This window comes from Acinetobacter courvalinii, assembly GCF_014635545.1.
Lineage (GTDB): Bacteria > Pseudomonadota > Gammaproteobacteria > Pseudomonadales > Moraxellaceae > Acinetobacter > Acinetobacter courvalinii.
Window position 1 is genome coordinate 115,343 of sequence record NZ_BMDA01000005.1, and the last position, 56,438, is coordinate 171,780.

General features: G+C 45.2%; 60 protein-coding genes, 2 tRNA genes, 1 pseudogene and 1 riboswitch (1 of these 64 cut by a window edge). Of the genes and pseudogenes, 37 read left to right on the forward strand and 26 right to left on the reverse strand.

The features are described from left to right. Positions 1–18 precede the first annotated feature (18 nt). Complete coding sequence (locus tag IEV39_RS15570; RefSeq protein ID WP_005280793.1) at positions 19–363, forward strand: hypothetical protein; 345 nt, start codon at positions 19–21, stop codon at positions 361–363. Between the two features lie 71 nt (positions 364–434). Here the strand turns inward: IEV39_RS15570 and IEV39_RS18585 are convergent. After that, positions 435–649: pseudogene (locus IEV39_RS18585) on the reverse strand (DUF2798 domain-containing protein). 284 nt (positions 650–933) lie between these two features. Here IEV39_RS18585 and IEV39_RS15575 point away from each other — a divergent pair. Then, entirely contained in the window at positions 934–1,272 is a 339-nt protein-coding gene (locus IEV39_RS15575; protein WP_005226516.1) for a tRNA-binding protein, read from the forward strand. A 1-nt stretch (position 1,273) separates the two neighbouring features. On the opposite strand, the gene lnt is transcribed toward IEV39_RS15575, so the two are convergent. Together lnt and IEV39_RS15585 are read right to left on the reverse strand one after the other, a co-directional pair. After that, positions 1,274–2,833, reverse strand: a complete 1,560-nt coding sequence (gene lnt / locus IEV39_RS15580) for an apolipoprotein N-acyltransferase (protein WP_005280790.1) — start codon at positions 2,831–2,833, stop codon at positions 1,274–1,276. Further along, on the reverse strand, positions 2,830–3,669 hold the full coding sequence (locus tag IEV39_RS15585; RefSeq protein WP_004774169.1) for a CorC family transporter: 840 nt from the start codon (positions 3,667–3,669) through the stop codon (positions 2,830–2,832). The genes lnt and IEV39_RS15585 overlap by 4 nt, the downstream gene beginning before the upstream one ends. 175 nt (positions 3,670–3,844) lie before the next feature. Here IEV39_RS15585 and tusA point away from each other — a divergent pair, with 175 nt between their 5' ends. Beyond that, the gene (gene tusA, locus IEV39_RS15590; protein ID WP_005226520.1) at positions 3,845–4,102 is read left to right on the forward strand and encodes a sulfurtransferase TusA; all 258 of its coding nucleotides are present in this window, start codon (positions 3,845–3,847) and stop codon (positions 4,100–4,102) included. Positions 4,103–4,258: 156 nt separating this feature from the next. On the opposite strand, the gene IEV39_RS15595 is transcribed toward tusA, so the two are convergent. Next, positions 4,259–5,971, reverse strand: a complete 1,713-nt coding sequence (locus IEV39_RS15595) for an electron transfer flavoprotein-ubiquinone oxidoreductase (RefSeq protein WP_005280786.1) — start codon at positions 5,969–5,971, stop codon at positions 4,259–4,261. A gap of 187 nt (positions 5,972–6,158) precedes the next feature. On the opposite strand from IEV39_RS15595, the gene IEV39_RS15600 reads away from it, so the two are divergent. The 11 genes from IEV39_RS15600 (at position 6,159) to IEV39_RS15650 (ending at position 15,182) form a co-directional block, all read left to right on the forward strand. Continuing rightward, a complete protein-coding gene (locus IEV39_RS15600; protein WP_005280781.1) occupies positions 6,159–6,782 on the forward strand; it encodes a DUF1285 domain-containing protein in 624 nt (207 codons plus the stop codon). Positions 6,783–6,826: 44 nt separating this feature from the next. Beyond that, positions 6,827–7,714 (forward strand): glutamate racemase, encoded by an 888-nt coding sequence (gene murI, locus IEV39_RS15605; RefSeq protein ID WP_005280779.1) that lies wholly within the window; start codon positions 6,827–6,829, stop codon positions 7,712–7,714. A 94-nt stretch (positions 7,715–7,808) separates the two neighbouring features. Further along, positions 7,809–8,837, forward strand: coding sequence for a DUF4062 domain-containing protein (locus IEV39_RS15610; RefSeq protein ID WP_005280776.1), 1,029 nt, complete (start codon positions 7,809–7,811; stop codon positions 8,835–8,837). 70 nt (positions 8,838–8,907) lie between these two features. After that, positions 8,908–9,924, forward strand: a complete 1,017-nt coding sequence (gene hemH / locus IEV39_RS15615) for a ferrochelatase (RefSeq protein WP_005280772.1) — start codon at positions 8,908–8,910, stop codon at positions 9,922–9,924. Between the two features lie 29 nt (positions 9,925–9,953). After that, the gene (locus IEV39_RS15620; protein ID WP_005280769.1) at positions 9,954–10,598 is read left to right on the forward strand and encodes an MBL fold metallo-hydrolase; all 645 of its coding nucleotides are present in this window, start codon (positions 9,954–9,956) and stop codon (positions 10,596–10,598) included. A 262-nt stretch (positions 10,599–10,860) separates the two neighbouring features. Further along, on the forward strand, positions 10,861–10,935 hold the full coding sequence (gene pqqA, locus IEV39_RS15625; RefSeq protein WP_009514286.1) for a pyrroloquinoline quinone precursor peptide PqqA: 75 nt from the start codon (positions 10,861–10,863) through the stop codon (positions 10,933–10,935). A gap of 73 nt (positions 10,936–11,008) precedes the next feature. Further along, positions 11,009–11,920: a pyrroloquinoline quinone biosynthesis protein PqqB gene (gene pqqB, locus IEV39_RS15630; protein ID WP_005280764.1), complete on the forward strand. Its 912-nt coding sequence runs from the start codon at positions 11,009–11,011 to the stop codon at positions 11,918–11,920. An 8-nt stretch (positions 11,921–11,928) separates the two neighbouring features. Then, positions 11,929–12,687, forward strand: a complete 759-nt coding sequence (gene pqqC, locus IEV39_RS15635) for a pyrroloquinoline-quinone synthase PqqC (RefSeq protein ID WP_005280761.1) — start codon at positions 11,929–11,931, stop codon at positions 12,685–12,687. After that, positions 12,680–12,964 (forward strand): pyrroloquinoline quinone biosynthesis peptide chaperone PqqD, encoded by a 285-nt coding sequence (gene pqqD / locus IEV39_RS15640; protein ID WP_005280757.1) that lies wholly within the window; start codon positions 12,680–12,682, stop codon positions 12,962–12,964. The genes pqqC and pqqD overlap by 8 nt, the downstream gene beginning before the upstream one ends. Next, positions 12,961–14,124 carry a pyrroloquinoline quinone biosynthesis protein PqqE gene (pqqE, locus tag IEV39_RS15645; protein WP_005280753.1) on the forward strand — a complete coding sequence of 388 codons (1,164 nt, stop codon included), beginning with the start codon at positions 12,961–12,963 and terminating at the stop codon, positions 14,122–14,124. The genes pqqD and pqqE overlap by 4 nt, the downstream gene beginning before the upstream one ends. After that, a complete protein-coding gene (locus IEV39_RS15650) occupies positions 14,121–15,182 on the forward strand; it encodes a dipeptidase (protein ID WP_005280750.1) in 1,062 nt (353 codons plus the stop codon). The genes pqqE and IEV39_RS15650 overlap by 4 nt, the downstream gene beginning before the upstream one ends. 18 nt (positions 15,183–15,200) lie before the next feature. On the opposite strand, the gene IEV39_RS15655 is transcribed toward IEV39_RS15650, so the two are convergent. Next, complete coding sequence (locus IEV39_RS15655) at positions 15,201–15,392, reverse strand: DNA gyrase inhibitor YacG (RefSeq protein WP_005226540.1); 192 nt, start codon at positions 15,390–15,392, stop codon at positions 15,201–15,203. A 356-nt stretch (positions 15,393–15,748) separates the two neighbouring features. Here IEV39_RS15655 and IEV39_RS15660 point away from each other — a divergent pair, with 356 nt between their 5' ends. The 5 genes from IEV39_RS15660 to IEV39_RS15680 all read left to right on the forward strand — a co-directional run bounded on the left by IEV39_RS15660 (position 15,749) and on the right by IEV39_RS15680 (position 19,477). Beyond that, positions 15,749–16,393, forward strand: a complete 645-nt coding sequence (locus IEV39_RS15660; RefSeq protein WP_005280748.1) for a class I SAM-dependent methyltransferase — start codon at positions 15,749–15,751, stop codon at positions 16,391–16,393. After that, positions 16,386–17,576, forward strand: coding sequence for a TIGR03862 family flavoprotein (locus tag IEV39_RS15665; protein WP_005280745.1), 1,191 nt, complete (start codon positions 16,386–16,388; stop codon positions 17,574–17,576). Before IEV39_RS15660 ends, IEV39_RS15665 begins: the two co-directional genes overlap by 8 nt. Positions 17,577–17,631: 55 nt before the next feature. Beyond that, positions 17,632–18,291, forward strand: a complete 660-nt coding sequence (locus tag IEV39_RS15670) for a hypothetical protein (protein WP_005226543.1) — start codon at positions 17,632–17,634, stop codon at positions 18,289–18,291. 118 nt (positions 18,292–18,409) lie between these two features. Beyond that, positions 18,410–18,820: a GFA family protein gene (locus IEV39_RS15675; RefSeq protein ID WP_005280742.1), complete on the forward strand. Its 411-nt coding sequence runs from the start codon at positions 18,410–18,412 to the stop codon at positions 18,818–18,820. 18 nt (positions 18,821–18,838) lie between these two features. Continuing rightward, positions 18,839–19,477, forward strand: coding sequence for a flavin reductase family protein (locus tag IEV39_RS15680; RefSeq protein ID WP_005280739.1), 639 nt, complete (start codon positions 18,839–18,841; stop codon positions 19,475–19,477). Between the two features lie 53 nt (positions 19,478–19,530). On the opposite strand, the gene IEV39_RS15685 is transcribed toward IEV39_RS15680, so the two are convergent. Continuing rightward, positions 19,531–20,160: a TetR/AcrR family transcriptional regulator gene (locus tag IEV39_RS15685; protein ID WP_005280736.1), complete on the reverse strand. Its 630-nt coding sequence runs from the start codon at positions 20,158–20,160 to the stop codon at positions 19,531–19,533. Positions 20,161–20,365: 205 nt separating this feature from the next. Here IEV39_RS15685 and IEV39_RS15690 point away from each other — a divergent pair, with 205 nt between their 5' ends. Then, a complete protein-coding gene (locus IEV39_RS15690) occupies positions 20,366–21,106 on the forward strand; it encodes an SDR family NAD(P)-dependent oxidoreductase (protein ID WP_005280734.1) in 741 nt (246 codons plus the stop codon). 69 nt (positions 21,107–21,175) lie between these two features. Here IEV39_RS15690 and IEV39_RS15695 read toward each other — a convergent pair whose 3' ends face one another. Next, complete coding sequence (locus tag IEV39_RS15695; protein WP_005280732.1) at positions 21,176–21,508, reverse strand: HopJ type III effector protein; 333 nt, start codon at positions 21,506–21,508, stop codon at positions 21,176–21,178. Between the two features lie 138 nt (positions 21,509–21,646). Here IEV39_RS15695 and IEV39_RS15700 point away from each other — a divergent pair, with 138 nt between their 5' ends. The 3 genes from IEV39_RS15700 to IEV39_RS15710 all read left to right on the forward strand — a co-directional run bounded on the left by IEV39_RS15700 (position 21,647) and on the right by IEV39_RS15710 (position 23,511). Beyond that, complete coding sequence (locus IEV39_RS15700) at positions 21,647–22,504, forward strand: DUF2071 domain-containing protein (protein WP_005280730.1); 858 nt, start codon at positions 21,647–21,649, stop codon at positions 22,502–22,504. 80 nt (positions 22,505–22,584) lie between these two features. After that, positions 22,585–22,651, forward strand: a riboswitch (Fluoride riboswitch). 133 nt (positions 22,652–22,784) lie between these two features. Next, a complete protein-coding gene (crcB, locus tag IEV39_RS15705; RefSeq protein WP_005226561.1) occupies positions 22,785–23,165 on the forward strand; it encodes a fluoride efflux transporter CrcB in 381 nt (126 codons plus the stop codon). A gap of 16 nt (positions 23,166–23,181) precedes the next feature. Next, entirely contained in the window at positions 23,182–23,511 is a 330-nt protein-coding gene (locus tag IEV39_RS15710; protein ID WP_005280727.1) for a DUF190 domain-containing protein, read from the forward strand. 97 nt (positions 23,512–23,608) lie between these two features. Here IEV39_RS15710 and IEV39_RS15715 read toward each other — a convergent pair whose 3' ends face one another. The 4 genes from IEV39_RS15715 to IEV39_RS15730 all read right to left on the reverse strand — a co-directional run bounded on the left by IEV39_RS15715 (position 23,609) and on the right by IEV39_RS15730 (position 27,456). Beyond that, entirely contained in the window at positions 23,609–23,863 is a 255-nt protein-coding gene (locus IEV39_RS15715; protein WP_005226565.1) for a type B 50S ribosomal protein L31, read from the reverse strand. Between the two features lie 146 nt (positions 23,864–24,009). After that, on the reverse strand, positions 24,010–25,302 hold the full coding sequence (locus tag IEV39_RS15720) for an ABC1 kinase family protein (protein WP_005280723.1): 1,293 nt from the start codon (positions 25,300–25,302) through the stop codon (positions 24,010–24,012). Between the two features lie 300 nt (positions 25,303–25,602). Further along, positions 25,603–26,964: an MATE family efflux transporter gene (locus tag IEV39_RS15725; RefSeq protein WP_005280721.1), complete on the reverse strand. Its 1,362-nt coding sequence runs from the start codon at positions 26,962–26,964 to the stop codon at positions 25,603–25,605. 30 nt (positions 26,965–26,994) lie between these two features. Then, on the reverse strand, positions 26,995–27,456 hold the full coding sequence (locus IEV39_RS15730; protein ID WP_005280718.1) for a DMT family transporter: 462 nt from the start codon (positions 27,454–27,456) through the stop codon (positions 26,995–26,997). Between the two features lie 114 nt (positions 27,457–27,570). Here IEV39_RS15730 and hemW point away from each other — a divergent pair, with 114 nt between their 5' ends. Continuing rightward, positions 27,571–28,725, forward strand: coding sequence for a radical SAM family heme chaperone HemW (hemW, locus tag IEV39_RS15735; RefSeq protein ID WP_032883113.1), 1,155 nt, complete (start codon positions 27,571–27,573; stop codon positions 28,723–28,725). Between the two features lie 125 nt (positions 28,726–28,850). Here hemW and IEV39_RS15740 read toward each other — a convergent pair. From IEV39_RS15740 to IEV39_RS15755, 4 genes are all read right to left on the reverse strand, one after another. Next, a tRNA-Lys gene (locus IEV39_RS15740) sits at positions 28,851–28,926 on the reverse strand. Between the two features lie 120 nt (positions 28,927–29,046). Further along, a tRNA-Lys gene (locus tag IEV39_RS15745) sits at positions 29,047–29,122 on the reverse strand. A 173-nt stretch (positions 29,123–29,295) separates the two neighbouring features. Beyond that, a complete protein-coding gene (locus IEV39_RS15750; RefSeq protein ID WP_005280714.1) occupies positions 29,296–31,137 on the reverse strand; it encodes a long-chain-acyl-CoA synthetase in 1,842 nt (613 codons plus the stop codon). Between the two features lie 190 nt (positions 31,138–31,327). Continuing rightward, positions 31,328–34,693 (reverse strand): Rne/Rng family ribonuclease, encoded by a 3,366-nt coding sequence (locus IEV39_RS15755; protein WP_005280712.1) that lies wholly within the window; start codon positions 34,691–34,693, stop codon positions 31,328–31,330. Positions 34,694–35,483: 790 nt separating this feature from the next. Between IEV39_RS15755 and IEV39_RS15760 the strand changes: the two genes are divergently transcribed. From IEV39_RS15760 to IEV39_RS15780, 5 genes are all read left to right on the forward strand, one after another. Continuing rightward, complete coding sequence (locus IEV39_RS15760) at positions 35,484–36,416, forward strand: RluA family pseudouridine synthase (protein WP_005280709.1); 933 nt, start codon at positions 35,484–35,486, stop codon at positions 36,414–36,416. Continuing rightward, entirely contained in the window at positions 36,413–37,087 is a 675-nt protein-coding gene (locus IEV39_RS15765; RefSeq protein ID WP_005280706.1) for an HAD-IA family hydrolase, read from the forward strand. Before IEV39_RS15760 ends, IEV39_RS15765 begins: the two co-directional genes overlap by 4 nt. A 73-nt stretch (positions 37,088–37,160) precedes the next feature. Then, positions 37,161–37,856 carry a helix-turn-helix transcriptional regulator gene (locus IEV39_RS15770; protein WP_005280703.1) on the forward strand — a complete coding sequence of 232 codons (696 nt, stop codon included), beginning with the start codon at positions 37,161–37,163 and terminating at the stop codon, positions 37,854–37,856. Positions 37,857–37,908: 52 nt separating this feature from the next. After that, positions 37,909–38,517, forward strand: a complete 609-nt coding sequence (locus IEV39_RS15775) for a glutathione S-transferase family protein (RefSeq protein ID WP_005280701.1) — start codon at positions 37,909–37,911, stop codon at positions 38,515–38,517. Between the two features lie 352 nt (positions 38,518–38,869). Continuing rightward, positions 38,870–39,922 (forward strand): MBL fold metallo-hydrolase, encoded by a 1,053-nt coding sequence (locus tag IEV39_RS15780; RefSeq protein ID WP_005280698.1) that lies wholly within the window; start codon positions 38,870–38,872, stop codon positions 39,920–39,922. On the opposite strand, the gene IEV39_RS15785 is transcribed toward IEV39_RS15780, so the two are convergent. From IEV39_RS15785 to IEV39_RS15795, 3 genes are all read right to left on the reverse strand, one after another. Further along, entirely contained in the window at positions 39,876–40,316 is a 441-nt protein-coding gene (locus IEV39_RS15785; protein WP_005280695.1) for a DoxX-like family protein, read from the reverse strand. The genes IEV39_RS15780 and IEV39_RS15785 overlap by 47 nt on opposite strands. Then, positions 40,313–40,753 (reverse strand): thiol-disulfide oxidoreductase DCC family protein, encoded by a 441-nt coding sequence (locus tag IEV39_RS15790; protein WP_005280692.1) that lies wholly within the window; start codon positions 40,751–40,753, stop codon positions 40,313–40,315. Before IEV39_RS15790 ends, IEV39_RS15785 begins: the two co-directional genes overlap by 4 nt. A gap of 91 nt (positions 40,754–40,844) precedes the next feature. Next, positions 40,845–42,365: a catalase gene (locus IEV39_RS15795; protein WP_005280689.1), complete on the reverse strand. Its 1,521-nt coding sequence runs from the start codon at positions 42,363–42,365 to the stop codon at positions 40,845–40,847. A 600-nt stretch (positions 42,366–42,965) separates the two neighbouring features. Between IEV39_RS15795 and IEV39_RS15800 the strand changes: the two genes are divergently transcribed. Beyond that, the gene (locus tag IEV39_RS15800) at positions 42,966–43,415 is read left to right on the forward strand and encodes a hypothetical protein (RefSeq protein WP_005280687.1); all 450 of its coding nucleotides are present in this window, start codon (positions 42,966–42,968) and stop codon (positions 43,413–43,415) included. A 73-nt stretch (positions 43,416–43,488) separates the two neighbouring features. Here IEV39_RS15800 and ptsP read toward each other — a convergent pair whose 3' ends face one another. After that, entirely contained in the window at positions 43,489–45,783 is a 2,295-nt protein-coding gene (ptsP, locus tag IEV39_RS15805) for a phosphoenolpyruvate--protein phosphotransferase (protein ID WP_005226596.1), read from the reverse strand. A gap of 93 nt (positions 45,784–45,876) precedes the next feature. Next, on the reverse strand, positions 45,877–46,353 hold the full coding sequence (locus IEV39_RS15810; RefSeq protein WP_004656060.1) for an RNA pyrophosphohydrolase: 477 nt from the start codon (positions 46,351–46,353) through the stop codon (positions 45,877–45,879). Between the two features lie 183 nt (positions 46,354–46,536). On the opposite strand from IEV39_RS15810, the gene IEV39_RS15815 reads away from it, so the two are divergent. Further along, positions 46,537–47,187, forward strand: a complete 651-nt coding sequence (locus IEV39_RS15815; protein ID WP_005280684.1) for an HAD family hydrolase — start codon at positions 46,537–46,539, stop codon at positions 47,185–47,187. Between the two features lie 99 nt (positions 47,188–47,286). Here the strand turns inward: IEV39_RS15815 and IEV39_RS15820 are convergent, their stop codons facing one another. Then, positions 47,287–48,150, reverse strand: a complete 864-nt coding sequence (locus IEV39_RS15820; protein WP_005226598.1) for a LysR family transcriptional regulator — start codon at positions 48,148–48,150, stop codon at positions 47,287–47,289. Positions 48,151–48,204: 54 nt separating this feature from the next. After that, positions 48,205–48,411: a DUF2061 domain-containing protein gene (locus IEV39_RS15825; RefSeq protein WP_005226599.1), complete on the reverse strand. Its 207-nt coding sequence runs from the start codon at positions 48,409–48,411 to the stop codon at positions 48,205–48,207. Positions 48,412–48,754: 343 nt separating this feature from the next. On the opposite strand from IEV39_RS15825, the gene leuC reads away from it, so the two are divergent. The 4 genes from leuC (at position 48,755) to leuB (ending at position 52,773) form a co-directional block, all read left to right on the forward strand. Further along, complete coding sequence (gene leuC / locus IEV39_RS15830; protein WP_005280682.1) at positions 48,755–50,173, forward strand: 3-isopropylmalate dehydratase large subunit; 1,419 nt, start codon at positions 48,755–48,757, stop codon at positions 50,171–50,173. Positions 50,174–50,282: 109 nt separating this feature from the next. Further along, a complete protein-coding gene (gene leuD, locus IEV39_RS15835) occupies positions 50,283–50,933 on the forward strand; it encodes a 3-isopropylmalate dehydratase small subunit (RefSeq protein ID WP_005226600.1) in 651 nt (216 codons plus the stop codon). Between the two features lie 135 nt (positions 50,934–51,068). Next, positions 51,069–51,647 (forward strand): hypothetical protein, encoded by a 579-nt coding sequence (locus IEV39_RS15840; RefSeq protein WP_005226601.1) that lies wholly within the window; start codon positions 51,069–51,071, stop codon positions 51,645–51,647. A gap of 46 nt (positions 51,648–51,693) precedes the next feature. Then, on the forward strand, positions 51,694–52,773 hold the full coding sequence (leuB, locus tag IEV39_RS15845; RefSeq protein WP_005280680.1) for a 3-isopropylmalate dehydrogenase: 1,080 nt from the start codon (positions 51,694–51,696) through the stop codon (positions 52,771–52,773). A gap of 52 nt (positions 52,774–52,825) precedes the next feature. Here leuB and IEV39_RS15850 read toward each other — a convergent pair whose 3' ends face one another. Further along, the gene (locus IEV39_RS15850; RefSeq protein WP_005280678.1) at positions 52,826–53,236 is read right to left on the reverse strand and encodes a hypothetical protein; all 411 of its coding nucleotides are present in this window, start codon (positions 53,234–53,236) and stop codon (positions 52,826–52,828) included. Between the two features lie 151 nt (positions 53,237–53,387). Here IEV39_RS15850 and IEV39_RS15855 point away from each other — a divergent pair, with 151 nt between their 5' ends. Continuing rightward, a complete protein-coding gene (locus IEV39_RS15855; RefSeq protein WP_032876205.1) occupies positions 53,388–53,759 on the forward strand; it encodes a lysozyme inhibitor LprI family protein in 372 nt (123 codons plus the stop codon). Between the two features lie 63 nt (positions 53,760–53,822). Here IEV39_RS15855 and infA read toward each other — a convergent pair whose 3' ends face one another. Beyond that, positions 53,823–54,044, reverse strand: coding sequence for a translation initiation factor IF-1 (gene infA, locus IEV39_RS15860; protein WP_001284370.1), 222 nt, complete (start codon positions 54,042–54,044; stop codon positions 53,823–53,825). Positions 54,045–54,274: 230 nt separating this feature from the next. On the opposite strand from infA, the gene IEV39_RS15865 reads away from it, so the two are divergent. Beyond that, the gene (locus tag IEV39_RS15865) at positions 54,275–55,282 is read left to right on the forward strand and encodes an AraC family transcriptional regulator (RefSeq protein WP_005226611.1); all 1,008 of its coding nucleotides are present in this window, start codon (positions 54,275–54,277) and stop codon (positions 55,280–55,282) included. Between the two features lie 66 nt (positions 55,283–55,348). On the opposite strand, the gene truA is transcribed toward IEV39_RS15865, so the two are convergent. Next, positions 55,349–56,146, reverse strand: coding sequence for a tRNA pseudouridine(38-40) synthase TruA (gene truA, locus IEV39_RS15870; RefSeq protein WP_005280673.1), 798 nt, complete (start codon positions 56,144–56,146; stop codon positions 55,349–55,351). Between the two features lie 15 nt (positions 56,147–56,161). Next, positions 56,162–56,438, reverse strand: the final stretch of a protein-coding gene (locus tag IEV39_RS15875) for an asparaginase domain-containing protein (RefSeq protein WP_005280671.1). It continues 692 nt past the right edge of the window; 277 of the gene's 969 nt are visible here — the last part of the coding sequence; its start codon lies off the right edge, out of view; its stop codon occupies positions 56,162–56,164.

Here is a 56,438-nt window from a genome sequence, read left to right on the forward strand (position 1 = left end):
AGAAGTGTGAGAAATCAGATGAAAGCATTTTTTATGTTGGATGAACTGAATCAGTTTCATTGGGCAATGCTTAAATCTGTATTGCTCATTTTAGCGTTATTGCCGATGAGTGAAGGTGCATTGACCTTATGGCAAGTCACTGAGGGCAGTAGCCAGATTATGATTGGTTTCTTTGCATTAAGCATGTTCAGTGCGTGGTTAGTGCTGTGCTTTTTAAGTGCTTTAAAAACTACGCTCTGGCATCGGGCTGACCTGATTTCTAAATATGAGCAATTTTTATTTAAGGCTTATCGTTATATTCCGATGCTATTTTTATCCAGTCTAGTGGCCTATTTAAGCCTACAATTCTCAATTAGCTTTTAAATCATTTAAAACTGAAGCGTTAAAAACGTAGATTTAAAATCTACGTTTTTTATTGTCTGAGCTTAGCCAGCCTAAACAAACAAAAAGCTAATTTTGCGTAGGATAGGCAAGACCAGCAGTAGAACAAGAAAAGCAATTAGCCAGAAAATTCCCCAGACAGAAAACCAGATATCAGCGAAAATTATTCTAATCCCATGCGACGTATCATACTCATGCACGACACCATCAAGGCAATGATGATCGACAGGTACAAAGCTAAAACAACTACGGCATACTGATTTGGAATCTGTTAAAAACCAAAAGAAAACTTTTTGAAATTTGGTATTTTTTACTTCCTAAAGCGACCAACGCCAATGCCTGATCAAAAGATGAAATATCCTGATTAAATAGTTCCAGGTATTGTTGAAGAGATGTTGGTGCATTAATTGACCTAAACCTATACGGCTTTATAAAGCGCATAATTCATTAAACAGGCAGGGTTAGAATGAGGAGTAAAAAATAAGCATCTTTATTTAAAAATAGAGATCCTCTATATTCCCTAGGACTTGGAAAACCGCAGAGAATAACTAGATGCAACAAATTGAATGGAATGATTTTACTAAAGTTGAATTACGTGTCGGTCGGATTATACAGGCTGAGGTATTTAAACAGGCGCGTAAACCCGCCTATATCTTGCAGGTCGATTTTGGTGAGGAATTAGGCATCCGAAAATCCAGTGCACAAATTACCAAACTTTATCAGCCTGAAGACTTGATCGGAAAACTGGTGGTGGCTGTGGTGAACTTTCCGAAGAAACAGATTGGTCCGATTCAATCAGAATGTCTGGTCACAGGTTTTCATAATGCGGAAGGAGAGGTGGCGCTTTGCGTCCCAGAGTTTGAGGTTCCTCTGGGCACAAAGTTATTGTGATTTATCGACGAGATTTAAACGAAATATCGACTTTACGTGGACGGTAAATCCAGCCAATGATCAATAACAGCACTGAGAAAATCAGGATTGGATAATCACTTAAGCGGTTATACAAGGTTTGTCCCTGCATGGCAGGCAGTTCACCTCGAAGCACAGCTTCCTCATCCATTGGCGCCTGTTTTACAATATGACCATTCTGGTCGATAAATGCTGTCACACCGGTATTGGTGGCACGAATAAACCAGCGGCCATTTTCCTTGGCGCGCATTTGTACCATTTGCAAATGTTGCCAAGGTCCAGCAGTGCCTGTAAACCAGGCATCATTGGATACCGTGATGAGAAAGTCACTATCCGATGCATTACGGCGGGTCAGGTTGGGATAAGCCACCTCATAGCAAATGGCGGCTGCCAGTGCATGGCCTTTAACGGCTAAGGGCTTCTGATTGGCTTCACCACGAGTAAAACCGCTCATGCTGACATCGTTCTGCATTGCAGGCAGAACCCATTTCAGCATGCCAGATAGTGGAATATATTCGCCAAATGGTACCAGACGCTGCTTTTTATACAGACCATGCGAATCGCTGCCTGAGGCCATAATACTGTTGTAATACAACGGCTCACCGACCTGCTGTGACTTGGCCATATCCCAATAGGGAATGCCGGTCACCCAGGCGCTGCCTGTTTTTTTGGCTTGAGCAGCCATCGCATCCAGAAATTCCGGAATATCGGTCTGAAACATTGGAATGGAGGATTCCGGCCAGACAATCAGGTCACGGCCCCATTCAGCGCGGGTCAGGTTGGCATAAATTTCTAACGTCTTGATCTGGTATTCAGTCAACCATTTCAGGTCTTGGGGAATATTGCCCTGAATTAAAGACACACTCAGGGGCTTGGCGGCTTTGGGTTGGACGAACTGAATCAATCCAGCACCCCATGCACCTAAAACTAGAACTGCGGAAGGCACCGCCCAAAACCAGCGACGATTTAAAATCTCCACTAGGGCACAGGCCAGTACAATCACCACGAAAGAAACTGCATACACACCAAACAGTGGTGCATAACCATCTAATAGACGTTCAGTAAAGGCATAACCAGCGAATAACCACGGGAAACCAGTGAACACCCAGGTCTTGGCCCACTCAAACAGCACCCATAGGGGTGCAAATGTAAGCGGTGTCTCGGGGAAAAAACGACGATACAGCCAGGTTTGAAATGCCGTAAACAAGCCCATTGCCGCCGCCATAAAGGCAATCATCAACACGCTTAAAAAGGCATTGGTATCGCCATAGGTATGGATGGAGGTATAGAGCCAGAACGCACCGACAAACCATAAACCAAAGCCATAGGCCCAACCGAGCGCAAAGGCCTGACGGGGGCTACGCTGACGTAATACGGCATACAGTAATGCAGGCGATAAAATTGCCAGCCACCAGAAATAGTAAGGGGCGAGCGCCAAACTAAAGATTGCACCCGAAATGAGTGCAATCAACAGTGGAAAAATAAAAGGGAGCTGTTTTTGTGGTTGAGACGAATTTAACAGCTTCTCAAAATAGGTTCTCATTGACGGACAGCTCGAATCAGATGAATAGTGCGTGCATCTGCTTCAATAATGGTAAATTGCCAATCGCCAAGTTCAATGGTTTGACCTTGTAAATCGCTCACTAAACCAATTTCTTGCAGCAGTAAACCGCCCATAGTTTCAACTTCATCGTCAGAAAAATCTGCATTTAAAATAGTGTTGAAATGTTCGATTGGTGTAAGTGCCTGCACAATCCACGTATTTGCTGTGGTTGGGTCATTATCTGGAACGATATATAACGCTTCTTCATCAGCAATATCATGTTCATCTTCGATTTCGCCGACAATCTCTTCAAGAATATCTTCAAGGGTGACGAGACCAGAGGTTGAGCCATATTCATCAATTACGATGGCAATATGGGTTTGCGTATTTTTCAACATACGCAGCACCTGATCTGAACGTGCACTCTCAGGTACAAATACAGGTTGGCGCATCAGTGAACGAATATCAACTTTGACATTACGCTCAGTTAAAAAAGGTAACAGGTCTTTCGCTAACAGGATGCCCACTACATTATCACTTTGATCCGCTGAGAATACCGGGAAGCGCGAATGTGCAGAGTCGATCAGTACATGCAGAATATCAAGTAATTGATCGTCTTCCTGCAAGCTGATGATCGCTGTACGCGGTGTCATGACTTCTCGAATCTTTGTTGCTGGCAGGTCAAGAACACCCTCAAGCATGGCAACAGTATCTGGCTCTAAAAAGCGACGTGAGTCTTGAACTAACTTGAGTAATTCATCGCGGGTTTCAGGTGCGGTACCTAACCATTTTCTTAAGCCACGCATACCCCACGACGGACTGGATTCCTCGACCATGATCTTTCCTAAAGACTCTCTATATCAACTAGTTGATTTTCATCATACCGAAGATAAAGCGGATATGCATCAACAATACTATGTAAAAAACGTACAGTTTTCCAAAACAAGCCGGATGATTTTTATATGAACAGTTTATGCTAAAATGTGAAAATTCGAATATTTGAGTTTTATGATGTCTGAACAACCAAAACTTCCCGCTGTTCAAATCAATACGCGAGGTTTACGTTGCCCTGAACCTGTGATGATGTTGCATCAAGCCATTCGCAAAGCCAAGTCAGGTGATGTGGTTGAAGTGCTTGCCACAGACCCGTCAACCTCATGGGATATTCCAAAATTCTGTATGCATCTTGGGCATGAGTTATTGCTCAAAGAAGAAAACCTGGATGAAAACAGCAATACTGAATACCGCTATCTGGTGCAGAAAGGTTAAGTTTTATTTTTGTCTTTTAAATTGCATGGCATATAAAAAAAATCCGAGTCTAAACTCGGATTTTTTGTTTTTGAATTACATATTTGGATATGAGAAGCGACTAAAGCTTCGCAAGGTGAGACCCACCAAGACAGCGTCTTAGTGGGTCGCAAGGAATTACATATTTGGATAGTTCGGACCACCGCCGCCTTCCGGCGTTACCCAAGTAATGTTCTGTGATGGGTCTTTAATATCACAGGTCTTACAATGAACACAGTTGGCTGCATTGATCTGGAAGCGTTTAGAACCGTCATCATTTTCCATGATTTCATAAACACCCGCAGGGCAGTAGCGTTGCGCTGGTTCATCCCATTTTGGTAGGTTAACGTTCACTGGAATTGAAGGATCAGTCAATTTCAAATGAGCTGGCTGATTTTCTTCATGTACCGTATTGGATACGAAAACTGAAGATAAACGGTCAAAGGTAAGCTTGCCATCCGGTTTTGGATAGTTTGGCTTAAATGTTGATGCATCTACCGTTTTCAGTGCAGCAAAGTCTTGTTTAAGATCATGCAAGGTGAATGGCACTTTAAGGATGTTTTGATCGATAAAGTTAAACGCGCCACCAATCCACTGACCAAACTTGTGCATGGCAGGGCCAAAGTTGCGTGAGTTATATAACTCTTCTTTTAACCAAGAATTGTTATATTTATCGGTATAAGAGGTGAGCTCTTTGTCGAAATGATCGTCGCCTTCAAGCACACGTGCAATCGCCAGATCGCCACCTTTGGCAACACCCGCAGCAATTGCTTCGAATACTGCTTCACCGCACAACATACCTGACTTCATTGCAGTGTGTGAGCCTTTGATTTTTGAGAAGTTCAAGAAACCGGCATCATCACCAATCAAGCAACCGCCTGGGAAAGTGAGTTTAGGCAATGCATTAAAGCCACCTTTTACAACAGCACGTGCACCGTAAGAGATACGTTTGCCACCTTCAAGGAATTGCTTGATGGTTGGGTGGGTTTTCCAGCGTTGCATTTCCATGAATGGATACATGTGCGGATTTTCATAGGATAAGTCCACGATCATGCCCAGAGTGACCTGGTTGTTTTCAGCGTGGTATAACCACCAGCCACCCGATGAACCGGTTTCAGACAATGGCCAGCCGGCACCGTGCATAACCAAGCCTGGCTTATGTTTAGCCGGATCGATTTCCCAGAGTTCTTTGATCCCGATACCGTAGTGTTGCGGATCAGCATCTTTATCAAGGTTATATTTTGCAATCAGGCGTTTACCGAGGTGACCACGGCAGCCTTCAGCGAATAAGGTGTATTTGGCATGAAGTTCATAGCCAGGTGTGAAATTATGTGTTGGCTCACCATTTTTGCCAATGCCCATATCACCTGTTTGAATGCCTTTTACGGTACCGTCTTCATGGTACAGAATCTCGGATGCAGCAAAGCCTGGGAAAATTGAAACTTCCAGCTCTTCTGCTTTCTGGCCTAACCAGCGCACGACATTACCGAGGGAAATCACATAGTTTCCTTCGTTGTGCATTGATTTTGGAACCATCCAATACGGCATTTTTTGTGCTTTGGTATCAGACAATAAGAAGTAGGTTTCATCACCCGTTACAGGAACATTGAGTGGCGCACCTTCTTCTTTCCAGTTTGGAAATAGTTCATTGATAGCACGTGGTTCAAGTACAGCACCTGAAAGGATATGCGCACCAACTTCGGAGCCTTTTTCAACAACACATACAGAAAGGTCAGGTAGGTTGTTTTCAATCGCTAATTGACGAATTTTAATCGCAGCAGATAAACCAGCAGGTCCTGCGCCTACGATCACTACGTCAAACTCCATCGCTTCACGTTCGATGTGTTCCATGTAGGACTCCTCATATTTTTAAGGGTGGCAACCGTAATATTGCGATTCGGCGCTGCCATGAGTGTTCTTAATTGCCAAACACAAATGATACTATTGTGCTTGCAAACGTTTGGGATAGTATAGTTTTAAACCTTGATCTCGCCAATTGGCTGAGCGGTCATATTTTCTCGTCAGCAAGGCATAAACTATGATAAATGAAAATGATTCTCCACAAAACTCTTTAGAAAATCAGGGAAAAGTCATGTTTTCTGATGATAAAAACTTAATGAACATTGCACAATACTTAAATGATGTACAGCAAAGTCACAAAAGGTCAATTCCGCCTTTAGAGCAGTGGCATCCAAAGCATTGTGGCAAAATGGATTTACGCATAAAAGCCAATGGAGAATGGTGGCACGAAGGTCAATTGATCAAACGTCAGGCTCTGCTGGATCTGTTCAGTAGGGTATTGTGGAAAGAAGACGGCAAATTCTACCTCAAAACCCCGGTGGAACAGATTGAAATCGAAGTTGAAGACGAACCATTACTGATCAATCAGGTGGATCAGGTCGAAATTGAAGGCAAGACCTACCTGCAATTGATAACACCTAATCAGGACGTGATGATCGTGGATGAGCAGCATCCGATTTTTATGCGTGAATATGCAGGGGAGTTACGGCCGTATGTGCATGTGCGTTTTGGCATGAATGCCTTGATCCAGCGGCAGAGTTTTTATCATCTCGTCAACTATGGGACTTTGTCTGAAAATGCACAGGGCGAAACGGTTTTAACGCTAAAAAGTGGTGATTTAGTCTTGCATTTGAGCCCCTGAGGTTTAAGCTTAAACGAGTAAATAAACCAGTGTCCATGTGCAATATGACAGCCGTTCAATCCATGCCTCTTTTACTTGATCCTATGCCACATGCATCTGCTGATGCACCCATTGGGGTTTTTGACTCAGGTATTGGCGGATTATCGGTTGCACAGGAGATTGCAAGACATTTGCCCAATGAACGTATTCTGTACTATGCCGATACGGCGCATGTGCCCTATGGCGCACGTTCAGATCAGGAAATCCGTCAACTGACAGCTCAGGCAATCGAATGGCTCTACCGTCAGGGCTGTAAAATTGCCGTGGTGGCATGCAATACTGCCTCTGCTTTTAGTCTGGATTATTTACGTGATCACTATGGAGAGCGGTTTCCGATCGTGGGACTGGTGCCTGCATTGAAGCCCGCCGTCATTCAAACACAATCCAAAGTGGTGGCTGTGCTGGCGACACCTGCAACCTTCCGTGGACAGCTAATTAAAGATGTGATGGCAAACTTTGCCCAGCCTGCGGGCGTCAAAGTGTTGACCGTGACCAGTCTGGAACTGGTGCCATTTGTTGAGGCTGGACAGCAGATGAGTCCGGCTTGTCTCGACGTACTACAACAAATTTTGCAACCTGTAGTGGAACAGGGGGCTGACTTTCTGGTCTTGGGCTGTACTCATTATCCTTTCCTGAAAGATGCGATTCGTCAGGTTTTTGCTGAAAAATTAAAATTAATTGATTCTGGACAAGCAGTTGCGCGACAAACTGCCTATCTTTTAATTAAAAATGGGTTATTATGTGACAAATTGCGTCATAACATTACCCGTATTCAATGTTATGTCAGTGGTAACAATGCGCGAGAACTAGAACCTGTTCTTCAGCACCTTATACCAGAACAATTAACATGGAAGATTCAAAATCTGGCCGAGATTGAGATAGGAAATCACTAAATCGAGCCATATTGATATATTTATTGGGGTTAGTTGTTAATAAAAATCAAGATAGATACTTGATATTATTGATCAATGAATTGGGGCCTGACCTATGCAAGATACTCGTTATCAAGTCTTTATTTCTACCTCTGGCAATGAAATGCAGCCAGAGCGAGCGGTTCTGGCACAAACATTAGTTGGAATGGGATTTCTGTCATGGGGGCTGGAACAACGCACCCCGCTCAGTACCTCGATTGCCCGTCGGCAAATTGACGATTGTGATTATGTGGTGATTTTGCTGGGGAGCCAATATGGCGAGCAATCGGTTTCAGGTGTGGGCTATATGCATCTGGAATATATTTATGCCATGACCAAACAAAAGCCTGTGGTTGTATTTATGCATGAAGACCCCGAGTCGCGTGATGTTAAATTGCATGATCACAAGCCAGAACTGAAAGAAAAATTCAAAGAATTTAGAAAACAGCTCCAACACGAAGTGGATCAGGTGTTTTGTTATCGTACCTTAAGAGATCTGGAGCTGGCGGTACGTTCCAGTATGCCGCAGATGCTCGAACGTTACCCGGTGGTGGGTTGGGTACGTCCACAAAACACACAGGTACTGCGTGATGAAATTGACGCATTACGTGCCAAGGTGAAACAGCTGGAAACTGAACTGGGTAATCGTGAAGCGGACCCGCTGACCAATGTACCTAAAGTTTCCATGCATGAACTCTATTCATTTGAATACCGTATGCATGCCTATCAGGATGGTAACTTCAAGGAAGTCAAACCCCATCGCAAGATGACCTGGGCGCAATTGCTGAATGTGCTCGGCTCAGCCTTTGTGATTCCGACTCCGGAAGAATATTTTTCCAAGCGCATCAATGAATACCTGAATGAAACCGGTCTGGACGACGCACGTCAGGAAATGCCAAGGGCGCATGCCGTATCTCGTGCCCAAGTCAATATTCGTGCCTTGCATGAAATCAAATTACAAATGCGTCAAAATGAATGGATTATGCCAACAGGGCGAGATGATCGACAGCGCATGTTGTGGCAGCTCACTGCAAAAGGACAAAAACTACTGGAAAGTAATATGCTGGATAGCAATCGGGTTTTCCAATTTAAAACCATGCACTAATCCAATTTATAAAACGTGACTAAAACTGCTAAAGTAATTGTATGAACTCAATAAAAAGCGGATGCGGTCTATGTTAGCGACACAAAAACCAAAAGTGACTGTGATTCTGGCCAATTTAGGCACGCCCGATGCAGCCACTGTGCCAGCAGTACGACGTTTCCTGAAACAGTTTTTATCTGATAGCCGTGTGATTGAGATCCCCAAATTATTATGGTGGATCATTCTGCACCTCTTTGTTTTGACCTTCCGTCCAAAACGTGTGGCTGAAGCTTATGCTTCGGTCTGGTCCAATGATTCACCGATGCGTGAAATTGTGCTGGAACAAACCCTGCTGGTTAAACAGCGCCTGCAAGAAGAAAATCACCAGTTTGATCTGACGGTTGTTCCAGCCATGACCTATGGTCAGCCCGGTATCCATGATGTGCTGGCGCAACTGGCAAAGGACCCACAAGAACATGTGATTTTATTGCCGTTGTTCCCGCAATATTCAGCGACTTCGACAGCACCACTCTATGATGCCTTTGCCAGATGGATTCCACAGCAACGTCATTTACCTGGCCTGACCATGATCAAGGATTACTATCAACATCCTTTATTTATTCAGGCACTGGCAGATAGCGTGCTGCACTATCAGGGACAGCATGGCAAAGCTGAAAAACTATTGATGTCCTTTCACGGGATTCCTCAACCGTATGCCGATAAAGGTGATCCCTATGCTGACCGCTGCCGAATCACAGCACGTCTGGTGGCAGAAGCATTACATTTGAAAGAAGATGAATGGGCGATCAGCTTCCAGTCACGTTTCGGCAAGCAGGAATGGGTCAAGCCTTATACCGATCAGTTGTTACAGCAATGGGGTGAGCAAAAAGTCCAATCGGTACAGGTGATTAGTCCAGCCTTTTCAGCAGATTGTCTGGAAACCTTAGAAGAGCTGGCCATGCAGAACAAGGAAATTTTCCAGCATGCGGGTGGTGGCGACTATGCCTATATTCCAGCCTTGAATGCGGATCAGGCCCATATAGATTTGCTTGCCAGTCTGGTTCAGGCTAATCTTGATGCACTTACCCATACCTTAGCCCATCGTTAAATCGACGCTTTATTTCGCCAGAGGTTGCTATGCTCCAAGTCAAAATTGTCCCCGTTACTGCATTTGCCCAAAACTGCTCAATCTTGTGGGACAGTGAAAGTAAAGAAGCGGTTTTGATTGATGCAGGTGGCGATGCTGCGGTACTGAAAAAAGAAGTGGAAGCTTTGGATTTAAATGTGAAAGCGCTGTGGTTGACACACGGACATCTTGATCATGCTGGTGCAGTTGGCGAACTGGCTGAAACATGGCAGATTCCGGTGATTGGCCCGCATAAGGAAGACCAGTTCTGGCTCGACATGATTCAGGAGGTCTCGGCCCGTTATGGCTTTCCAATTCCACAGCCAGTCAAGGTCGATCAATGGTTGGAAGGCGGTGAAGTCTTAAAGCTGGGTGATGATGAGTTCGAGGTGCGTTTTGCTCCTGGGCATACCCCCGGTCATGTGATGTTCTATAACGCCAAACATGGATTGTTGTGGACAGGTGATGTGTTGTTTAAAGGCTCGATTGGCCGGACCGATTTCCCAAAAGGCAACCACCAGCAGTTGCTTGATTCGATCCAGCGCGAATGCTTTAGCTTGCCGGATGAGACCCAGTTTATTTCAGGTCATGGCCCCATCAGTACCATTGGCTATGAAAAGCAATACAATCCTTTTGTGGCCAGTAAAGCAGGCTAATCGGATGTTTTCGCTGGTGTATACAAGAGGGCTTGTACACCAGCCTTTATACCGGGTGTCATCATGACTGCCCCTTTGAAGTGCGTAAAAATAGAATGATCATTACCGAAATTTAGTCAAAACTCACAATTATCGAACAATATCGTGGGCTGGGTAGGTCTACAAAGCGATTATTTTTATTTAGAATCAAATGTGAAACGCTTTATTGATGTTGAATTAACTGTTTAATTTCACCTGATGAATACCAATTGGAGACGATTTCATGCAATGGACTAAACCTGCTTTTACCGATGTACGTATTGGTTTTGAAGTGACGATGTACTTTGAAGTACGTTAATCATTCAGATTCAAATTCAAGATGAGCCCTAGTTATGTCTAGGGCTTATCTTTTTCTAACAAGAAATTAACTTATGTATATTCATGTTCTAGGTTCAGCTGCGGGTGGGGGATTTCCGCAGTGGAATTGTAATTGTCCAAACTGTCATGGCGTACGTAACGGTACCATACAGGCCAAGGCGCGGACCCAATCCTCAATCGCGGTTTCCGAGAATGGCATCGATTGGGTACTGCTGAATGCCTCGCCCGATATCCGTCAGCAATTATTTGATTTCAAGGCGGCGCAGCCTGCGCGCAAGTTGCGTGATACTGGCATTCGTGATGTGATCCTGATGGACAGTCAGCTGGATCACACCACCGGACTGCTGACTCTACGTGAAGGCTGTCCAATCAAGGTCTGGTGTACCGAGATGGTCTATCAGGATCTGACCACAGGTTTCCCGGTATTTAATATGTTGAAGCACTGGAATGGCGGTCTGCAATATCAGCAAATCAATCCGAAACAGGCCTTTAAGATTGCAGGTTTTGAACATCTGGAGTTTATTCCGCTGGTGATTCAGAGTGCAGCACCGCCGTATTCTCCGCATCGTCACGATCCACATGACGGTGACAATATTGCGCTGATCATTCGCGACCATCAAACGCAAAAACAGTTGTTCTATGCACCGGGTCTCGGAAAGATTGATGAGCAGGTCATGCAGATCATGCGCGATTCAGATTGTGTCATGATTGATGGTACGCTGTGGACAGATGATGAAATGCAGCAGACGGGTGTCGGCAGCAAAACAGGACGTGAGATGGGACATTTATATATTAGTGGCGAGGGTGGTTCATTGTCTTATCTGAATCAGCTCAGCCGTCCTAAAAAAGTGCTGATTCATATCAACAATACCAACCCGATTTTAGATGAAAACTCGGCTCAATGTGCTGAACTCAAGGCTCACGGTGTGGAAGTGGCTTTTGATGGCATGCAGATTGAACTTTGAGGTGAATGATGATGTCCACTGATGTATTAAGTGTTGAACAGTTTAAGCAGGCCATTCTGGATAAAGGACAGTACTACCATATTTATCATCCTTTTCATGTGATGATGTATGAGGGTAAAGCGACCCAGCAGCAAATTCAGGCCTGGGTGGCCAACCGTTATTATTACCAAATCAATATTCCATTGAAAGATGCCGCGATCATGGCCAACTGTCCAGACCAGCGTGTGCGTCAGGAATGGATTCAGCGCATGCTGGATCAGGATGGTGAATATCCTGATGGTGGTGGACGCGAAGCATGGTTACGTTTGGCCGAAGCCGTTGGCCTGACCCGTGAACAGGTGATTTCAGAAGAACTGGTGCTGCCTGGTGTGCGTTTTGCCGTAGATGCCTATGTCAATTTTGCCCGTCGTGCCACATGGCGTGAAGCTGCCAGTAGTTCCCTGACCGAACTGTTTGCGCCACAGATTCACCAGTCCCGTCTTGACTCATGGCCACAGCATTATCCGTGGATCGATGATCAGGGCTATGACTATTTCCGTTCGCGCTTAAGTCAGGCACGTCGTGATGTGGAGCATGGTCTCAGTATTACGCTGGACTCGTTTACCACCTATGAACAGCAGCAGCGCATGCTGGAAATTCTGCAGTTCAAGCTGGATATTCTATGGAGTATTCTGGATGCACTGACTCTGGCCTATGTGCATCAGCAGGCGCCGTATCATACCGTGACCACACAACCAGTCTGGCATAAGGGGTTATTCCGTGAGTAATGCAGCATTTGATTTAAACCTGATTCCGACTTGGCGACAAGGCTACCGTTTTCAGTTTGAGCCTGCACAAAATGCCTTTGTGATTTTATATCCGGAAGGCATGATCAAGCTGAATGACAGTGCGGGAGCAATTGGACAGCACATCGACGGACAACAGAGTGTGGCTGCCATTGTGGGGCTGCTGAAACAGCAGTTTGGTGACATTGCAGAAATCGAGCAGGATGTGGTCGATTATATGCAGGTTGCACAGCAACAATACTGGATTGATTTGCGATGACCGCAGGCGTTGGTTTACCGCTCTGGCTTTTGGCGGAGTTGACCTACCGTTGTCCCTTGCAATGCCCGTATTGTTCGAATCCGCTGGATTATGCCCAGCATAAAAATGAACTGAGCACGCAACAATGGTGTGATGTGTTTGATCAGGCACGGCAAATGGGCGCGGTGCAACTGGGTTTTTCTGGCGGTGAACCGCTGGTGCGGCAAGATCTGGAACAACTGGTTGCGCATGCGCATCAGCAAGGTTTTTATACCAACTTAATCACCTCGGGTATGGGTCTGAACGAGCAACGTATTGCCCAACTTAAACAGGCTGGTCTGGATCATATCCAGATCAGTTTTCAGGCCAGTGATCCTGTGGTGAATGATGCCTTGGCCGGGTCAAAACATGCCTTTGAACAGAAATATGAGATGTGCCGTCTGGTCAAGCAATATGACTATCCGATGGTACTGAATTTCGTGATTCATCGACATAATATCGACCAGATTGAACAGATTATTGAGCTGTGTCTGGAGCTGAATGCCGATACGGTTGAACTGGCGATCTGTCAGTTTTATGGCTGGGCTTTTTTAAACCGTCAGGGCTTATTACCGACTCAGGAACAGTTGACCCGTGCCGAACAGGTAACCAATGCCTATCGAGAAAAGCTGCGCCAGCAGAATCATCCGTGTAAGTTGATCTTTGTGGTTCCTGATTATTATGAGGAGCGACCAAAAGCCTGCATGAATGGCTGGGGCAAGATTTTCTTTACCGTAACCCCTGATGGCACGGCATTGCCTTGTCATGCAGCACGCCAGCTCCCGCTCGTATTTCCCAATGTGCGTGACCAATCTTTATCGGAGATCTGGTACACATCCACGGGTTTTAACCATTTCCGTGGCGATGCATGGATGCCGGAAAGTTGCCGAAACTGCCCAGACAAACAGCGCGACTTTGGCGGCTGCCGTTGTCAGGCCTATATGCTCACCGGTGATGCGGCCAATGCCGATCCGGTGTGTGGTAAATCTGAGTATCACCATCTGATTGAACAGGCGCGTAGCGAGAGTGAGCAGGCTGCATCTCTTGAACAACTGGTATTTCGCAATAGTAAAAATTCAAAACGTTTGGCGCTTCAGCAAAAAATTCCTGTACAAAGCATTACGGGTGAATCTTCCTCATGACGCTTGGCCTGAATCATCACAATGTTGCAGTTTTCGATGGACATAATGATCTGCTGACACGTTTGTGGCTCAGCGATCAGGCGGACTCTGTACAGGCTTTTATCCATGAACAGTTGTCTGGGCAACTGGATTTAAAGCGCTGCCAGCAAGCTGGCTTTGCAGGTGGCATGTTTGCGATTTTTCTTCCGCCGTTTGCCTATGTAAAACAGCATCATCCCGCCAAATTATTTGATCACCATGCGGATGATTTTACCCAACCGCAAATTGAGCAGATTTGTCTGGCGCAACTCGAGCTGGCACAGCAGATGGTGCAAGCTTCCGAGCAGATTCGACTATGTACCTCGGTGCAACAGATACAAGATTGTCGGGCTCAAGGTCAACTGGCGGTAGTGCTGCATATGGAAGGGGCAGAAGCCCTACAGAATAATCCAGACTTACTCGATATTTTTTATCAGGCTGGCCTGCGGAGTGTCGGTCCTCTCTGGAACAGGGTCAGCCGATTTGGCCATGGCTTAAATGCGCGTTTCCCGCATTCGCCTGACACAGGTGCAGGCCTGACTCCTCAAGGCAAAGCGTTGGTTAAACGCTGTGCTGACAAGAAAATGCTGGTGGATGTATCGCATATGAACGAACGGGCATTTTGGGACACGGCAGAGATTTTGCAGCAACCCATTGTAGCCACCCATTCCAATGCACATGCTTTATGTCCCCAAGCGCGTAATCTCACTGATCCACAACTTCAGGCAATTGCTGAGACTGGGGGCATGGTCGGAGTCAATTTTGATGTGGCCTTTTTACGCGCTGACGGACAGCGCAATGCGGACACGCCACTTACACTCATTCTCGATCATCTGGAATATATGATGGATCGTCTTGGGGAAGACCATGTCGGTCTGGGTTCAGATTTTGATGGTGCCTTGATCAGTAGCGAACTGCAGGATGTGACGGGTTTGCCCCTGCTCATTGCCGCCATGCAACAGCGTCATTATTCTGCTGAGCTGATTGAGAAAATTTGCTGGAACAACTGGCTCAAGGTAATGTACCGAATCTGGACTTAGCGGCAAAGCAGAAGATGATTAATCTTCATAATCATCTTCATGGCGTTTGAGGTCTGCTTGCGGTGCATCTTGCGTTGGTAATTTATATTCATCACTGGCCCAGGCACCGAGATCAATCATCTTGCAACGTTCTGAGCAGAATGGACGAAATGCATTACCTTCCCAAGTGCTGGTTTCTCCACAACGCGGGCAGGGGAATGTACGTGGCATAGAAAATTCCTAAAACAAAGAGGGTTTGTTGACATTTCAACCATGCATTGCGTTATTAGCTAAAACGACATAAACAAGGCATGAAACGTAGACAATGGCGATTCCCTTGTCAAGTTTCATAACGAAGTTTAGGGAGGTTTTAGCCATAACCCTATGGGACAGGAGCATTTTTTGCTGCTACTGTGTTATGCCTTATTCATTTAGAATAGCTAAACTTCATAAGTCATGCCTTGTATCAGCTAAAAAATGCTCTCTGTCGCAAGCATTTGTGAAATGTTAACAAACCCTAAATAGATTAGGCAAAAGTAAGGTGACTTGTTAGACTTATGCCGATTTCTAGATAGTTTGATGAGATTATGTCGATTCGTCAATTTCAAGCACAACGTATGCAAGCCCCTCGTGATTTTAAGGCCATTCCTCACACACCAGTTTGCGTGGAAATCGGCGCAGGCAAAGGTAAACATGCCTTGTTATTTACGGGACAAAACCCGCAGACCACGTTGTATGCAATTGAGCGAACCAAAGAAAAATTTTTGGCGATGCAAAAGCAGCATCAACTGGAACCGCGGGATTATTTAAACCCGGTTCATGCCGATGCTTTGCCTTGGGTGGTGCACGCCTTGTTTCCGGCCCAGGTACAACAATTTTTTATTCTTTATCCAAATCCAGAACCGCATAATCCGGCGCAGCGCTGGCTCAATATGCCATTTTTCGAATTCCTGCTTTCACGCCTGCAACCGAATGGAATCATTACCTTAGCCAGTAATATTCCCGAATATATTGATGAAGCAGAGCAACAGCTGCTTGAAGTGTGGAAATTACCTTATGAAAAACAAAAAATTGCAGCGGACTCGGCCCGTACCCATTTTGAAATCAAATATCTGGAACGTGGCGAACTTTGCCAGCAATTGATCATTGGCAAGCCAGAAGGTTACGCAACCCGTTTTGATGATTTTGCACCGTTGCAAGGTCAAAATGCCCAAGAGAACCGCGATGCCTAAGCGGGTTGCCATTATTGGTGCAGGCCCAGCAGGTTTGATGGCTGCCGAGGTGCTGAGTCAGTATGATTATGAAATTGACGTGTTTGAGCAGAAACCTTCGGCAGCACGCAAGTTTCTAATGGCAGGTAAAACCGGATTAAATATCTCTCATGCTGAGCCTGTCGAGCAGTTTATCCAGCGTTATGATCAACCTGAATGGTTAGGTCCATGGGTCAGGCAATGCGATGCTCAATGGATTCAGAGCTGGATGCAAGGTCTGGGCATCGAGTCCTATGTCGGCAGCTCAGGACGTGTCTTTCCTGTAGAAATGAAAGCTGCACCGTTATTGCGTGCCTGGCTGAAACGTTTAATGGCTGATGGCGTGAAGTTTCACTATCGCCATCGTTGTGTGGATTTATCCAGTAATCAACTTACTCTGGAAAACCAGACGCAACGTTTTCATGCCACTTATGATGCGATTGTATTGGCCTGTGGTGCAGTGTCATGGTCGCAATTGGGCAGTGATGGTGCGTGGCAACAATGGCTCTCAAAAAATGAGATCGAGCCTTTTCAGACCAGTAATGCCGGTGTTTTGAAAACATGGTCGCCGTTTATGCAGGATTGCTTTGGTCAGCCATTAAAACGCGTCAACGCTTGGGTAACCCCTGATCAGCAAACCCATGGCGATATCATCATTACCCACTATGGTTTTGAGAGTGGTGTCATTTATAAACTGGGACGTGATCTCAGAGCACAGCTTGCCCAACAGCAGCATTTACAATTGCATCTGGACTTATTGCCCGATGTCAGTATTGATCAATTAGAAAAGAAGCTACAGGGCAATAAAAAGCAATCCTTGACCAATCTTTGGCGTAAAGCAGGATTGGACCATGTTAAAATTAATCTGTTGCGGGAAATCGTCGAAAAAAGCTTGTGGTCAGATGCCAGGCAAATGGCACAGCAGATCAAACAGCTCAGTATTCCTTTGGCAGGCTTTCGCCCGATTGAAGAGGCGATTAGCTGTGCAGGTGGGGTAAAGCAAGAGGTGTTATCTCCACAACTACAATTGCAATCTAACCCTTATGTATTTTGCTGTGGCGAAATGCTGGATTGGGATGCACCAACAGGGGGCTATTTGCTAACGGCTTGTTTTGCGACCGGAAGAGCAGCAGCAGCAGGGGTCAATGCATTGATCCGCGAGTAAAATAAGCGATATGACTTAAATAAAAACAAACTCAATCAAATTGTTAAGAGGGTATATGAATATTCAACCAACAGTGGAAACACAAAATAACGAGATCATCAAACCATTTCAGCCCAAGCAAATATTCAGCTTGTTTTTTCAACCGAAAAGGTTTTTTTCTCAGTCTAAAAGCTATCATCATCAAAGCATTATCGTGATTGCCTATCTAATTGGTATGGTCAGCGTGATGGATCGAATCGATCAGCATCTTTTACGGGCCGAGACCTCCAATAGAACGGGTTTTTTGAGTTCAGCTGCCGACACTTGGTCAGGTTACTGGTTATGGGTATTAGGCATGGGGATTATTTCTGCTGCATTTGCATGGCTGATTCAAGGCTGGTGGTATAAGAAAAGACTGCAGTTTTCAGGCGCCAAGGAGGCGGATCCACAACTTGCCCGACATGTATTTGTATTACAATCTTTAGTCTTTGTACTGCCGATTGTACTTACCACTGTCATTCAAACGTTTTTATATCCAAATTATTTAGAGGCCTACCATTACTCTACCGTGTTAGGTCTTATTCCGGTGCCATTTTTATTCTGGTCTTGTTGGGTCAGTTATCGCGGGGCGACCGAGGTATTTAAAACTAATGGCTGGGCAAAACTGTGGTTCTTAGGCCTGCCGATTCTGTTCTATATTTTAATCATTGGTGCATTTACGGCCCTCATCAGTTGATTTTAAAAGGGTTGTCTGATTTCCACTAAAATCCCGTCATATTTCCTGAGCAGATTTGCCTTGTGATCCGGCATTTAAAAATGCTAGTTTTGAATAAAAGTTCATCAGGAATAGGGAAATGTCTCAAGCTTCACCGGTGTATCGCGGCAGTTGTTTATGTGATGGGATTCATTATGAGATTCATGGCGACATTGGCGAGATCATACAGTGCCATTGCCAGCGTTGCCGTAAGGCCAATGGTACGGCCTATGCCACCAATGCGCCAATTAGCAGTGCAGCGTTTAAAATTGTACAAGGTGAAGCGCTGGTTAAAAAGTTTGCTGCCTCTGGCGTGTACCGCTGGTTCTGTAGCGAATGTGGCTCTCCACTGATCAGTTCACGGGATGCACAGCCTGAGCTGTATCGCTTAAGAATCGGGACGCTGGATACGCCATTACAGCAAAAACCAAGCATGCATATTTTTGCTGCATCGAAAGCAGAGTGGGACTGTATCGCTGATGATTTACCGCAATATGCTGAACGTCCTTAAACTGGATGTAATGTTGCAATGATTTTTGAAACCTCAGATTTAGAGCCCAATGACATCTACCGACTCTTAGTCGGTGGAATTTCACCTCGGCCGATCGCCTGGATTAGCACCGTCTCTGCGGATGGCGTAGCCAATATTGCACCTTATTCATTTTTTAATGTGGCCAGCTGTAATCCACCTATTTTATGGTATTCACAGGTCAATCCCAGAAATGGGCAGGATAAAGATACGATTCGTAATCTGATGGATACCCGAGAGTGCGTGGTGCATATCGTGAATTCACAATTGCTGGAACAGATGAATTTATCCTGTGCTTTATTGCCTGCAATGCAAAGTGAATTTGAGTTTGCCGGGATTGAGTCCGAACCCAGTCATTCAGTTGCCGCGTTATCTGTCAAACATGCACCGATTCATTATGAATGTCAGTTAAGGGAAGTGTTGCAACTGAGTACGCTACCATCGGGTGGTACGGTGGCTTTGCTGGATGTGAAAGCAATCTATGTCGATGACCGACTCTGGGATGGACAGATGATTGACCAGCAACAACTGGATAGTGTCGGGAAAATGGGAGGCGATTTTTATAGTTTAAGCACCGATTTACGAAAACTTGCCCGACCTGTTGTCACAGCAGCAGATGAGCCAAAAAAAGGCGGTTAATGACCGCCTTTTTTTGCAGATAAAACCTGATTTTCCAGGTTTAGATCTTTTTGTTATTTTGAATCCTTACTTTTCATATTGGTACGGGCATCCCAGCCACGCATAATCTCGGTTACGGCATGGTTCAGTACAGTGCCTGATACCCCGTCCCGTGCTTGTACGGATAGGCCGAGTAAAAAACAATATAAACTTGTTGCGTAAGCACAGACATCCGTATCGACTGCTAATTCACCTGCATCTACAGCACGTTGAACACATTGTGTAAATCTTTCGCGAGTTTTCAGGCGATGCTGGGTTAAATATTGTTGAATATGGATATTTTCGGGGGAACAGGTCGCGGTTGAAAGGACCAATAAGCAGCCTTTGGGATGACTGGACTCAGTTTGCATTTTTGCTGACTGGCGTAGAGTGCGTTCAATCGCTTCTCTGGGTGCAAGATTTTCATCGCAGAGGCTTTGAGTCACCTGACCATGCGTTGCGATGTAATGCTCAATTACTTCTCGAAACAACGCTTCTTTTGAGCCAAAGGCTGCATAGAAACTTGGTGCCTTAATTCCACCGGCAATGTTGGATTTCAATAAAGAGAGTGAAGTCGAATCATAGCCATATTCCCAAAATAAAAGCATCGCTTGTTCAATCGCCTGATTACGATCAAAGGTACGTGGCCGGCCCATTTGCGCCATTAAGAACTCCTCTTACTCATGAGATCTATACTAGTCGATACAAAAGTCATTGACAAGGTTGAAAGGTCGACTTACATTTGTATCGATCGATACATATATTGGGATTTAGAATCGACACTTAATAGGTTTAGATCATTGTGAATAGCTATTCATGCGCCTATCCACCGCTGAATCTCCGTGTTAAGCCTAAAACAGGAATTTCATTATGAAGGTACTTACAGGTAAAGTTGCTTTGGTTACGGGAGGAAGTCGGGGTATTGGCGCTGCGATTGCCCGAAGCTTAGCCGCACAAGGTGCAGATGTGGCAATCACTTATCATCGTGCAAAAGATCAGGCACTAGCAGTTGTCGAGCAGATTCAGGCCTTAGACCAGCGTGCAGAAATGATTGTGGCCGATGCCGCTGATGCAGCACAGGTCATTGCTGCGGTGGATCTTACGGTGGAACAGTTTGGTCGCCTAGATATTTTAGTCAACAATGCAGGTAACTTCTTGGTCGGAGAAATTGATCAGCTCACACTTGAGGATTATGACCGCACCATGTCGGTTAACTTGCGAGCAGTGTTTGCAGCGACCATGCAGGCGAGCAAATATCTGCCTGAGGGTGGGCGTGTTATTTCGATTGGGAGTTGCCTGGCTCCAAGAGCAGGACGAAGTGGCATCAGTTTATATGCCGCCAGTAAAGCTGCCTTGGTTGGGTTAACCAAGGGAGTAGCACGTGATCTTGGCAAGCGCAATATTACGGTCAACCTGATTCATCCCGGCCCGACAGATACGGATATGAATCCTGCAGATGATCCACGTGCCGATGCGACGCGGGCGAGCTTGGCAATAGCAGATTATGGTCGTCCTGAGGATATTGCTGCCACTGTGCTGCATTTAGCTGGTGAAGGGGGGCGCTATATTACAGGCGCAGAGATCGCAGTAGATGGCGGTTATAACGCTTAAAAACATAATTAGAAAAAGATCGTGATTGAGTACAGGCAAAAAAAAAGGAGGTTGAACACCTCCTTTTTATTATTTGGCAGTTAAAGCCTTACCGTCGAACTTGACCCCATCCCAGCCATGTTGCATAAACTGACGGATATTCTGGTGGTCAGTGGCTTCAGGGGTTGCCAACACAGAGGCATAATGTTCTGCGAATAAACTGAGCGTGTCGGCCTGATTTAAGCCTTCAATTTGTGCAAAGCTGAGCACTTTGGCACTGCCTTGGTTTTCAGTCGCAGCATTGGATTGCGCGCCGTTCTGGAATGCAGTCGGGGTATGCTGATAACGAGCTTCGATAAATGCCAATACATCCGCAAACTTTGCCGAGCCATCTTTCAGTTGTGCCAATAAGCTTTGAGCCATTTCAAAATTCCATGTTGATTGAATCAATAGCAGCATCATAACATTGAAAATGCAGAAGAGAAGATGATCGAACTCTGAACTGGACGTTGCTGTATGCGCAGTTTATGCTCAAAGCAGTCATTAATCTGTTGAATAATAATGCATAAACACCAGTTTAAATTGCCCCTGCATAAGCCATTGTTGCGCTTTCTTGCTCCAATTTTAAGTTGCCGTTTCCTATTGCAGCTGCGCCGTATGATCATGCGCATAATGCCGTTTATGCCTTTGCAGAGTCGGGTCAGCAATATTGTGTATTTGTCATGGCTGGTGGATGTTGAACAGGTACGTCAGCGCTATCCGAAATATGTACCCCTATGGGAAAAACATGGAAAAACCATTTTTACCATTTTGACCTATCAGCATCATCATTTTGGCTTTGCTTTTCTTGGCCCTTTACGGACATTTATACCTTCACCTCGACAAAGTAACTGGCGTTTTTATCTGGATGAATCCTATCCCAAGACCGTGATTTTTGAGCAGGTGGTGGTTGATCAGGCACTGTATGTGATGGGTGGACGTCTTGCCAGTGATGTGATGCCAGCACAATATGCTTCGCTGTTTCAACATCAAATGGATGAGCAACAGCAGCGTATTCACACCGAAATTAAGGTTGATGAGGATTATTCCCTGATCAGTGATGTGCAGCTCACCAAGGAAAAGCAGTTACCGGCCGCATGGCAAACGTTATTTTCTTCATGGGATGAAGCTGTTCGATTTTTGGTTGATCAAGACCATGCATGGGCAGAATGGGCCGATCAACCAGCCCGAATCTCACAAGGGAAGATCCGGATGCCATTTCAGTTCCAGCAGATTGAGGCCGCCAAAATTTGTTCGTTACAAGTTCCGCGAATATTGCAGCAATGGGGTTTAAGCGCTGATACAGAAGCCTTTGCTGTGGTGGTCCCTGACTTAGATTTTTATGTGGTTGGGGAAAAATTTTTAACTGGCACTGGCTAAACTGTGGATAACTCGATGTTTATACACAGTGCGATTCTGCTTAAAAACAGCGGTTGAGTTGCCTAAAAAATATGTTATTTTAGAGCAAAGGAGATGGCATTCCTCCTATTACAAACCGCCAGAATGGCTAATGATGCCTACGTTACCCTGAACAGGGGACGTAGGTTCGTGCGTGCTCTGTTCCCATTTTTGGAGTTCGCCCATGAAACATCTTCAGAATAATCTTTACAAATCCATGTCTTATCATTCTTTCGCTCCAACCTTGTTCTTGGGGTAAATCATGTACTATCCATTACTTTCAATCGCTTTAGGCTCGGTATTAGGTGCTTGGTTACGCTGGTTTTTGGGCTTAAAACTCAATCCTATATTCCCGACTATTCCTTTGGGAACAGTGACTGTTAATTTTGTCGGTGGCTTTATTATTGGTTTTGCCATTTCATATTTTTCTCAAAGCTCATTGAGTCCCAATTACAAGCTGTTTGTGATTACAGGTTTTTGTGGCGCGCTTACGACATTTTCGACTTTTTCTGCCGAGATCATTGCCTTATTGCAAAGTGGTAAATTGGGCTATGCCTGTGCCGCGATCATGATTCATGTGCTTGGATCGCTATTGTTTACGATTTTAGGTATGAGCCTGCATCAATGGCTCAGTGCTGCATAGTTGGGGAGTCATTGTAATGCATGGATTTTTAATCAGCTTTTATACCGCGCAAAATCGTTCCTATCAGGGACAGCCGATCAGCGAGTGGTTGCTGACTGTGGCAAAACAGATGAATTTAGGTGGCGCGACGGTCTTGGCGGGATTGGAAGGTGTTGATCATCAAGGTCTATTTCATTCGGCCAGTTTCTTTGAATTGGCGGATCGACCGGTACAGATTCAATTTGCGGTTACAGAAGAGCAGGCGACCGAGTTATTGAGCTATCTCAATGCTAAAGAGATTTCACTGTTCTATGTGAAAACACCGATTGAGTTCGGGGTGGTGGGACAGCAAAAGACAGACTCCTAAAGCTGGAATCAAGACATAAAAAAAGAAGTCTAAGTGGAGGAGAGTTAACCTTAGACTTCTAATGCTTTCAGCTTAATGGGTGAAACTTAAATTAAAATTAAGCTTTGCGGTTAAAACGTGCAAAGCGTTTATTAAAGCTTGCAACACGACCTTCATTGCTGGCCTGACGTTGCTCACCGGTATAAAACGGATGGGACGCACTTGAAATATCCAGGGTCACGTAGGGATAAACTTTGCCTTGATATTCCTTGGTCTGTTTGGTTTGCAGGGTACTGCCAATTAAAAAGTAGGCATCTGCATTGGTATCGTGGAATAAGACTTGTTGATAAGCAGGGTGGATATCTTTACGCATGTTGAATGACTCCTATTGTTAATAGAAATGTTATAACATAACAATATATGAAGTCAATTCATGTCTTTTCAAGTCAGTTGTATATAAATTGATTAAAGTAGATAGCCTTCTGACTTGTTGCAACAAATCAGAAGGTAACAGACAGATTAATTTGGCACTAATTCTTCAAATAAATCATTGAGATTGTCATGTACTTTGAGATGAATCAGGTTCCAGTAATGTCCGGAAATGGTTCGGTTGACCATAAGCGTATCTGGTGAAGGTTTAAACACATCCCAGTATTTCAGCGATTTTTTCACCAGTAACATACCGTCATGATGTGATGAGTTTTCGGCAAAATCATAATTGGTGGTTAGTGGACGCAATAGAATTTCAATCCATTGGGTATACAGCTCGGTTGGGAACTTGTGTTTTTCGGCAATGGAATGCAGTTCTGCCAGTAAGTCTTCAACTTGGGCAATATTTTCCTGACGCGCCGCATTCACCAGCGCCTTAAAGTGCTGAACGATTTCAGGCGATAAGGTTTTGACGCTGCCGTAGTCGTAAATAATCACACTGCCATCTTCACGAAAAGCAAAATTGCCCGGATGTGGGTCACAGTGGAAGCGTTTTAAGAAAAACATTTCCTGTCCCAAGGCACGGATCAGGCGGCGTCCAATCTGATTGCGAGTCTCGACTGACCATGTACTTGCGGTTTCGATGGATTCACCCTGTTCCAGACTCAGGGTCAGGACGCGACGAGAGGAATAGTCTTTATAAACGGCTGGAATAATCACCTGAGAATCAAGCTTTTCATGGAAGGTTTTAAAGACTTCCAGATTTTGTGCCTCGATTTCATAATTCAATTCGGCTGAAAGACTGTCCTGAATTTCTTGAAACAGTTGATCTTGCAGTTTCTTGTCGATTTTTAAGACGCCCATCAATCGTAAAGCCAGACGCACTTGTTTTAAGTCGCTTTCACAGGCCTGATCGACACCCGGATACTGCACCTTGACTACAACGGCTTGCCCATTTGGCAATACTGCACGATGCACTTGTCCGATTGACGCGGCAGCAAAAGGTTCTGTTTCAAAAGAGCTAAAAATCTGCTTTAACGGTTTGCCGAGTTCTTTTTCAACCTGTTGCTGAATCGCGGAAAAAGGCATTGCAGGGGCCTGACGTTGCAGCTTGGCAATGGCCTTAGCGACTTCTGGTGGAAAAATATCCTTATATTGCGAGGCGATTTGCCCGACCTTCATCACCGCGCCTTTCATTTCTCCGAGGGTATCGGCAATCTGTAAACCGATGTCCTGAAACAGCTGGCTACGTGCTGCATTTTTCTGTTCTTCATCGGCGGTAAAATTGCGGATCGAATTCGCTACGCTTTTACTGGCAATACTTGCGGTCATACCAGCCAGTTTGAGAAAACGCTTACTGGGAGAGCTTGCATGTTTTGCCATCAGGACTTGACCTCATACGATCTAGTTTTAAAGTGATGCCTTGATCATAGGTGACAAAACTTAAATTGCCTATAACAAAATGTTAAGTGATGTAAGCATGTATAAGCGAGCTGTTATCCGTACTTTAACTGGGTGAAGGTGATAGGGGCTAAGCAAAGCGTTTTATCAGGTTGTCACCTGCATATCTACTTGCCGTATTCTGCCTATGAATAAAAAAAATATTTAAAATCAGGACAGGCCAAGTCAAATTCGGGGGGCATCCATGCCCCGAGTATTGCTTGATTGGATGAAGACGATTCGCTAGGAAACGGGAAGGGACATCTTGGCCAAACGTTTATTATTGAGGTACAAACGGCTGATCAGTAAGACACAGGCAATGCTTAACCCGATAATCAAACCTAACCAGACACCTGCCACGCCCCAAGAGGTGTAGCGGGCAAGATATAAACCAATCGGGAAGGCAATCACCCAATATGCCATTAAGGTAATCCACATTGGCGCTTGCGTGTCCTGCATGCCGCGTAGGCAACCTGTCGCACTGACTTGCCACGCATCCATCAACTGATAAGCCATGGCAAACCAGAGCAGATACATGGCCACAGGAATCACATCCACATCCGTGGTGTAGATTGCCACGATATAAGGGCGTGCCAGAGCAATCAGCGTCATTGTCAAAGCTGCAAAAATGGTGGCACTGATCAGTCCTACGGTTTGAACCTGACGCATGGCGTGCCAGTTCTGTTCGCCGTAATACATGCCGACACGAATGGTTAAGGCAATCGCCAAAGACAGCGGAATCATAAATAATTGTGAAGTGACTGAAATCGCAATCTGATGTGCTGCAATGGCATTTTCACCCAATGGGCTGAGTACAATTGCGCCTGTACTAAAGATACTGACTTCAAAGAACACCGCCAGACCAATGGGCAAGCCCAGTTTTAAAATACGTTTGATCCAGACCGGATCAAGTTTTTCCCATTTTGTAAAAATAGGCGCCTGCTTATAGGCTTTGGCTTTGGAGACATAGATGGCCAGTGTAATAAACATCAGCCATTGCAAGATAGCTGTTGCAAAACCGCAACCTGCACTGCCGAGTGCCGGAATTGGCCCGAAGCCATACATAAAAATAAAGTTGAGCGGAATCAGAACCAGCAGGGCGATCAGGCTGATAGCAGTGACAGGGCGTGGATGGCCCAAGGCTTCAGAGTAACTGCGTAATGCGGCATACATCATCACTGCTGGCATACCAAAGCCGATGGCATGTAAAAACAGGCTGGCTTTGGGTAATAAACTCTCAGGTACACCAAATAACGGCAAAAACTGGGGCATGCACTGCAGGATCAACATCGCCACAACGCCCAGAATCACGGCAACCCATAACGACTGGCGGGCAATGGTCGGTATTTTCTCCGGTGTTTTTGCACCCCGTGCTTCAGCGACCAAGGGCGTGGTTGCCAGCATGATGCCTGCAAATAACAGCATAATGGGAATCCATAGACCAACGCCTACAGCAATCGCCGCCAGATCAGTTGCCGAAAGATGCCCGGCCATAATGGTATCAATCAAACCTAATCCTGCCTGGGCAAACTGGGTGATCAGGATTGGAAACATCAAATGAAATAGCTGTTTGAGTTCAAACCGCTTGGTTGTGACATGGGACACAAAAAATACTCTTATTAAAATGAGGAAGAATCAGCGTTGCAGGGTCAATAACACCCCAATAAAAATCACAATACTGCCGAGCAGGCGTTGCCAGTTAATCGGTGTTTTTTCTGTACCTAACCAGCCAAAATGATCAATAAACATCGAGATCACCAGTTGCCCGAAAATCACTAAACCTGAAAACGTTAATAATCCGAGTTTGGGAGCAGTATAAATGCTCAAACTAATCGCATAAACCCCAAGAAAGCCGCCGAGCCATAGAAACCAGGGAATTTGTGAAATTTCACTTAAACTGGGTTTACTGGCACTTTGAAAACACACCAGCAGCGCCAGCACAATGGTGCCAATGAGAAAAGACAATAGCGCCGCTTGCAGGGGAGAATTCAGATACTCTCGAAGTTGTGTATTGATTGCGGTTTGAAAGGCCATGGCAATACCAATGCCTAGAGTCAGGGGAAGAATAAACAGTAACTGGCTAGAAATTTTCATCATATTATCGGTCTAATTGTTGTTGGTTGTCCCCAGTCTAACTGAATACGTAGATGATGATAAGCCGAACGGGCGAGTCATGTTAAAATGGCGGGGTTCTGTCATTGAGCTGCGATTTTGAGTCATTTAAACCCTGCAAATATTCCACTTTCCCTGTATATCCATATGCCGTGGTGTGTACGTAAATGTCCTTATTGTGACTTTAACTCCCATGCGGTGCCTGATGGTCAGTTGTCATTGGAACTGGAACAGCAATATCTGGCTGCCTTGGTGGCAGATTTTGAAACTCAGATTGAAATGGCACAAGGCAGATCGATTCACAGTGTCTTTATTGGTGGTGGAACTCCTTCGCTGATTTCTGCATCAGGCTATCAATGGCTATTTGAACAACTGAAAGCGCGTTTGGCATTTGAAGAAGATTGTGAAATTACCTTGGAAGCCAATCCGGGGACCGTGGAGCATGATCCATTTGCGGATTATCTGGCGGTGGGGATTAATCGTTTATCCTTGGGCGTACAAAGTTTTGATCCCGAGCATTTACAGCGTTTAGGACGGATTCATACCGCCAATAATGCACTGGATGCGATTCAGCAGGCACGCCAGGCAGGCTTTGAGCGCGTAAATGTGGACTTGATGCACGGTTTACCTCAGCAAACAGAACAACAGGCCTTAACCGATCTTCAATTGGCGGTAGAGCATGGTGCAACGCATATTAGCTGGTATCAGCTGACCATTGAGCCCAACACGGTGTTCTTCCGTACCCAGCCTGTATTGCCACAAGACGAGGTGTTAGAGCAGATTCAGGAGAAAGGTGAGGCGTATTTGAAAGCCAATGGTTATGTCAATTATGAAGTTTCGGCCTGGCGTAAGGAGAAGCCATCGGCACATAATCTGAATTATTGGCAATTTGGTGATTATCTGGCGATTGGAGCCGGCGCGCATGGCAAGGTCACGCGTCCTGACGGGATTTACCGTTTCCAGAAAACCCGCTTACCTAAAGATTATTTAGCCAAAGTCCCTGCTGAACATGTGCAAATGAAACGCATTGAAGCTGATGAATTGCCTTTTGAATTTATGATGAACGCATTGCGTTTAAATGAAGGTGTAGCGACCGAGTCGTATACCCAGCGCACAGGACTTGCGTTGCAAGATTTGAATGAGACATTGCTTGACTTGCGTGAGAAAAAACTTCTCATCGCTGATCAGAACAGAATTGCCTGTACCGAGCAGGGACATATCTTTTTAAATTCGGTGCTGGAAAGATTTTTATAGTTTAAAAATTATGTGTGCTTTGGGCAGGGAGGCTTAAAGCACTAGTTTTGGTTTTTGTCATCGTTTGGAAAGATATCAATGACAAAATAAAAAAGCCTCATCAAATGATGAGGCTTTTTCGAATCTGGTGGGTCGTCCGCGACTCGAACGCGGGACCAACGGATTAAAAGTCCGCTGCTCTACCAACTGAGCTAACGACCCTGAGCGAGGAGAAGTAAAACAACGTTTTACCTGAGCGCAAGAGAAAATCTATGATTTTCTGTAGCTTAACCTCTTACAGGCGTTTGTAAAATACATTTCACAAACTCTCAAAACATTAGATGGTGGGTCGTCCGCGACTCGAACGCGGGACCAACGGATTAAAAGTCCGCTGCTCTACCAACTGAGCTAACGACCCTAAGCAAGTATTTCAACTGGCTTCGCAAGAAAAACTAATGAGTTCTAAATGCGTCTTCGTTTTGATGTTGCGTATTCTAGCAAGTTATTCAGCTAACACAAGAGGAAATTTAAAAACATGTGCATGATTGTTTATAAAAAGCACGATTTCCTCTTATTTAGCTAAAAAATAAACTAGAAACGGTATTGATAGCTTTGAATATTGTCAAAGATCTCAGTATTTACATCACAGTAGCTGCTTGCACCAGGCAATAACACCAGTAAACGTTCAGAGGTTTTGCTCGGATCGAACGAATCTTCTTTCAGTTTATTTTTCTGGTATTTGAATGTACCGGTGGTTTCAACCTTTTCCTGAACGCGCAAGAACACCGGAATGGCATAGGAAGGTAAACATTTTTTAAATACATTCACCATTTCGCTTAAATCTGCATCATTCAGCGCTGCACCATCCACCAAGGTGATGGCTGCCATACCAGCACGGCCATTGGTATTTGGAATTTCTACGCCATAAACCACGGCTTCTGCGATTTTTTCATATTCACAGACCATGTTTTCAACTTCAGTGGTCGATACGTTTTCGCCTTTCCAGCGGAAGGTGTCGCCGAGGCGGTCCACAAACTGGGCATGACGGAAGCCGATATCACGGACCAGGTCACCGGTATTGAAGTATGAGTCGCCTTGGGTGAACACATCTTTCATGATCACAGACTTGTTCTTTTCAGGGTCGGTATAACCATCAAAAGGTGAGCGGCTGGTGATCTTGCCAATTAACAGGCCAACTTCACCGGTTTTGACTTTCTTGCAATAGCCTTTTTTGTCGCGGACCAGTTCGTTCTTTTCTTTATCGAACTCAACGATGGCATAAGGCGTAGGAGAAAAGCCGACGGTATTGTCAAAGTTAAAGATATTGCTGAAACCGACATTACCTTCGCTTGACGCATACAGTTCAAGTACTTCTTCAACCCCGAAACGCTCTTTGAACTTGCCCCAGATATTTGGGCGCATGCCATTGCCAATCATTTTGGTCACGCGATGTGCACGGTCCAGTTCAGTTGCTGGTGCATCAATCAGGTAACGGCACAGCTCACCGACATAACCGATCGCAGAAGCATTGAATTTCTGTACATCTTTCCAGAAGGCACTGGTTGAATATTTACGACGTACTGCCAGTGTCGCACTGCCTGCAATCACACCACACCAGCACACCACCACACCTGTGGCATGGTAAAGCGGTAGGGTGACATACATCACATCATCTTTACCAAGATTGAGAATGTGACCATAGGTACCGTATGCCAGTGTCCAGCGACTGTGCGTGAAAATCACCGCTTTTGGCAAACCCGTGGTGCCTGAGGTATAGATATAGAACAGGCCATCTTTACCCGTCACGGTACGTGTGGTGGACGGGTTAAATTTCGGGAACTGGTCAATTTGCAGGGCAAGATTGACGTAGCCTTCTGGTGCTGTGCCCGCATTTTTACGGGTTTCCTGATCAGCAAACCAGTGGAAACGGTCTTGAGCAACTTTTAAATCCTGACGTGCTTCATCGATTGCAGCACGGACTTCTTCACCGGCAATCACTGCAATCGGATTGACCAGATTAATGCTATGCGCGAGTACCTTACCCACTTGTGAGGTATTGACCAGTGCAACGGTGACCCCAATTTTGGCTAAAGCCACAATGCAGGCAATCAATTCAGGACGGTTCTCAACCATCACTGCAATCACATCACCTTTTTTTGCACCCAGAGATAAATAGTAATGGGCAATCTGGTTGGCCCACTCATTTAAAGCCTGATAGCTGTAGCTTTGATCTTCAAATAACAGAGCGATGCCTTGAGGGTTACGCTTGACTGCTTTTTCAAAGGCAATACCTAAACCAGCAGGAGAAGATGGCGTTCGTAAATATGCCTGTTTAAGACCATTAAGGATATGAGGTACTTTAGTGATGAAGTTTGGAAGTCGAGTAGCGACATCACCAAGGGTAATAATATCGGTCTGCGTAGTTTGGCTCATATCAATCCTGTTTATTTTTCGATCAATCCAAAAATGGCTATCCGTAAGAACACAACCATTCACACCATTGTCGTTGATGCTGTTTTGTAATGGTAAGTTCCTAGAGCAATCAACCTAATTTGACAAAATAACAAAAAAGCCTAGTCACCGAAATGACTAGGCTTAGCCTTATTGAGTGCAATTTAGCAAATTATTCATTGCTAGCTGCAGCCTTTTTCGGTGGACGTCCACGTGGACGGCGCGGGCGGCTTGATTTTTCTTTCTCTGCTTTTGCAGCTTCATCTTCTGATTCCGCTTCGGTTGCAGCTGTTGCCTGTTCTGCTTTTTCAGCAGCTTGAGCTTTCTCAGCAGCTTTGCTCGCAGCTTCAGGCTTGGCCTCAGCTTTAGCCGCTGGTGCTTTCACCGCTTCAACCGGTGCTACTTCTGCCGGAGCAGCCACTGCTTCTTGAGCAAGTTCTAGAGGTTGTTGCTCTGGCGCTGCAACCACAGTTTCTTCTGCTGGCTTAGCGACTTCTTCTGTTTTCACTTCTTCTTTCGATTCAGTATTTTCAACAGGAGCAGGCGTCGCGTTTGAAGCAATATGCGCTTCTTTGGCTTGCTCTGCAGCAAGTTTGGCTAAACGACGACGTTCACGCGGGTCATTTGCAACTCGAACAGTAGCAGCTTCAGGTGGTGTTAATGCTAGCACTGGCGCTGGTTCAGCTTCTTCCGTTACTTTTTTGCTTGGAAGTTCGGCATCACGTGTTACCGGACGCTTTTCTTCTTCAACCACGGTGTCTACCACTAGCGTGCTGGCATATTGCTCGGCAAACTTTTGCAGGGCACGGTTAAACGTAGTGATTAAACCAAATTGCTCAATCAGGATAGTACAGTCTTCACCATAAACATGGCGAATCAGGCTACCGACCGTGTATTGACCCAGCGCTGGAATCTGCGATGGTGCAATTTTTGGTGCCGCTGCTTTCTGCGGTGCTTGAGCACCACGTTGACGACGACGAGAACGTGGGTCATTGCTGGCACGTTTTACCGGTGCTTGGGCTGCTTCTTCAGCAGTTGCAGCAGGTGCTTCTTTCGCAACCACTGGTTCTGCTTGAGCCGCAGGTTTGCTCTCGGTTTTTTCTACAACAGCAGGCACAACTTCCGCTTTTGCGGCAGGTGCAGTCGCTTGTTGTGGATTCAGTGCCACGATCTCACTTTGACCTTGATCAATGTTCACGATCAATGCCGTGTTCATTGGCTCTGGACGTGGTGCATCCACCACATCAACTTTAACCTGTTGCGGGTTCGCAGGCGCTGCAGTTGCAGCGTCATTCAACACGCTTTGGTCACGATGACGGTTTGGTCGGTTCGGACGTTGCTGGTTACGGTCACGACGTGGTAATGGCGCATTGTCATTCGCTTGCGCAGCCTCGTGATGTTGCTGCTGGTTTTGAGGCTCTTGCGACTGCTGACGTTTTTGTTGACGTTTCAGTTCGCGTTGCTCTTGGCGCTGTTCCTGACGTGACAGTTGAACCACTTCTTCATGCACTTGATTTTGTTGTTCATGTGCATGCGCGTGTTGTTCACGTTGCTCTTTGTGCTTGCGTTTCTTCTGGTTTTGATTTGGACGATGTGGTTTTTCGTCTTTCTCAAACGTTTCACGCGGTTCCTGTTTCACAGGATTCTGTGAAATATAGGCATTGTTTGCCGCTGGTGCAGCAGTTTCAGTGGTAACAGATGCAACAGGTGCAACAGGTGCATTGACCTGTCCAAACTGGCCACGGCTTACTGCGCCATTGTTGACCATTTGCTCAATCGCAGCTGCCGCATTTTGTGCCGAGCGCGATTGATCTGTAGTTTGTGCCTGTTTTTGAACAAACAGGTTTTCTAACCATGCACAAGGACTTGCTGACTTTTGCGCAACAGCCTGTTGAGTTTGTTTTGCTTGCGCAGCCTGTTGCTGAGCAGCTTTCTTCTGTGGCGCAGCTGCTTGATTTTGTGCAGGTGCATGGTGATGCTCTGCATCTTCCAGATGCCAGTCAGAAGACTCGTAACCGAGTTCTTTTTCACTTGAACGGGTTGCTTCAGTACGTTCATAACTAGACGGTGCAAAACCATCCGGATTGAACTGGATTTGATAGTGTGGTGTTTCCAAGTGCGGGTGCGGTAATACCGTAACACGAACATTTGAGGTTTGTTCCAAGTACACCAGGCTGTGACGCTTTTCATTCAATAAGAATGCTGCGATTTCAACAGGCACTTCAACTTGAACTTCACCTTGACGTTCGCGTAATGCAATTTCTTCTACCTTACGCATGATCGAAAGTGACAATGAACGTAAGTCACGCACCATACCGGTACCATGACAGCGTGGGCACACGTAACCTGTTGCTTCTTCTAAAGAAGGGCGTAAACGTTGACGGCTCATTTCCATCAGGCCAAAACGTGACAGTTGACCGAACTGGATACGTGCACGGTCGCTTTGCGTTGCTTCACGTAATTTGGCTTCAACCATACGCTGGTTACGGTCTTTGGTCATGTCGATGAAATCGATGACCACTAAACCACCGATATCGCGTAAACGCAGTTGACGTGCGATTTCTTCGGCTGCTTCCAGGTTGGTGTTGAGTGCTGTTTCTTCAACATCGTGACCGCGAGTTGATTTCGCCGAGTTAATATCAATCGATACCAAAGCTTCGGTCTGGTCAATCACGATTGAACCGCCAGAAGGAAGTTTGACTTCACGCTCATAGGCAGTCTGGATCTGGCTTTCAATGCCGAAGTGAGCAAATAAAGGCTCATTCATGGTGTAGGTTTTTAATTTGTCGAGCTGACGTGGCATCACTGCTTTTACGAAGTTATAGGCTTCGTTGTAGGCTTGCTCACTATCAATCAGGATTTCAGCAACATCATCACGTAAATAATCACGAATGGCACGTGTCACCACGCCTGCTTCCTGATGAACCAGCATTGGTGATGGACCTGAACTTGCCGAACCCTGGATTTGTGCCCACAGGTCAAGTAAGTGTTGCAAGTCAAGTTGCAGTTCTTCCTGAGTACGGCCAATCCCAGCGGTACGAACGATGACGCTCATGCCACGCGGCACATTTAAAGAGGCTAAAATTTCTTTCAGTTCTTCACGGACAGAACCTGAAATCTGACGGCTGATACCGCCACCTTTCGGGTTGTTCGGCATAAGCACTAAATAACGGCCTGCCAGCGAAATGAAAGTCGATAGGGCAGCACCTTTGTTGCCACGCTCTTCTTTTTCAACCTGAACCAGTAATTCAGTGCCTTCAGTGATCAATTCACGAATATTTGAAGTTTGACGAGGGTCAGCTTTGAAATACGAGTTTGCAATTTCCCGCATAGATAAAAAGCCTTGACGCTGTGCGCCGTACTCAACGAAAACCGCCTCTAAAGAGGGCTCAACGCGAGTGACATGACCTTTATAAATATTTGATTTTTTTTGTTCGCGAGTACGATTCTCTAAGTCGAAATCGTAAAGACGATTACCAGTGATAAGTGCAACGCGAACTTCTTCGGCGTGGGTTGCATTAATCAACATACGTTTCATGGGTGTGACACCTAATAGTGATGCACACAAACAATAAGCCCAATATTTTTGAGCAAACATCTCATTGGCACGATCAAGACTCAGAAGCAACGTTGTGTAGCAAGCTCTGAAACCACTGGCTGTAAGTATCCAGCTGGAGGCTTTGATCCGGTTATTTCGATGTTAGCAATACTGCTTCAATCTTGAATCCGTTGATATTTCATGGCATGTCTGACATCTGTGAAATATCACTAGATCCGACATAATCAAAGTTTCCTGTACGCTTCACTGGCGGGTGAGCGGTGCATTGGATGGTGACTTTCACTGTCATTAAGCATTGAAGTCGATCCATCTGGAAGTCTTGATACGGAATGATCATCGTATCTCTGCTTGGCAGTTCCAATGCATCAACGCTTTAGCCTGAATGCGACATCAGGGAGCAAATTGTCTGATGTGGATCAGTTTACGTTTAATAACCAGCAAATTGCTGGCGACATATTTTTTCTGAACAAACTGTATGTGCTGATGCACAATTAAACGCAACAGTTTGCCATTTTGCCGATATAATAAGCCTTCGGCGTCGGCATAATTCTTTAGGACCTATCCGAGTTATTGGTGAATATCTCATCGATTTAAAATTTTATCTAAATAAAATTTCTGATTTGATGCTCACTTACGGTGGTATCCGTGCGCTGAATATACCAAACCTTGCAGCATCTGCCTATGGGCTAAGTTTAGGTTTCTTGTGAAATAACTTAGCTAAATGATCATTTTTTAATCATATTTAGCAAATCTTGGATTAATCGAGCGTATGAATTCTACACAACAATGGCAAAGTGTCACTTGGTTTGACGTGGATGAGCATCAAGACGGGCAGCGAATAGATAATTTTTTATTTACCCGATTAAAAGGTGTTCCAAAAAGTCGCATCTACCGTTTGATTCGTGAAGGACAAGTACGCGTAAACAAAAAAAGAATAAAAGCAGAAACACGTTTGAACATTGGCGACCAGATTCGTGTCGCACCAATCCGTTATGAACAGAAGGATGAAACGGCTGCACCTGTCAGCGATAGCGTCGCGCAAAGCCTGTTGAGCCGAGTGGTGTATGAAGATGAAGGCTTGCTGGTAATCAATAAGCCTTCGGGTATTGCCGTACATGGCGGCAGTGGTGTGGCCTATGGCCTGATTGAAGCCTTACGGGCGGCGACAGGCAAAAAATATCTGGAACTGATTCACCGGATTGACCGTGATACCTCCGGTCTGGTGATGGTCAGTAAAAAGCGCAGTACCTTAAAATTGCTACAGGACCTACTACGCGAACATAAGATCCAGAAAACCTATGCCGCTATTGTTAAAGGTCAGGTCAGTCTGGATCGCCAAATGATTGATGCGCCTTTATTGCGTTATGAGCTGGCCAATGGCGAGCGTCGTGTCCGTGTGACTTCTGAAGGTAAGCCAAGTAAGACTGACTGGAAAGTGGTTGAGCGTTTTAAAACAGCCACTCTGGTTCATGCTTCACCTTTATCAGGCCGTACCCATCAAATCCGGGTACATGGTTTAAGTATTGGTCATCCTTTGGTGGGGGACGATAAATATGGACACAATACGGTGTATAACGGCCCGGCAGCACGCCGTTTGTGCCTGCATGCCATGCGTCTGGAAATTCCGAATTATCCAGTGATTGAAGCTCCGATGCCTGAAGATATACAGCAGGTGATTGACGAATTGAGAAAGCAGAAATGAAGCAGAAGATTGAACTCGTCATTTTCGATTGGGATGGTACCCTGTTCGACTCGGTGGGCCAGATTGTGGCGAGTTTGCAATATGCAGCGCAGCAATTCGAACAGCCACTGACGGATGAAGCCGCGAAAAGCATTATTGGTCTGGGTTTACCTGAAGTGATGCAGATCCTGTTTCCGCAAATCCCGCATTTGCATCAGGAGCTTTTGCAATGTTATGCCGATCATTATGTGGCAAACTCGAAAGGCGATGTCTGGTTTAATGGGGTCGCTGAGCTATTGATGGATTTAAAGCAGCAAGGTCTTAAGCTTGCGGTCGCGACCGGTAAAAGCCGTAAGGGGCTGGATCGTGTATTGGCGCAAACCAATAGTCATGCACTATTCGATATTACCCGTGCCGCGAGTGAAACCAAGTCCAAGCCAGATCCACTGATGTTGCAGGAAATTCTGGCCGAGATGGATGTGGCAGCTGAACGTGCGATTATGGTTGGGGATACCAGTTACGATCTGGAAATGGCACAAAATCTGGATATGCCACGTATCGGGGTCAGTTATGGTGTGCACAGTATTGAAACGTTACAGCAATATCAGCCATTAACCATTGCCCATCATGTGCAGGACTTGCATCATTATTTACAAAGCTTGCTCAAGGTTGCTGATTTAACCGAAAGTTAATTCACTGAAGATCAAATGACAAAATGAGGGGAGAGTTCGCTTTCCCGTCATCCATAATAACAATAGGGACTATATGAGCCGCTCGATCCGTTTGCTCAATCTATTACAACTACTCCGAGAATATCGCTATCCGGTCACTGCACAGGTATTGGCGGAGCGACTGCAGATTAGTCAGCGCAGTGTCTATCGGGACATTGAGACATTACGCGCCCAAGGTGTGAGTATTGATGCAGCAGCAGGGCTGGGGTTTCAGCTCAAAGAAGATTTCCTGTTACCGCCAATGAGCTTGAATGAAACCGAGATCGAGGCCATCTTTCTGGCCTTAAACTGGTTGAGTGAAATTCCTGATCTGGCTTTAAAATCGGCTTCCACGTCGGTTCTGGCCAAGCTCAATGCAGTATTGCCTGAACATTGCCGACATTTACTTCAACACACCACCTTACGTTCCATCAATGCCTGGCTTCCTGTAGATGCACAACTGGTGGAGCAGGTACGTCTGGCCATCCGCCAGCAAGTCAAAATTGTGGTGGATTATGCCGATGAGCAGCAGTGTATCAGTTCCCGTACTGTGTGGCCTTTTGCCCTAGGGTATTTTAATGATCGGATTGTACTGGCCGCATGGTGCGAGTTGCGACAGAGTTTTCGGCACTTCCGGATTGACCGTATCCGGCAGCTCAGCCTGAGTCAGGAGCTTTATCCGCAATTCAAGCAGCAACTATTTCAACAATGGTGGAGGCAAGAGGTATGTTCGACTACTGACAGAAACTGACAATCCAAACAATTACATTGAAATAAGAATAACTCACTAAGGACATATCAATATGGCACTTAAACTTTATACCAATAATTTCTCACGTGGCGTTGTAGTGGACTGGTTGCTGATTGAACTAGGTGTGCAATGTGAGCGCATCGAAGTGGCCTTTGAAACTGAAATGAAAGCGCCTGAGTACTTAAAAATCAATCCCTTTGGCAAAGTCCCTGTATTGGTGGACGATGATATTGTGGTCTATGAGCTGGATGCGATCTGTGCCTATCTGGCCGATAAGTTCGCAGACAAAGGTTTGGCACCTGCACTCAATGATCCAAAACGCGGTCTTTATTATCGCTGGCTGTTCTTTATTTCAGGGCCTTGGGAAGCTGCTTCAACCAATAAAATGCTAGGTGTGGAGGTCAAGCCAGATCAGAAAGGATCTGTCGGATATGGAGACTATCAGGATGCCTACAATGCCTTTGTACAAGGCCTGAGTGAAGCTGATCCGTATTTATGTGGAAAGCAGTTCACCGCTGCGGATGTAACTGTTGCCGCGATGCTGTTCTGGCAGCTCAAGATGGGAGAGGTTGAATCTCATCCTGCAATTGAACGCTATCTGGACAATATTAAGCAGCGTCCGAGCTATCAAAAGTTTGCTGCCTTTTTTAGCAATGTTTAAGATTTCATCACTATACAAAGCCGACTTGTTCGGCTTTTTTATTTTGTCATACCGATGAATCTTCAATCCAAGACAGAAAAACGTGTTGCAAAAACGTCTGGTTTAACCTTTCACTACAATTGTCACTGAGCCTTATTAGTTCAGTAAAATTGTGTTGACTCAGCTCTAGAAAATCAGCATAACTGAATACCTTATGTTAGGATCAAGGTCCGATTATGCTGTGATGAAATGTGCTCGCTCTAGTCAAAAAATCATGATGATTTAAAACGCGATAACATTGAAAACACGCCGTAATCTCAGGGATATAACATAATGGACCTCATGCGATTAGATTCCACCACAGAAGAAGTACATGAAAGATAAGCCGACATTAACCTATCAATTGCCGACACAATCTTGCTTGAGTCATACTTGGGTGAAACCGCCGTTTCCACATGAGGCTTCTGATCATTGCGGCATAGACCGGTTCTATAATTTGCAGAAACCGTTAACCCCGTTTGATCGTAAAGGGCTATTAAAGTGGCTGGCGACCCGTCAGTCCTATACCTGGAATGTTGATCGTGTTCATGAGTCCAATTTACGCAACCAAATGCTGGAACTGCCCCAAAACCGACCGCATGCCGACTTAAATGACTGGCAAATCTGGTTTGTGGGACACGCCACAATTTTAATTCAAATCGGCCCTTATAATTTCCTCACCGATCCGGTCTGGTCGGAATATGCCAGTCCGAAACAGGGCAATGGACCACGCCGTGTCTGTCCCGCAGGTATTGCGCTGGAACATCTTCCGACCATTCACGGGGTCTTGCTCAGTCATAATCATTATGACCATATGGATCTGGCGACGCTGGATTGGTTACATCAGAAATTTGAAATGCCGATTTATACCGGTTTAGGCAATGGCTATTATCTGCCGAAACATCTGCATGTGATTGAAATGGACTGGTGGCAGGAAATTCCGTTCCATGATGAGTTAAAGATTGCCTATACGCCTGCACAACATACTTCCGGACGAGGCGTGCGCGATCAGAATCGTGCCTTGTGGGGCGGTTTTTCTGTGCTTGCCAAGACTGGGCACTGTTTTTTTGCAGGGGATACCGGTTATTCAGGGCATTTCAAGCAAATCCATGAGCGCTATGGCGATGCCAGAATTGCCTTATTACCGATCGGGGCTTATGAACCGCGGATGTTGATGCGTTATGTGCATATGAATCCACAAGATGCCTTTCATGCACATTTAGACTTGCATGCGCATCGCTCACTGGCAATTCATTATCGTACCTTCCAGTTGACAGATGAAGAGCGCGATTCGCCTGAACATGAATTGCAGCATGCCATGAAATCTTCTTCGAAACTGGTCAATCCTTTCTATTGCATTCGCGAAGGTCACTTTTTAAGGGCTTAGCATCAGCCTCGGCATTCAGGCACCAGATTGCGATCAGTGAAAGACTGGCTAGTGCAATATTCATGACCACAGGATTAAACGCTTGGTAAAGCTGATTCGGATCAATGAATAGAATAAAAATAAATAACCCGGTCAAACTCACGATACTGAGCCAGTGTAAACAGGGATGTTTGATGAACAAAAACAGAACACCAAAAATGACTTCACTGATTCCGGATAGCATGACTAACCATCCTATATAGAAATGAGCTATCGGTAATTGTTGCCAAATGGCTTGTTCAGTCGGTGACTGAAAAATCAATTTAGGAATTAGGCCTTGATAGATCCAAAGCAAGGCGATCATCGACTGACAAAATTTTAAAATCCTGTAGATGGTCGGGTGACGCTGCTTCATCTCAAGACATCATCCTGAAGGAAATGTTGCTGAATATCCGCAGTCACCACATAACATTGTTCAGTTTTACCAAACAGATCATAGCGATTTAATGCAATGCGCCGATAAGCAAAATCACGGAGGGTTTTAGGAACAAGGCGGGCATATTTTAAGCTGCTATAAGGAAAATCCAGTCGCTGAATAATGCGCAAGAAGGCCGTCGACTCTGTATAACATTGACCTTTTTCCAGCAATAGCATGGTTTCAAAATGATCGGTCGGGAAGTGGTAATGCTTTAACAATTGCTGCCCTAGACTGGATTGTACCGACACCAGTTTGAATTGACAGCGTCGATCATGTTTGATCATAAAATCTGCCCAGGCTGAACAAAGTACACATACCGCATCGAACAGAATGATGTTATGGTTTTGAATCAGGTGTTGTAAAGGTTGTGACATATTTATTCTTCTTATCCAGTGTTGAATAAATTGTCCCTCAAAGGCAATAAAAAGCCATCCGAAGATGGCTTTTTATTAAGTATTTCCTAGCTTACAGAAAGCTTGGTAAATGACGCGCCGGATCAGTTTCACGCGCAGCTTGTGCATCAGCAACGGTCATGCCCAATGCTTTCGCAACCCCTTCACCATAGGCTGGGTGGCAAGCATAGCAATTACGGATATGACGATACTTGATGAAGTCGAGCGCATCGCCCATGGCACGCGCTGTATTGCCAAATAACGCGTCTTGTTGCTCTGGTGTCATCAGTTCGAACAAGGCACGTGGTTGACTGAAGTAATCATTGTCATCTTCACGGTAATCCCAGAAATCGGCATCACCATTAATTTTTAATGGTGGCTCTTTATACTGAGCTTGCTCTTGCCACTGACCGAAGCTGTTTGGCTCGTAGTGCGGTAAACCCCCATAGTTGGCATCGATACGGCCTTGACCGTCGCGGTGATTACTATGTACAGGGCAGCGTGCCGCATTGACTGGAATTTGCTGGTAGTTCACACCTAAACGGTAGCGTTGTGCATCGGCATAGTTGAATAAACGCGCCTGCAACATACGGTCGGGTGAAGCACTGATCCCTGGCACCAGATTGCTTGGTGCAAAAGCAGATTGCTCTACATCAAGGAAGAAGTTTTCAGGATTACGGTTCAGTTCAAACTCACCCACTTCAATTAATGGATAATCGCCGTGAGGCCATACTTTGGTTAAATCAAACGGATGATATGGGACTTTTTCCGCATCTTGTTCTGGCATAACCTGAACAAAAAGGGTCCATTTTGGATAGTCTTTACGTTCAATGGCATCGAATAAATCACGTTGATGACTTTCACGATCCTGACCCACCAGCTCGCCGGCTTCTGCATCCGTCAGATTTTGAATACCTTGTTGGGTTCTGAAGTGGAATTTCACCCAGAAACGCTCATTGGCGGCATTAATGAAACTATAGGTATGGCTACTGAAGCCATGCATATGACGGTAGCTTGAAGGGATACCACGGTCTGACATGACGATGGTGACCTGGTGTAATGCTTCTGGCAATAATGTCCAGAAATCCCAGTTATTAGTGGCACTACGCAGGTTAGTTTTCGGGTCACGTTTGACCGCTTTGTTTAAATCCGGGAATTTACGTGGATCACGCAAGAAGAAGACCGGGGTGTTATTCCCGACCATATCCCAGTTACCTTCTTCGGTATAGAATTTCAGGGCAAAACCACGAATATCACGTTCCGCATCTGCTGCACCACGTTCACCGGCAACGGTGGTAAAACGGGCAAACATTTCAGTTTTTTTGCCGATTTCGCTAAAGATTTTAGCGCGGGTATATTGGGTAATATCATGGGTAACGGTGAAAGTACCAAATGCACCAGAACCTTTAGCATGCATGCGGCGCTCAGGAATCACTTCACGGACAAAGTTGGCAAGTTTTTCGTTTAGCCATAAGTCCTGGGCTAATAATGGTCCTCGCGCACCCGCGGTCATACTGTTCTGGTTATCGACAACTGGCGCACCAAAATCAGTGGTAAGGTGGCTATAAGGACATTTTTTTTCGTCTTGGCTCATGTTCTATCTCCATCAAGAGGACCTGTAAGTGAGGTCATCTCAATCATTTGACCGTTCAAAGATATGAATGCTTCGCTGGGACATATACAAATTGGGTATCAAAATTTCAGATGCCTAAGTAAGATTTGCAATGAATCAGTTCAGCCTTTGTATTTTTACTCTAGGTTGATGAAAGCTTTTTTTCCAATGGATTAAAGTTGATGTCATAAATGCTTTATTCGATTGAAGCTGTTTATAGCTTAAGCTTGAGCTGAGTGTTTGTAGATATAAAAATTGTTAAAAAAACAAGAAAGCTTATGAAAAATATAAGTTTTATTATGATTTGTTGTTGGTATTTCAATGAATGCACGGCCTCGAAACAAGAAATGAAAATGGCAATAGTTAAGGCAGCAATTGGAGCAATGGCCTGTTGCAGTTATGTAAAATAGCATTTAGCCGCAAAAAAAATTGCATATTCATCAAGACTTGCGTGCTCATGCTTAAGTGAATTTTCGGATTGAGAGAACTGAATCAGGTGATTGGGTTGAAAATATGTAAGTGAACATGATTTTAATGCAAGGCATGCTATGTTTGAGTTCTTTCTTGATGAGATAAAAAACAATGAAAAAAATAGTCACCAGTCTTGGTTTATCTTTAACTGTACTGACAGGTTGTACGGCCATGCCGCAGGATACTGAACTTAAAGCCAATCAAGCCATACCCTTGACCGTTGAGTTTGTGGGAGCAGGCAACTATGCGGTGCAGCCGCAACAGGGCACAATCAGCTTATATGCAGTGGAAAGTCGTATGGCCGATGTGCCTGCGACATTGATAGAGAAAAAGACAGTGCAAGTCTCTCAAGTCCCTTTTCGGGTTGAATTTATCATTCCAGCAGACCATCGTCAGCGTATTCAGCCACAGGTCCGTGATGATGCCGAAGTGAGCTATTATGTGACCTGGCAATCCGATGCCAAGAATTTAACGGGTAAAGACGCCATTGTAATTGATTATGACCGTCAATTTCCGAAGGTGAGTCTGGGGCAAGGAAAGCAACAGGTTTATTTAAAATAAGCTGACTTATCCATAAAAAAGAGCGACGCTTGCCAGAAGGTCGCTCTTTTTTTATAGGCAGTGTATATATTGTTTACACACTGACCAGTCGATTCGATTTCACCATATCGGCGAGGCCATGGGTTCTGAAATAGTGTTCCAGCCAACTTTTAATCACCAGCGGATTATTCATTTTCAGCACATCTTCCAGCAGTTTTTTGGCGTCGCTCATTGGCACATGGCAAATGGCTTTGCGGACACGCAAAATATTGCTGGAACTCATCGAGAGCGTGTTGAAGCCCATTGCCATCAATAAAATCGCAGACAATGGATCACCCGCCATTTCACCACAGACACTGACCGGTTTTTGATGGGTGTGGCAGTCTTCAGCCAGACGTTTCAAGGCCCGTAGAATCGATGGGTGGAAGTGTGAATAGACGTTGGCAACATGTGGATTATTACGATCCACCGCCAGTAAGTACTGGGTTAAATCGTTCGAGCCCACCGAGAAGAAATCGACCAGTTCGGCAAACTCATCAATTTGCAGTAGCACGCTCGGAACTTCCACCATGATCCCGATTTTCGGCTTGGTGATCTTGACCTGCTCTTCTTCCTGTACCGCCACCCAGTCACGCTCAAGCAGATATAGCACTTCTTCCACTTCACTGACACTGGTCACCATCGGCAGCAGGATATGCAGGTTATTCAGGCCAATACTGGCTTTGAGCATGGCACGGATTTGCGCAGAGAAAATCTCGGGATGATCCAGTGTAAAACGCAGTCCACGCCAGCCCAGCGCCGAGTTTTCTTCTTCAATACTGAAATACGGCAAGTCTTTATCCGCCCCAATATCCAGGGTACGCATAATCACCGGTTTATTGGCAAAATGGCTGAGCTGTTGACGATAGATGGCACGTTGTTCTTCTTCGCCGGGGAAGCGCTCACGTAGCATGAAGGGAATCTCGCTACGGTATAAGCCTACACCTTTGGCACCGCGCTGAACGCCACGCACCACATCAATCATTAAACCGGTATTGACGAATAACGGGATAGAGATGCCATCAGGCGTGATCGCATCTTTGGTTTCATATTGCTTTAGATCTTTGGCGATCTGTTCTTCTTCTTTCTGGACTTCTTTATAACGTTGGCGTAAGCGACGCGGTGGATTGACAAAGACACGACCTTGATAGGCATCGACAATCATTTCAATGTCATCCAGTGTGGTGATTGGTAACTCGGTTACACCGACTACAGTTGGAATGCCCAAGGCACGTGCCACAATCACCATATGCGAATTGGCAGCGCCTTCAGAAGTGACAATCGCCGCAATATTATCCACTGGTAATTCTACCAACGCGGCGGTACTGATTTCTTCACCAATCAAAATACTGTCAGGGCTGAGTTCACGATGGCTGGAATCCGCTTCCTGCAAGCAGGCTAGAATGCGACGGCCCAGATCTTTCAGATCAGAAACACGTTCACGCAGGTAGTCATCTTCCATTTGCGCAAATAGCGCCACATGCTTGTCGATGACTTTACGTACTGCGCCCTGGGCCCAGCTTCCAGCACGAATATGGTCTTTAATTTCATTGGGTAAGGCATTTTCATCCAGCATGCGTAAGAACACGCTAAATAACGCGCGTTCTTCCGACATGAGGGAGTCTTGCATTTTTTCATCTAAAGACTGAATTTCCTGACGAACCGAGGCAATGGCCTGATCCAGTAAATCCAGTTCTTCGCTGATATCTTCTGCTTCACGATCTGGAATTGCAGCCAGATCGGCAGGCGGGTAGAGCACGATGGCACGGCCCAGTGCAATACCACCGGCCCCTGAAACGCCCTGAAAGGTCTTATAGGTTGAACCGGTGCTTGGCTTGCGGAATACATCAATATTACCGACCGCATGGGCATGGGCGATCACACCAGAAAGCTGTGCACATAGCGTTACTAAAAAGGATTCGGCAGCTTCGCTAAAGTCCTGGGATTCCTTATTCTGAACCACCAGTACGCCCATTACCTTACGGCGATACATCACCGGAACGCCAAGGAATGAGTTAAACAGCTCTTCGCCAGTTTCTGGTAAATAGGCGAAACGGTCATGCTTTGGCGCATTATCGAGATTCACGATCTCTTCGCGTTGCCCGACCAGACCAACCAGACCTTCACCAATATTCAGGGAAACATTGCCGACGGCTTCAGGTTTGAGGCCTTTGGATGCCATCAGCACATAGCGGCGATTGCGTTCATCCAGTAAATAAATCGAGCAGACATCCACATGCATGGCTTCGGCCACATGATTGACCATAATGTCCAAAGAATCATGCAAACTGACGGACGCATTGATTTCTTGCACAATGCGTCTAAGGGTGTCGAGCTGCATGTTTGACATGGATGTTTACTCCAGTTTATTGAATCGTTATAGGCCTAGTTATAACAGCTCTCTTGTCAAAAATCATTGCTTAAAATGATGATTTTATGACAATTAACGCTGAGGTAGTTGTAAACATAATTCCATCATGGCTTTACGGTAAACATCACGTTTGAAGTTGACCACTTGACCCAATGGGTACCAGTAACTCACCCATTGCCATTCATCGAACTCGGGTGGGTCTGACAGGTTTAACTGAATATGATGAGGCGAGGCCGTTAACTTCAGTAAAAACCATTTTTGCTTTTGTCCAATACATACCGGATCTGAATCTGACCGAATGTACCGATGTGGCAAACGATAACGCAGCCAACCTTTTGTTTGCGCTATAATCTGGACGTGTTCGGGCAATAAACCGACTTCTTCTCTCAGTTCACGAAAAAGTGCCTGTTCAGGGGTTTCACCAAATTGGATCCCTCCTTGTGGAAATTGCCAAGCATTGTGACCAATGCGTTTTGCCCATAAAACCTGTCCATCATCGTTTGCCAAAATGATCCCGACGTTGGGTCGGAAACCTTCTGAGTCGATCATTTGGCTACCTAAATTTTATCTATATCGTTGACTTTGATCTCGGGGACAGACTATCTTCCATGTCCAACTCGAAAAAGGTCAAAGTAAAATGTTTAAATTGCTATGATCTTAACGAATTTTTAGTGACTTACGGAAATAGATTTACGTTTTTTTTCTTTAATTTGCATTTAAATGAGCATTTATATGAAATTGGCTTTGTTTGATTTAGATCATACCCTGTTAAATACCGATTCTGACCATTCCTGGGGTGAATTTCTGGTCAGTGAAGCGTTGGTTGATCCAGTTCATCATCGTCAAATGAATGACAAGTTTTATGAAGACTATAAAGCGGGGCAACTGGATCCGATTGCCTATAATGAATTTGTGTTTGAATTTCTTACCCAACATGAAAATGCCTATTTAACTGAATTACATCAGTTGTTTATGCAAAAGGTTATCCGTCCACAAATGCGTCCAAAAGGATTTGAGGCGATTAAAAAGCATCAGGATTTAGGGCATGCCATTGTAGGGATTACCGCGACCAGTGATTTTATTACCGCGCCGATTTTCCGGGAATTTGGTATTACCGAAATTATTGCCACCAGTGCTGAAGTCGTTGAGGGTAAATACACAGGCAAGGTCACTGGAATCCCGTGTTATCAACAAGGCAAGCTAGCACGTCTGGATCAATGGCTGGCTGGACGTACGGTGGCTGAGTCTTGGGCTTATTCAGATTCGATCAATGACCGTTTCTTACTGGAATACGCGACCCATGCGATTGCAGTCAATCCAGATGATCGTTTAGAAAAACTGGCGCAAGCGCAGGCTTGGGACATTCAAGACTGGTCAATCTAAATCCTCCTTAGCGGTGTCTATTTTGAAGACAATAAAAAACCTCCTAGCCATGGAGGTTTTTTTATATTACGAATGTTTCTACAGCAAAGGATGGATTACTTATCCTACCTGCATCATCCGAATCAGCTCCTCAGCCGCCTTAGACTGGATACGGGCTGGATGCCAGACCATACCCAACTGACGTTGCATATCCAGCTGTAAATCCAGTTGTTTTAAATCCTGATTGACCAGTGTCTTGGGCAAAACAGACCAGCCTAAACCGATCGAAACCAACATGCGGATGGATTCTAACGGATTGTTGCTCATGGTGATTTTAGGTTTGAGGTTGTTCTTTTCAAATTCTGCCAAGGTAATCTGGCTGGTATAGGTTTGTGCGGCTGGCAATAAGCTCGGGTAAGCAATCAGGTCTTCGAGCTTGAGCTGGGTTTGCTGTGCCAAGGGATGGAAGGGGGCGGCCACAAATACCAACGGATCATTCCAGATGGTGACATAGTTGAGCCGATCATCCCCAACTGGAGGTAGGGTTAAAAAGGCCAGTTCCAGTTCACCTGCCAGCACCTGTTCATGCGCCTGTTCAGAATCGACAAAATGCACATCGAGAGTGACTTGGGGAAAATGCTGCACAAAGTTTTTAAGTGGCTCGGCCAGATGATGTAAACCGATATGGTGACTGGTGCCAATCTTGAGACGTCCTTGTACCTGCGCCTGCTCATGGCTCAAGGTATGGTGAATCTCTCCCAGATTATTCAGCCAGCTTTGAACTTTGGGCAAAAGCGAGTGTGCCGCATGGGTCGGTTGAATGCCCCGGCCTGCGGATTCAAAGAGCTTGACGCCAAAGTAGTCTTCAAGACTATGAATCCGTTTGGTCACTGCAGGCTGGGTAATAAATAATTGTTCTGCTGCAATAGAAATGGAACCGGTTTCCATCACTTTTACAAATGCTTCAAAAGCTGCGAGGTTCATACACGCCTATCCAGAGGGAGATTTTAAATTGGTTTTATGTGCAATTTTTTTGAATTAGAAATAATTCCAGACTTTCTCATGAAAGAAAAAAGCGAAGGCTTGTACGGTCGGTTCGATTAAACTCAACGTTGCCGCCATCATCAGATTCCCTGTAATGACATAGGCAACCATCATTGCCACACTAATATGCATAATGTAATAACTCAAGGTTTTTTTCAAAGTCCGCCGATTGTTGAGTACAAATTGTTGGATATTGGCCATTGTCGTCACCCGAATAAATCTCTATTTAATTAAATAATAATCATTATCATTTAAAATGTAAAAAAGAAATTTCAATTTATGACGATTGTTTTTATAAATAGAATGAAGATTCACTTAAATTTGATCAAAAAAACCATATTAACGTTAAGATAAGACCGGATCAGATTGATTTGGCATGCTTTTCATTGAACAAGCACAAACTTGAACTTGGCAGAAATTTATCATTCCAAAAAGTTTGTTAATTTATAAAAATGATAAATTAGATTTATGTGAAGTGGTTGCTATAATCAATTCAAGATAAAAAATACCCAGTCCGATGGCAAGCACGATGGAGAGCGACGACATGGCAGGCAAAACTTTGTACGACAAATTGTGGGATGACCATTTAGTAAAACAACGTGATGATGGTTCTAGCCTGATTTATATTGATCGTCATTTATTGCATGAAGTCACCAGTCCTCAGGCATTTGAAGGCTTACAACTTGCCGGACGCCAACCGTGGCGTTTAAGTGCCAACGTCGCAACGCCTGACCATAACGTACCGACCTCTAAAAAAGAGCGTGAACAGGGGATTGCCGGCATTGAGGATGATACCTCGCGTATCCAGGTTCAGACGTTAGACGATAACTGTAAAACATTTAATATCGTTGAATTCGGTATTAATGATATCCGTCAAGGCATCGCCCATGTGGTTGGCCCAGAGCAGGGTTTGACTTTACCGGGCATGACCGTCGTGTGTGGTGACTCGCATACCGCAACGCATGGTGCCTTTGGTTGCTTGGCACATGGTATAGGGACTTCAGAAGTTGAGCATGTCTTGGCAACGCAATGCTTGGTACAGAAGAAGTCGAAAAACATGTTGGTGCGTGTCGATGGCGTATTGGGCAAGGGCGTAACCTCTAAAGACGTGGTCTTGGCGATTATCGGCAAAATTGGTACTGCAGGCGGTACAGGTTATGCCATCGAGTTTGGTGGTCAGGTATTCCGTGACATGTCAATCGAAGGCCGTATGACGGTATGTAATATGGCGATTGAAGCGGGCGCACGTGTGGGCATGGTAGCTGTTGATGACAAAACCATTGCCTATGTCAAAGACCGTAACTATGCACCAACAGGCGAACAGTGGGATCAGGCGGTTGAGTACTGGAATACTTTGCATTCAGACGAAGATGCCGTATTTGATGCGGTAGTGGTATTGAATGGTGCCGAGATTGAACCGCAAGTGTCTTGGGGCACCTCACCGGAGATGGTGATCCCGGTGACACAAGCCGTGCCGACTTTAGAGCAAGCTAAAGATGAGGTACAACGCAATGACTGGACCCGTGCTTATCAATATATGGGTTTAACCGCTGGACAAGCCTTGGCTGATATCCAGTTGGATCGCGTCTTTATCGGTTCGTGTACCAATTCGCGGATTGAAGATATCCGTGCGGCTGCCGACGTGGTAAAAGGACGTAAAGTGGCGGCGAGTATCAAGCAGGCCATGATCGTCCCGGGTTCTGGCTTGGTGAAACAGCAGGCGGAACAAGAAGGTTTGGATCAGATTTTCTTGGAAGCAGGCTTTGAATGGCGTGAACCTGGTTGTTCAATGTGCTTAGCGATGAATGCTGATAAATTGCAACCGGGTGAGCATTGTGCCTCGACTTCAAACCGTAACTTTGAAGGCCGTCAGGGCAATGGTGGACGTACGCATTTGGTCAGTCCGGCCATGGCGGCTGCGGCAGCAATCGCAGGCCATTTTGTTGATGTTCGGACATTTTAATTAAAGCCTTTATACCCCCTCATCCCAACCTTCTCCCAAAGGGAGAAGGAATTTCCTCTCCTTTAAGGAGAGGGTTAGGGAGAGGTTACAGATTTTCTAGGGAACAATCATGAAAAAATATACTGTAGAGCAAGGTATTGTTGCACCTTTAGATCGTGCCAATGTCGATACCGACTTGATTATTCCAAAACAGTTTTTGAAATCAATCAAACGGACAGGTTTTGGTGACAATTTATTTGATGAATTGCGTTATCTGGATGAAGGCTATTTGGGGCAGGACATTAGCAAGCGTCCAAAAAATCCTGATTTCGTGTTAAACAAGCCGCGTTATCAAGGTTCGAGCATCTTATTGGCACGGACCAATTTCGGTTGTGGCTCAAGTCGTGAGCATGCGCCGTGGGCATTGAGTGAATATGGCTTCCGTACCGTGATTGCGCCAAGCTTTGCCGATATTTTCTTTAATAACTGCTTTAAAAATGGCATGTTGCCTGTGATCTTGTCTGAACAGATTGTGGATCAGTTATTTAAGGAATGTGCTGAAACCGAAGGGTATCAGTTAACCATTGATCTGGATGCACAGGAAGTTCGTACGCCATCAGGTCAGGCATTTAAATTTGAAGTTGATCCATTCCGTAAACATTGTTTATTGAATGGTCTGGATGATATCGGCTTAACCTTACAGGTTGCAGACGATATTCGTGCCTATGAAGCGAAAGCCAAACAGGCGCGTCCTTGGGTGTTTCAGGACATTCAGGCTTAAGTTGAGTGGACGAAATTACACTTCGTCTTGGACATTTTTAACATAGCCATAGCGCAGACATTGAACTCTTGTTAACATGCTAGCGACTAATTTTTTGCTTCCATGTTAACAAGGCATGAGGACTGGGCTTGAATAATGAGAAGAAGACTCGCTCGCAGTATTTTACTGTGTCTATGTGTTGGTACGACCTTAACCGCGTGTCAAAATGCACCGAACGTGGTCGATCAGGTTCGTATTGCACAGAACATGCTGGAAAGTAAGGCGGACAACACAACTTTATATTGTTCGGGCGTTGAGAATTGTGAGTTTGAACGAATTGGAGATATTGCCGTGATCGATGCAAAGACTCACCGGATCAGCCAGCAGGCGATGGGACGGGGGATTGTACGATTGCATGGTTCGGTATTCAGCCGAAAACAGCAGGTGTATTTAAGTGTACCTGCCAAGCAATATGAAGTGGTTATTCGTTTCTATCCTATTTCTCCAGATCGCGCAGAAACTTTCCATGTCATTCATGCATTCAAACCGCATGTGCGCTATACCTTTAAAATGTATCGAGACAGAACACATCGCTCATCGGGCAGTTTACTCAACGTTTCTGTACCTGATCCGCTATGTGTAGATTTACAGCAAGAGCAACATACCATTCGCCGTTTCTGTCGTCCTTTTGACGTGAGTACAGGTCTGGGCGAGTTTGTTGAGAAAAAGGTTTAATCGGCTCGCAGTGGCAATACTGCTTATATGAAAACTGGAAAAGTAGATGTCTAAACATATTTTAATTTTAGCGGGTGATGGCATTGGTCCTGAAATCGTAGCTGCAGCAGAACAGGTTTTAACCAAGGTCAATGATAAATTTAATCTAGGTTTGACATGGGAACATGGTTTACTGGGTGGCTCAGCCATTGATGCACATGGCGAGCCGTATCCGGCTGTGACCAGTGAACAGGCAAAACAAGCCGATGCCATTCTACTGGGGGCGGTGGGTGGACCTAAATGGGACACGATCGAGCGCGCAATCCGTCCTGAACGCGGTTTATTGAAAATCCGTAGTGAATTAAATTTATTCGCCAACCTGCGTCCAGCCATTCTATATCCGCAATTGGCCGATGCTTCGAGTTTAAAGCCAGAAATTGTTGCAGGTCTGGATATTCTCATCGTTCGTGAATTAACGGGCGGGATTTATTTTGGTCAGCCGCGTGGTATTCGTGAACTGGAAAATGGTGAGAAACAGGGTTATAACACTGACGTTTACTCAGAAAGCGAAATCAAGCGTATTGCTAAGGTTGCTTTTGAACTGGCGGGATTACGCGGCGGCAAAGTATGTTCGGTCGATAAAGCCAACGTACTTGAAGTGACTGAGTTGTGGAAGCAAACGGTGACTGATTTACAGCAAGCCCACTATTCAAATATCCAGTTATCGCACATGTATGTGGATAATGCTGCGATGCAGCTGGTGCGTGCACCAAAGCAATTTGATGTCATCGTTACCGGTAATCTGTTCGGCGATATTTTGTCTGACGAAGCAGCAATGTTGACGGGATCAATCGGCATGTTGCCTTCGGCTTCTCTAGATGAAAATGGCAAAGGCATGTATGAACCGTGCCATGGCTCTGCACCTGATATCGCAGGACAGAACATTGCCAATCCATTGGCGACGGTACTGTCCGTTGCGATGATGTTGCGTTATACCTTCCGTGAAGAAGCCGCTGCTAAGGCAATTGAAGATGCCGTTGGTCAGGTGCTGGATCAAGGTTTACGTACTGCTGACATTATGTCTGAAGGCATGACCAAAGTGGGTACGGATGCGATGGGTGCAGCGGTTGTTTCAGCGCTGAACTAAGCGGTATTGAAAGTAAAAACGCAGCAATGGCTGCGTTTTTTTATTGTGGAAATTAGCAGGCCTTACCTTCATAACGGATAGCACGGGCGATTTGCTGCTGATCCAGCTCGAAAATAATATGACAATAGAAATTTACGTCATAAGATTGCTGACTGGTTGAGATCGATCCTAATCGTACCGAGCCACTGGTCGGTGAACTCGGATCTCCATAAGCCTGTGCAACGGGGACCGGGATATTGATGGGGCGCAGCACAGTAAACACTAGGCTCTCTTTGCTTCGCTGGGGTTGTTTTAAGGTCTGGAAGCCTAAACTTCGCAAGTTCAGGTTCTGCTGGATCTGGTCGGCGGATTGGCCCACATAGGGCTGTAAATAGTCTTGCAGTTGCACGGATCGCCATCCTGGGGTTGCACATCCTGATAAGCCCAGCATGAAAGCAGTCAGATAGAGTTTATAATTTGCCATGTTATTTTCCTGAATGATTCGGCATCCTTTCTGTTCTCATCATAGCGTGGATAAAGACAAAAATGTACAAACTTGTCTACTTTTGGGTAATATTAAACAGCGTCAAAATATGCTTAGATGGGCCCGAAAGTTAAAAGATGTGGAAAGTTTCATGCACAGGTTGATATTCGGATTGATAGGTAGTGTGATGGCGACACTAAGTTATGCGGATAATTGTGATAAAACACGTGATGGTTATGATGATGTTTTCTGTACCAATAAAGTCTATCTGAGTGCAGATACGGACTTAAATAAAAACTATCAGCTATTACGCAAATACCTGAATGAAACCCAACAAAAAATTTTGAAGAAATCCCAACTGGCATGGATCCGTTATCGCGATGTCGAGTGTAGTGAGGACCTGAAGAGCGTGGCGAATATTCAATGTCGTTTAAGCATGACCCAAGAGCGCAACAACTGGCTACAAGAGCGCCTGCGTGAATGTGAAGCGGGCGCATGTAAGACCACGCGTCTGAGTGAATAAACAAATCCCCGGATATAAAAAAAGCCACATCAAATGTGGCTTTTTTGCATTCACTAATCTGACTTAGCGTGCACGATAAGTGATACGACCCTTGGTTAAATCATAAGGTGTCATTTCAACTTTTACACTGTCACCTGTCAAAATACGAATATAGTGTTTACGCATTTTACCAGAAATGTGAGCAATAACTTCGTGACCGTTTTCTAAACGTACACGGAACATCGTATTAGGAAGCGTTTCGGTGACAACGCCTTCGAACTCAATGAGTTCCTCTTTATTGGCCATAGCCTACCTGATGATCAAATTGGGAAGGCGCAAATTATAGTCAATTTATTTAAAATTTACAAGATCAAGTCGCGGTAAGGCTGTCACATATTAACCGAAAGAAACTGTCGGACAATTTAGGATTTTTTTTAACAAAATAAGCAGAATATTGTTGTCAGTTTGGTCAATCAACGTTAATCTAAAATTGTTGTTCATTGTCATAATAACGTATCTACAGGGAAGGGCACTGCGTGGGTCAGCTAACAGATGCATCAGTTGTATTGCGCTTTGGTTATCAGGCAATTCGTAAAGCAGGATTACCAACCGAAGAGATTTTAACAAAAGCCGGCGTGGCACTAAATCAGGTTGATACCAATGCGAGAACGCCCCTGAGTGCACAAAATGCCTTCTGGATTGCGGCACAGGACGTGAGTAAGGATCCGGATATCGGATTGCACCTAGGCGAGCATTTGCCTTTGTACCGTGGTCAGGTGATTGAACACCTTTTTATCAGTAGTGAAACTTTTGGTGAAGGATTAAAGCGCGCTTTAGCCTACCAGCGTCTGATTAGTGATGCCTTTGATGCCAAGCTGATTATTGAAGATGGCCGCTGCTATTTGACCAATGGCGAACAGTTCTGGCCGGATAATTTGGTCAATCGCCATTTTTCCGAATGTGCCATGTCCGGCATTTTACGTTTCTTTAAATTTATTACCGAAGGGCAGTTTGAGCCAATCTACATTGATTTTAATTTCAGTGAAGGTGCTGCTGATGATGAATATTTCAGGGTCTATGGTTGCCCAGTCAGCTTAGGACAAAAAGAAACACGTCTTTATTTTGATGCTGCCGTGCTGGACTATCCATTGTGGCAAGCTGAGCCAGAATTATTGCAATTGCATGAGCAACTGGCGATTGAAAAATTACAGGAACTGGCGCGATACGATCTGGTCGGTGAAGTGCGCCGTGCCATTGGCTCAACCTTGGAAAGTGGTGAAACGACACTAGAAACGGTTGCGGCACAATTGAATATCACGCCGCGTCGCTTAAGAACGCAATTGAGTGAAGCCAATACCAGCTTCCAGCAAATTCTTTCTGACTATCGCTGTCGTCTGGCGAAAAAACTTTTGGCGAATACCAGTGAAAGTGTGGAACGTATTGTGTATTTAACCGGTTTTTCTGAGCCAAGTACGTTCTATCGGGCGTTTAAGCGTTGGACCAATGAAACTCCTGTTGAATATCGTAAGCGTAAACAGCGTTAATTTCTTTAAAATGAAAAAAGCCTGATCAAATCGATCAGGCTTTTTTATTTGTTCATGGATTTTGAATTAATCCGGTAAATTGAGCCACTGCGGGCCTAAAGGCATGTTCGGTAATTCAAACTCATCTGGATAATAGGCCTGAATAAAATAAAGACCATCGGAAGGGGCGGTAATTCCGGCAGCAGTACGGTCTTCTGCAGCAAACATGGTATCGATATGATCGATGTCATACATGCCTTGACCGATTTCAAGCAGGCAGCCCATGATGTTGCGTACCATATGATGTAAAAAACCATCTGCCTGAATGTCGAGTACCAGATAACGGCCATGCTCAAACAGGCGACAATGCTTGACGTGACGTACCGGTTGATTTGACTGACAGGCTGCCGCACGGAAGGTTTCGAAATTATGGGTGCCTTCAAACTTGGATGCAGCCGTAATCATTTTCTGGACATCAAGCGTTTGATAGAGATGCGTAACTTGCTTGTACAGCAACGCCGGGCGAGTCGGGGCGTTATACACCACATAACGATAACGACGTGCCACCGCCTTAAAACGCGCATGGAAATTTTCATCCATGCATTTAATCCACTGAATCGAAATATCTTTGGGTAGTTGACTGTTGGCCCCACGAATCCAGCCTTGTTCCGGACGGATCGCGTCGGTATCAAAATGCGCCACCATATTGGTTGCATGCACACCGGCATCGGTACGGCCCGCGCCATGCAACACGATCGGTTGATTGGCAATACGACTCAGCACTTTTTCAATGGTTTCCTGCACAGTGACAACGCCAGCCTGTTGGGTTTGCCAACCACGGTATTGAGTACCGCAAAATTCAATACCTATTGCATAACGTTGCATGTTCTCACCTCAATATTAGTGTTGCTGCCAATGTTCGAACCATTGTTCGTGGGTCGGGTATTTTAAATACATTTGCAGGGCTTTTGCATATAAATCGGCATGGCTATGGCAATCATTGACCAAAACTTTGGCAGATTGAATCCATGAACTGACGGCATAACGCTGATCCAGCTGCCCGAAGGTAACCTGTGTACTAATAATCGGCAGACATTGCTGCTGATAAAGTGTTTCGAATAACCCAAGGATTTCATCATTGACGGCAATATTGCCTGTTCCGAAACCTTGTAAAACC

Bases quoted from the DNA above. Each gene is read 5' to 3' on its own strand.
- IEV39_RS15570 (WP_005280793.1), top strand. From the start codon at position 19: ATGAAAGCATTTTTTATGTTGGATGAACTGAATCAGTTTCATTGGGCA.
- IEV39_RS15575 (WP_005226516.1), top strand. From the start codon at position 934: ATGCAACAAATTGAATGGAATGATTTTACTAAAGTTGAATTACGTGTC.
- lnt (WP_005280790.1), bottom strand. From the start codon at position 2,833: ATGAGAACCTATTTTGAGAAGCTGTTAAATTCGTCTCAACCACAAAAA.
- IEV39_RS15585 (WP_004774169.1), bottom strand. From the start codon at position 3,669: ATGGTCGAGGAATCCAGTCCGTCGTGGGGTATGCGTGGCTTAAGAAAA.
- tusA (WP_005226520.1), top strand. From the start codon at position 3,845: ATGTCTGAACAACCAAAACTTCCCGCTGTTCAAATCAATACGCGAGGT.
- IEV39_RS15595 (WP_005280786.1), bottom strand. From the start codon at position 5,971: ATGGAACACATCGAACGTGAAGCGATGGAGTTTGACGTAGTGATCGTA.
- IEV39_RS15600 (WP_005280781.1), top strand. From the start codon at position 6,159: ATGATAAATGAAAATGATTCTCCACAAAACTCTTTAGAAAATCAGGGA.
- murI (WP_005280779.1), top strand. From the start codon at position 6,827: ATGACAGCCGTTCAATCCATGCCTCTTTTACTTGATCCTATGCCACAT.
- IEV39_RS15610 (WP_005280776.1), top strand. From the start codon at position 7,809: ATGCAAGATACTCGTTATCAAGTCTTTATTTCTACCTCTGGCAATGAA.
- hemH (WP_005280772.1), top strand. From the start codon at position 8,908: ATGTTAGCGACACAAAAACCAAAAGTGACTGTGATTCTGGCCAATTTA.
- IEV39_RS15620 (WP_005280769.1), top strand. From the start codon at position 9,954: ATGCTCCAAGTCAAAATTGTCCCCGTTACTGCATTTGCCCAAAACTGC.
- pqqB (WP_005280764.1), top strand. From the start codon at position 11,009: ATGTATATTCATGTTCTAGGTTCAGCTGCGGGTGGGGGATTTCCGCAG.
- pqqC (WP_005280761.1), top strand. From the start codon at position 11,929: ATGATGTCCACTGATGTATTAAGTGTTGAACAGTTTAAGCAGGCCATT.
- pqqE (WP_005280753.1), top strand. From the start codon at position 12,961: ATGACCGCAGGCGTTGGTTTACCGCTCTGGCTTTTGGCGGAGTTGACC.
- IEV39_RS15650 (WP_005280750.1), top strand. From the start codon at position 14,121: ATGACGCTTGGCCTGAATCATCACAATGTTGCAGTTTTCGATGGACAT.
- IEV39_RS15655 (WP_005226540.1), bottom strand. From the start codon at position 15,392: ATGCCACGTACATTCCCCTGCCCGCGTTGTGGAGAAACCAGCACTTGG.
- IEV39_RS15660 (WP_005280748.1), top strand. From the start codon at position 15,749: ATGTCGATTCGTCAATTTCAAGCACAACGTATGCAAGCCCCTCGTGAT.
- IEV39_RS15665 (WP_005280745.1), top strand. From the start codon at position 16,386: ATGCCTAAGCGGGTTGCCATTATTGGTGCAGGCCCAGCAGGTTTGATG.
- IEV39_RS15670 (WP_005226543.1), top strand. From the start codon at position 17,632: ATGAATATTCAACCAACAGTGGAAACACAAAATAACGAGATCATCAAA.
- IEV39_RS15675 (WP_005280742.1), top strand. From the start codon at position 18,410: ATGTCTCAAGCTTCACCGGTGTATCGCGGCAGTTGTTTATGTGATGGG.
- IEV39_RS15680 (WP_005280739.1), top strand. From the start codon at position 18,839: ATGATTTTTGAAACCTCAGATTTAGAGCCCAATGACATCTACCGACTC.
- IEV39_RS15685 (WP_005280736.1), bottom strand. From the start codon at position 20,160: ATGGCGCAAATGGGCCGGCCACGTACCTTTGATCGTAATCAGGCGATT.
- IEV39_RS15690 (WP_005280734.1), top strand. From the start codon at position 20,366: ATGAAGGTACTTACAGGTAAAGTTGCTTTGGTTACGGGAGGAAGTCGG.
- IEV39_RS15695 (WP_005280732.1), bottom strand. From the start codon at position 21,508: ATGGCTCAAAGCTTATTGGCACAACTGAAAGATGGCTCGGCAAAGTTT.
- IEV39_RS15700 (WP_005280730.1), top strand. From the start codon at position 21,647: ATGCATAAACACCAGTTTAAATTGCCCCTGCATAAGCCATTGTTGCGC.
- crcB (WP_005226561.1), top strand. From the start codon at position 22,785: ATGTACTATCCATTACTTTCAATCGCTTTAGGCTCGGTATTAGGTGCT.
- IEV39_RS15710 (WP_005280727.1), top strand. From the start codon at position 23,182: ATGCATGGATTTTTAATCAGCTTTTATACCGCGCAAAATCGTTCCTAT.
- IEV39_RS15715 (WP_005226565.1), bottom strand. From the start codon at position 23,863: ATGCGTAAAGATATCCACCCTGCTTATCAACAAGTCTTATTCCACGAT.
- IEV39_RS15720 (WP_005280723.1), bottom strand. From the start codon at position 25,302: ATGGCAAAACATGCAAGCTCTCCCAGTAAGCGTTTTCTCAAACTGGCT.
- IEV39_RS15730 (WP_005280718.1), bottom strand. From the start codon at position 27,456: ATGATGAAAATTTCTAGCCAGTTACTGTTTATTCTTCCCCTGACTCTA.
- IEV39_RS15750 (WP_005280714.1), bottom strand. From the start codon at position 31,137: ATGAGCCAAACTACGCAGACCGATATTATTACCCTTGGTGATGTCGCT.
- IEV39_RS15755 (WP_005280712.1), bottom strand. From the start codon at position 34,693: ATGAAACGTATGTTGATTAATGCAACCCACGCCGAAGAAGTTCGCGTT.
- IEV39_RS15760 (WP_005280709.1), top strand. From the start codon at position 35,484: ATGAATTCTACACAACAATGGCAAAGTGTCACTTGGTTTGACGTGGAT.
- IEV39_RS15765 (WP_005280706.1), top strand. From the start codon at position 36,413: ATGAAGCAGAAGATTGAACTCGTCATTTTCGATTGGGATGGTACCCTG.
- IEV39_RS15770 (WP_005280703.1), top strand. From the start codon at position 37,161: ATGAGCCGCTCGATCCGTTTGCTCAATCTATTACAACTACTCCGAGAA.
- IEV39_RS15775 (WP_005280701.1), top strand. From the start codon at position 37,909: ATGGCACTTAAACTTTATACCAATAATTTCTCACGTGGCGTTGTAGTG.
- IEV39_RS15780 (WP_005280698.1), top strand. From the start codon at position 38,870: ATGAAAGATAAGCCGACATTAACCTATCAATTGCCGACACAATCTTGC.
- IEV39_RS15785 (WP_005280695.1), bottom strand. From the start codon at position 40,316: ATGAAGCAGCGTCACCCGACCATCTACAGGATTTTAAAATTTTGTCAG.
- IEV39_RS15790 (WP_005280692.1), bottom strand. From the start codon at position 40,753: ATGTCACAACCTTTACAACACCTGATTCAAAACCATAACATCATTCTG.
- IEV39_RS15795 (WP_005280689.1), bottom strand. From the start codon at position 42,365: ATGAGCCAAGACGAAAAAAAATGTCCTTATAGCCACCTTACCACTGAT.
- IEV39_RS15800 (WP_005280687.1), top strand. From the start codon at position 42,966: ATGAAAAAAATAGTCACCAGTCTTGGTTTATCTTTAACTGTACTGACA.
- ptsP (WP_005226596.1), bottom strand. From the start codon at position 45,783: ATGTCAAACATGCAGCTCGACACCCTTAGACGCATTGTGCAAGAAATC.
- IEV39_RS15810 (WP_004656060.1), bottom strand. From the start codon at position 46,353: ATGATCGACTCAGAAGGTTTCCGACCCAACGTCGGGATCATTTTGGCA.
- IEV39_RS15815 (WP_005280684.1), top strand. From the start codon at position 46,537: ATGAAATTGGCTTTGTTTGATTTAGATCATACCCTGTTAAATACCGAT.
- IEV39_RS15820 (WP_005226598.1), bottom strand. From the start codon at position 48,150: ATGAACCTCGCAGCTTTTGAAGCATTTGTAAAAGTGATGGAAACCGGT.
- IEV39_RS15825 (WP_005226599.1), bottom strand. From the start codon at position 48,411: ATGGCCAATATCCAACAATTTGTACTCAACAATCGGCGGACTTTGAAA.
- leuC (WP_005280682.1), top strand. From the start codon at position 48,755: ATGGCAGGCAAAACTTTGTACGACAAATTGTGGGATGACCATTTAGTA.
- leuD (WP_005226600.1), top strand. From the start codon at position 50,283: ATGAAAAAATATACTGTAGAGCAAGGTATTGTTGCACCTTTAGATCGT.
- IEV39_RS15840 (WP_005226601.1), top strand. From the start codon at position 51,069: ATGAGAAGAAGACTCGCTCGCAGTATTTTACTGTGTCTATGTGTTGGT.
- leuB (WP_005280680.1), top strand. From the start codon at position 51,694: ATGTCTAAACATATTTTAATTTTAGCGGGTGATGGCATTGGTCCTGAA.
- IEV39_RS15850 (WP_005280678.1), bottom strand. From the start codon at position 53,236: ATGGCAAATTATAAACTCTATCTGACTGCTTTCATGCTGGGCTTATCA.
- IEV39_RS15855 (WP_032876205.1), top strand. From the start codon at position 53,388: ATGCACAGGTTGATATTCGGATTGATAGGTAGTGTGATGGCGACACTA.
- infA (WP_001284370.1), bottom strand. From the start codon at position 54,044: ATGGCCAATAAAGAGGAACTCATTGAGTTCGAAGGCGTTGTCACCGAA.
- truA (WP_005280673.1), bottom strand. From the start codon at position 56,146: ATGCAACGTTATGCAATAGGTATTGAATTTTGCGGTACTCAATACCGT.